Annotated in this window: 45 protein-coding genes (1 of these 45 running past the window's edge); 17 read left to right on the top strand and 28 right to left on the bottom strand. The window is 42.0% G+C overall.

The genetic code is table 11. The features are described from left to right. On the bottom strand, nucleotides 1-381 hold the 5' portion of the coding sequence (locus MTF68_RS07665; RefSeq protein WP_029771744.1) for a phosphatase PAP2 family protein. The gene continues 159 nt to the left of window position 1, outside the view; only the first 381 of its 540 coding nucleotides appear in the window; its start codon is at nucleotides 379-381; its stop codon lies beyond the left edge, outside the window. Nucleotides 382-583: 202 nt separating this feature from the next. On the opposite strand from MTF68_RS07665, the gene rraA reads away from it, so the two are divergent. Then, nucleotides 584-1,081: a ribonuclease E activity regulator RraA gene (rraA, locus tag MTF68_RS07660; RefSeq protein WP_248462152.1), complete on the top strand. Its 498-nt coding sequence runs from the start codon at nucleotides 584-586 to the stop codon at nucleotides 1,079-1,081. A gap of 76 nt (nucleotides 1,082-1,157) precedes the next feature. Next, nucleotides 1,158-2,204 (top strand): formimidoylglutamase, encoded by a 1,047-nt coding sequence (locus MTF68_RS07655; protein WP_248462151.1) that lies wholly within the window; start codon nucleotides 1,158-1,160, stop codon nucleotides 2,202-2,204. 202 nt (nucleotides 2,205-2,406) lie between these two features. Here MTF68_RS07655 and MTF68_RS07650 read toward each other — a convergent pair whose 3' ends face one another. Beyond that, entirely contained in the window at nucleotides 2,407-4,071 is a 1,665-nt protein-coding gene (locus MTF68_RS07650) for a GGDEF domain-containing phosphodiesterase (protein ID WP_248462376.1), read from the bottom strand. Between the two features lie 122 nt (nucleotides 4,072-4,193). Next, nucleotides 4,194-5,441: an imidazolonepropionase gene (hutI, locus tag MTF68_RS07645; protein ID WP_248462150.1), complete on the bottom strand. Its 1,248-nt coding sequence runs from the start codon at nucleotides 5,439-5,441 to the stop codon at nucleotides 4,194-4,196. 111 nt (nucleotides 5,442-5,552) lie between these two features. Between hutI and hutC the strand changes: the two genes are divergently transcribed. The 3 genes from hutC to hutH all read left to right on the top strand — a co-directional run bounded on the left by hutC (nucleotide 5,553) and on the right by hutH (nucleotide 9,557). After that, nucleotides 5,553-6,260: a histidine utilization repressor gene (hutC, locus tag MTF68_RS07640; protein ID WP_248462149.1), complete on the top strand. Its 708-nt coding sequence runs from the start codon at nucleotides 5,553-5,555 to the stop codon at nucleotides 6,258-6,260. Nucleotides 6,261-6,327: 67 nt separating this feature from the next. Continuing rightward, nucleotides 6,328-8,001, top strand: a complete 1,674-nt coding sequence (hutU, locus tag MTF68_RS07635) for a urocanate hydratase (RefSeq protein ID WP_024032171.1) — start codon at nucleotides 6,328-6,330, stop codon at nucleotides 7,999-8,001. Between the two features lie 2 nt (nucleotides 8,002-8,003). Then, the gene (gene hutH, locus MTF68_RS07630) at nucleotides 8,004-9,557 is read left to right on the top strand and encodes a histidine ammonia-lyase (protein WP_248462148.1); all 1,554 of its coding nucleotides are present in this window, start codon (nucleotides 8,004-8,006) and stop codon (nucleotides 9,555-9,557) included. On the opposite strand, the gene MTF68_RS07625 is transcribed toward hutH, so the two are convergent. Next, a complete protein-coding gene (locus MTF68_RS07625; protein ID WP_248462147.1) occupies nucleotides 9,535-10,305 on the bottom strand; it encodes an NADP-binding protein in 771 nt (256 codons plus the stop codon). The genes hutH and MTF68_RS07625 overlap by 23 nt on opposite strands. Nucleotides 10,306-10,421: 116 nt before the next feature. Here MTF68_RS07625 and MTF68_RS07620 point away from each other — a divergent pair, with 116 nt between their 5' ends. The 4 genes from MTF68_RS07620 to MTF68_RS07605 all read left to right on the top strand — a co-directional run bounded on the left by MTF68_RS07620 (nucleotide 10,422) and on the right by MTF68_RS07605 (nucleotide 17,121). After that, the gene (locus MTF68_RS07620; protein WP_248462146.1) at nucleotides 10,422-12,449 is read left to right on the top strand and encodes a methyl-accepting chemotaxis protein; all 2,028 of its coding nucleotides are present in this window, start codon (nucleotides 10,422-10,424) and stop codon (nucleotides 12,447-12,449) included. Nucleotides 12,450-12,880: 431 nt separating this feature from the next. Beyond that, complete coding sequence (gene secA, locus MTF68_RS07615; RefSeq protein ID WP_004589321.1) at nucleotides 12,881-15,589, top strand: preprotein translocase subunit SecA; 2,709 nt, start codon at nucleotides 12,881-12,883, stop codon at nucleotides 15,587-15,589. A 60-nt stretch (nucleotides 15,590-15,649) separates the two neighbouring features. Then, nucleotides 15,650-16,048 carry an 8-oxo-dGTP diphosphatase MutT gene (gene mutT / locus MTF68_RS07610; protein ID WP_248462145.1) on the top strand — a complete coding sequence of 133 codons (399 nt, stop codon included), beginning with the start codon at nucleotides 15,650-15,652 and terminating at the stop codon, nucleotides 16,046-16,048. A gap of 5 nt (nucleotides 16,049-16,053) precedes the next feature. Further along, the gene (locus tag MTF68_RS07605; RefSeq protein ID WP_248462144.1) at nucleotides 16,054-17,121 is read left to right on the top strand and encodes a phosphotransferase; all 1,068 of its coding nucleotides are present in this window, start codon (nucleotides 16,054-16,056) and stop codon (nucleotides 17,119-17,121) included. Nucleotides 17,122-17,275: 154 nt separating this feature from the next. Here the strand turns inward: MTF68_RS07605 and MTF68_RS07600 are convergent, their stop codons facing one another. The 3 genes from MTF68_RS07600 to pmbA all read right to left on the bottom strand — a co-directional run bounded on the left by MTF68_RS07600 (nucleotide 17,276) and on the right by pmbA (nucleotide 21,551). Next, the gene (locus MTF68_RS07600) at nucleotides 17,276-19,351 is read right to left on the bottom strand and encodes a M13-type metalloendopeptidase (RefSeq protein ID WP_248462143.1); all 2,076 of its coding nucleotides are present in this window, start codon (nucleotides 19,349-19,351) and stop codon (nucleotides 17,276-17,278) included. 250 nt (nucleotides 19,352-19,601) lie between these two features. Next, nucleotides 19,602-20,084, bottom strand: coding sequence for a DUF721 domain-containing protein (locus MTF68_RS07595; protein WP_248462142.1), 483 nt, complete (start codon nucleotides 20,082-20,084; stop codon nucleotides 19,602-19,604). A gap of 117 nt (nucleotides 20,085-20,201) precedes the next feature. After that, nucleotides 20,202-21,551, bottom strand: coding sequence for a metalloprotease PmbA (pmbA, locus tag MTF68_RS07590; RefSeq protein ID WP_004589316.1), 1,350 nt, complete (start codon nucleotides 21,549-21,551; stop codon nucleotides 20,202-20,204). 144 nt (nucleotides 21,552-21,695) lie between these two features. Here pmbA and yjgA point away from each other — a divergent pair, with 144 nt between their 5' ends. Both yjgA and hemN read left to right on the top strand, forming a co-directional pair. Further along, nucleotides 21,696-22,229, top strand: coding sequence for a ribosome biogenesis factor YjgA (yjgA, locus tag MTF68_RS07585; protein WP_248462141.1), 534 nt, complete (start codon nucleotides 21,696-21,698; stop codon nucleotides 22,227-22,229). Between the two features lie 112 nt (nucleotides 22,230-22,341). After that, nucleotides 22,342-23,715, top strand: a complete 1,374-nt coding sequence (gene hemN / locus MTF68_RS07580; protein ID WP_248462140.1) for an oxygen-independent coproporphyrinogen III oxidase — start codon at nucleotides 22,342-22,344, stop codon at nucleotides 23,713-23,715. Nucleotides 23,716-23,822: 107 nt separating this feature from the next. Here hemN and MTF68_RS07575 read toward each other — a convergent pair whose 3' ends face one another. The 3 genes from MTF68_RS07575 to MTF68_RS07565 form a co-directional block, all read right to left on the bottom strand. Next, on the bottom strand, nucleotides 23,823-24,338 hold the full coding sequence (locus MTF68_RS07575) for a DUF2489 domain-containing protein (RefSeq protein WP_004589313.1): 516 nt from the start codon (nucleotides 24,336-24,338) through the stop codon (nucleotides 23,823-23,825). 12 nt (nucleotides 24,339-24,350) lie between these two features. Then, entirely contained in the window at nucleotides 24,351-24,950 is a 600-nt protein-coding gene (gene yihI, locus MTF68_RS07570; RefSeq protein WP_004589312.1) for a Der GTPase-activating protein YihI, read from the bottom strand. Between the two features lie 743 nt (nucleotides 24,951-25,693). Then, on the bottom strand, nucleotides 25,694-26,326 hold the full coding sequence (locus tag MTF68_RS07565; RefSeq protein WP_004589311.1) for a c-type cytochrome: 633 nt from the start codon (nucleotides 26,324-26,326) through the stop codon (nucleotides 25,694-25,696). A 280-nt stretch (nucleotides 26,327-26,606) separates the two neighbouring features. Between MTF68_RS07565 and yihA the strand changes: the two genes are divergently transcribed. After that, nucleotides 26,607-27,266 (top strand): ribosome biogenesis GTP-binding protein YihA/YsxC, encoded by a 660-nt coding sequence (gene yihA, locus MTF68_RS07560; RefSeq protein ID WP_004589310.1) that lies wholly within the window; start codon nucleotides 26,607-26,609, stop codon nucleotides 27,264-27,266. 10 nt (nucleotides 27,267-27,276) lie between these two features. On the opposite strand, the gene MTF68_RS07555 is transcribed toward yihA, so the two are convergent. The 3 genes from MTF68_RS07555 to polA form a co-directional block, all read right to left on the bottom strand. Then, a complete protein-coding gene (locus MTF68_RS07555; RefSeq protein ID WP_248452221.1) occupies nucleotides 27,277-27,795 on the bottom strand; it encodes a DUF1285 domain-containing protein in 519 nt (172 codons plus the stop codon). Continuing rightward, on the bottom strand, nucleotides 27,792-28,379 hold the full coding sequence (locus MTF68_RS07550; protein WP_248452222.1) for a YceI family protein: 588 nt from the start codon (nucleotides 28,377-28,379) through the stop codon (nucleotides 27,792-27,794). The genes MTF68_RS07555 and MTF68_RS07550 overlap by 4 nt, the downstream gene beginning before the upstream one ends. A gap of 710 nt (nucleotides 28,380-29,089) precedes the next feature. Continuing rightward, complete coding sequence (gene polA / locus MTF68_RS07545) at nucleotides 29,090-31,819, bottom strand: DNA polymerase I (RefSeq protein ID WP_248462139.1); 2,730 nt, start codon at nucleotides 31,817-31,819, stop codon at nucleotides 29,090-29,092. A gap of 524 nt (nucleotides 31,820-32,343) precedes the next feature. Here polA and elbB point away from each other — a divergent pair. From elbB to MTF68_RS07530, 3 genes are all read left to right on the top strand, one after another. Next, nucleotides 32,344-32,991 carry an isoprenoid biosynthesis glyoxalase ElbB gene (gene elbB / locus MTF68_RS07540; protein WP_248452224.1) on the top strand — a complete coding sequence of 216 codons (648 nt, stop codon included), beginning with the start codon at nucleotides 32,344-32,346 and terminating at the stop codon, nucleotides 32,989-32,991. Between the two features lie 203 nt (nucleotides 32,992-33,194). Beyond that, entirely contained in the window at nucleotides 33,195-33,590 is a 396-nt protein-coding gene (locus MTF68_RS07535) for a cytochrome c5 family protein (RefSeq protein WP_004589305.1), read from the top strand. Nucleotides 33,591-33,772: 182 nt separating this feature from the next. Beyond that, on the top strand, nucleotides 33,773-36,346 hold the full coding sequence (locus tag MTF68_RS07530) for a diguanylate cyclase (protein ID WP_248452226.1): 2,574 nt from the start codon (nucleotides 33,773-33,775) through the stop codon (nucleotides 36,344-36,346). Here the strand turns inward: MTF68_RS07530 and rep are convergent. Next, nucleotides 36,339-38,357: a DNA helicase Rep gene (gene rep, locus MTF68_RS07525; protein ID WP_248462138.1), complete on the bottom strand. Its 2,019-nt coding sequence runs from the start codon at nucleotides 38,355-38,357 to the stop codon at nucleotides 36,339-36,341. The two genes, MTF68_RS07530 and rep, sit on opposite strands and share 8 nt — an antisense overlap. Nucleotides 38,358-38,518: 161 nt before the next feature. Between rep and MTF68_RS07520 the strand changes: the two genes are divergently transcribed. Then, a complete protein-coding gene (locus tag MTF68_RS07520; RefSeq protein WP_004589302.1) occupies nucleotides 38,519-38,782 on the top strand; it encodes an accessory factor UbiK family protein in 264 nt (87 codons plus the stop codon). Between the two features lie 80 nt (nucleotides 38,783-38,862). Here MTF68_RS07520 and MTF68_RS07515 read toward each other — a convergent pair whose 3' ends face one another. The 8 genes from MTF68_RS07515 to ilvG form a co-directional block, all read right to left on the bottom strand. Continuing rightward, the gene (locus tag MTF68_RS07515) at nucleotides 38,863-39,510 is read right to left on the bottom strand and encodes an NAD(P)H-binding protein (RefSeq protein WP_248452227.1); all 648 of its coding nucleotides are present in this window, start codon (nucleotides 39,508-39,510) and stop codon (nucleotides 38,863-38,865) included. Between the two features lie 8 nt (nucleotides 39,511-39,518). Beyond that, nucleotides 39,519-40,178 (bottom strand): carbonate dehydratase, encoded by a 660-nt coding sequence (can, locus tag MTF68_RS07510; protein ID WP_248452228.1) that lies wholly within the window; start codon nucleotides 40,176-40,178, stop codon nucleotides 39,519-39,521. Between the two features lie 64 nt (nucleotides 40,179-40,242). Further along, complete coding sequence (locus MTF68_RS07505) at nucleotides 40,243-41,418, bottom strand: methyltransferase (RefSeq protein ID WP_248462137.1); 1,176 nt, start codon at nucleotides 41,416-41,418, stop codon at nucleotides 40,243-40,245. Nucleotides 41,419-41,480: 62 nt separating this feature from the next. After that, on the bottom strand, nucleotides 41,481-42,467 hold the full coding sequence (locus MTF68_RS07500; RefSeq protein WP_248462136.1) for an ABC transporter substrate-binding protein: 987 nt from the start codon (nucleotides 42,465-42,467) through the stop codon (nucleotides 41,481-41,483). Between the two features lie 144 nt (nucleotides 42,468-42,611). Beyond that, nucleotides 42,612-44,165, bottom strand: coding sequence for a threonine ammonia-lyase, biosynthetic (gene ilvA / locus MTF68_RS07495; protein ID WP_248462135.1), 1,554 nt, complete (start codon nucleotides 44,163-44,165; stop codon nucleotides 42,612-42,614). A gap of 2 nt (nucleotides 44,166-44,167) precedes the next feature. Continuing rightward, nucleotides 44,168-46,024: a dihydroxy-acid dehydratase gene (ilvD, locus tag MTF68_RS07490; RefSeq protein ID WP_024032149.1), complete on the bottom strand. Its 1,857-nt coding sequence runs from the start codon at nucleotides 46,022-46,024 to the stop codon at nucleotides 44,168-44,170. Between the two features lie 105 nt (nucleotides 46,025-46,129). Next, the gene (gene ilvM / locus MTF68_RS07485) at nucleotides 46,130-46,372 is read right to left on the bottom strand and encodes an acetolactate synthase 2 small subunit (protein ID WP_004589295.1); all 243 of its coding nucleotides are present in this window, start codon (nucleotides 46,370-46,372) and stop codon (nucleotides 46,130-46,132) included. Further along, nucleotides 46,369-48,018 (bottom strand): acetolactate synthase 2 catalytic subunit, encoded by a 1,650-nt coding sequence (gene ilvG / locus MTF68_RS07480; protein WP_004589294.1) that lies wholly within the window; start codon nucleotides 48,016-48,018, stop codon nucleotides 46,369-46,371. The genes ilvM and ilvG overlap by 4 nt, the downstream gene beginning before the upstream one ends. 866 nt (nucleotides 48,019-48,884) lie before the next feature. On the opposite strand from ilvG, the gene MTF68_RS07475 reads away from it, so the two are divergent. After that, nucleotides 48,885-49,763 carry a TraB/GumN family protein gene (locus tag MTF68_RS07475; RefSeq protein ID WP_004589293.1) on the top strand — a complete coding sequence of 293 codons (879 nt, stop codon included), beginning with the start codon at nucleotides 48,885-48,887 and terminating at the stop codon, nucleotides 49,761-49,763. A 36-nt stretch (nucleotides 49,764-49,799) separates the two neighbouring features. Here the strand turns inward: MTF68_RS07475 and MTF68_RS07470 are convergent, their stop codons facing one another. The 6 genes from MTF68_RS07470 to MTF68_RS07445 form a co-directional block, all read right to left on the bottom strand. Further along, on the bottom strand, nucleotides 49,800-51,212 hold the full coding sequence (locus MTF68_RS07470) for an ATP-binding cassette domain-containing protein (RefSeq protein WP_248462134.1): 1,413 nt from the start codon (nucleotides 51,210-51,212) through the stop codon (nucleotides 49,800-49,802). Nucleotides 51,213-51,289: 77 nt separating this feature from the next. Continuing rightward, nucleotides 51,290-53,014, bottom strand: a complete 1,725-nt coding sequence (locus MTF68_RS07465) for a response regulator (protein WP_096041038.1) — start codon at nucleotides 53,012-53,014, stop codon at nucleotides 51,290-51,292. A gap of 158 nt (nucleotides 53,015-53,172) precedes the next feature. Beyond that, nucleotides 53,173-55,506 carry a fatty acid cis/trans isomerase gene (locus tag MTF68_RS07460; RefSeq protein WP_029774303.1) on the bottom strand — a complete coding sequence of 778 codons (2,334 nt, stop codon included), beginning with the start codon at nucleotides 55,504-55,506 and terminating at the stop codon, nucleotides 53,173-53,175. Further along, on the bottom strand, nucleotides 55,503-55,868 hold the full coding sequence (locus tag MTF68_RS07455; RefSeq protein WP_248462133.1) for a hypothetical protein: 366 nt from the start codon (nucleotides 55,866-55,868) through the stop codon (nucleotides 55,503-55,505). The genes MTF68_RS07460 and MTF68_RS07455 overlap by 4 nt, the downstream gene beginning before the upstream one ends. 118 nt (nucleotides 55,869-55,986) lie before the next feature. Continuing rightward, complete coding sequence (locus tag MTF68_RS07450) at nucleotides 55,987-56,784, bottom strand: VOC family protein (RefSeq protein ID WP_064386307.1); 798 nt, start codon at nucleotides 56,782-56,784, stop codon at nucleotides 55,987-55,989. Between the two features lie 266 nt (nucleotides 56,785-57,050). Then, nucleotides 57,051-57,671 (bottom strand): EF-Tu/IF-2/RF-3 family GTPase (locus MTF68_RS07445; RefSeq protein WP_248462132.1); only part of this gene is annotated, 621 nt, incomplete at its 5' end.

The following is a 57,671-nucleotide window of genomic DNA, read 5'->3' as shown; positions in this document are numbered from 1 at the left end:
GTGACTCAATATTACCGCAACTAAAAATGCTGCTGCACTGTGTCCCGAAGGCAAACTAAATTTGTCACTAGGCACAATATACGCATTACTGACTAAGCAATCACAGGGGCGGATTCGGCCGAAGCTACGTTTTGCTAAAAAATAAATAGGCCTTTCAATTGCAAACCCCAGTAACACCGATATTGGCAATAACTGATGCTGCTCATTGGTACTTAGCCACCAAACAGCGCCACACATAAGTAAATATAAACCACCATTACCACTTTTAGATAAACCAAGTGCAGCCGTTTTCAGCCATTTGGGTGAATTATAATTAAACAGAGTTAAAAATAGTTGTTCATCCATTTGAGCCATTTTTTTAAGCACGTTATTGTCGTTCATTATTTACCCTTAGCTGCACAATATATAACCATAGTTAAAGCTTAGTGGCAGAAAATAACAATTGAGTGACGCTTTTAAGACACTATTGTTGCCATTTCTAATTTCGGCATTTTTTGAATAAATTTACTGCTATTAAGTCGTTGTTATTGCATATAAGGAGGGTATACTGAGGGTAACTTATGTACCCTTTGAGGATAAAATAATGGATTACAGCACTTCTGACTTATGTGACTTTTTTGCCGATGTGGTTGACGTGCTTGAACCGATGTTCATCAACTTTGGTGGTCGACACACGTTTGGCGGCCGAATTAAAACGGTTAAATGTTTTGAAAATAATGAACTGATCCGTGAAATACTCTCACAAGACGGTACTGATCAAGTACTACTTATCGATGGTGGTGGCTCAACACGACGCGCCCTTATCGACATTGAACTTGCAGAGCTTGCGCTTGATAACAACTGGAACGGCATTATTGTATTTGGTGCTGTGCGTCATGTAGATGAGTTAGAAGAAATTGATTTAGGTATCCAAGCGATTGCATCAATTCCTGTGTCCGCCGACAGCGAAGGCGCTGGTGAAGATGGCATTGGTGTTAACTTTGCCGGTGTGTCGTTTTTTGATGACGATTTTATCTATGCAGATAGTACTGGCATTGTATTATCAGCAGAAGAACTTGAACTAGAAGTTATCGAAGAATAAAGTAACAGGCAGTGCTCAACAGAGCACTGCTTACGCCATCAGAATAATTTTTGCTGCTCAACACGGATTCAACACAGTGCACCCTACCTTAAAAGTGTATGATGAAAACGCCGTTAAACCCTACTGCTCCACACGCGTTAACGAAACAAAAACCTGGCAGTCTGTTGCCCTATTAGACACCCATGTAAATGTACAACAAGCCCTTAATGATGCAGCGCAATTTGGTATTCGCTACGTATTACTTGGTATATGTGAAGATATAGGCCCTCGCGCTAACTTAGGCAATGGCGGCTCACACCACGCTTGGCCCGCTTTTTTACAATACTTTTTGAACCAACCAGTTAACCAGTTTAACGCGACCCAGCAGGTATTGCTGTTAGGCGAAATTGACGTTGATGATGTAATGGTGCAAGCACAAGGCTTAAATAACCAGCATGCTGAAGAGCTGGCTCAATTACGCAAACTATGCGCAACAATAGATGAGCGAGTAGAGGCGGTATTAACGCTTATATTTAATGCGGGCCTTGAGCCTATTATTATTGGCGGTGGGCACAATAATAGCTTTGGCATACTCAGTGCTTTAAGCAAACATATTGGGGCCTCAGTTAACGCTATTAATTTTGATCCCCATGCAGATTTAAGGCCTTGCGAAGGTCGCCACAGCGGCAATGGTTTTAGCTATGCTTTGAGGAACAATGCATTGCAGCAATATCATATTATTGGCCTGCATGAGCAAAAAAATAACCAAGCCATTTTTGACTTAATCGCGCAAAATCAATGTAGTTATCACAGCTATCAAGCTATTAATGTACGCCGAGAAATATCACTAACCGATGCCGTACAGCACGCCTTAGCAGCGTTTAATAATGCGCCACTTGGTATTGAACTCGACTTAGACAGTATTTCATTTTTACCGGCCAGCGCGTATACATGCTGCGGCTTTAGCGTTAGTGATGCTGAGCATTATGTGTATTTAACAGCAAAACACAGCACTGCCCGCTACCTACATTTGTGTGAAGCTGCACCGCTAAATCACCCAGCTGGGTTAACAGCAGGTATGCAAAGCTGTGGGCAAATTATTAGTGCATTAGTTAATGCCTACTTACATGCAAAAACGCGTTAATTTTAATTAGCTTAATTAACCGCTGCATATTTAAGGCCACCAAATTGCCTTACTAGCTTAGCTAAAAATGGTGAGTTAATTGAGCTTACTATTGGCAGGTGTATAACTCACTTTTGCACGCTATATGCTCATAAGTGAGTAATTCTATCGCAGCGAATTGCTGAGTTCCCCTTGCAAAATAATTATTGCAGCTGGGCATAACTTATTGTGTTTGGTGGGCCTGCCACTGCTTTAGCCAACTCATTAAGCCAATGCTGCTTAACGGGTGGCCAAAATAATAACCTTGTGCTGCGTGCGCTTTTAAACTTTTTACAAACTTTAATTGGTCTAAGGTTTCAACGCCCTCAAAAATAACCTTGGTATTTTGTTGGTTATGCATTTCAACCATACCGCCTACTAGGCTGCGTATATTATTTTGATTGCTAAAATCTGCAGTAAGCGATGGCGCCACCTTAATGTATTCAACAGCTAGATTTGGCAGCTTAGAAAGAACAATAGGGTTATCGCCTAGCCCATCAACGCATATCTTTAAACCTATATTATTTAATCGGGCAATCATCGCACGGCCCTTATTATCTAAATCTGTGAATATATGCAGCGGGCATTCAACAATTAAATCTCCGTGCTGTAAGTTGTGCTCACTCACCACACTATCTACAAACTCAACAAACTCTTCGTTAAGCATTTCGGGGCCAAATAAGTTAATGCTCAGCGGTATAGCAATCCCCTCTATGCGAAGTGCCATGGCAAGCTCTGCGGCCCGCTCTATAACAAATTTAGCCAGTGGGTAAGCTAAACCCGCAATATGAATATCATCAATAAATCGGTGGGCAGATAAAATACCTTGTTGAGGGTGCTGCCAACGCAACAGAAGCTCTAAAAACTCAATTTGGCCGTCGTTATTGCGGATAATAGGCTGAAAATAAAGTTCAAGCTCGCTTACAAAATCAATATTAGCCAGCTCTTTTAAACGGGCTTGCTGCTCAAGTTGCTCAACCATCATTTGTTGGTGGTACACAACCACTGCTTTTTTAGGCTGACTATCAAGGGCTAAGTATGCACACGATACTAAGTTATCAAAGTTAGCGTCTTGCTCATCGCAATTAACGTAACTCGCCCTTGCTTTTACCTCTACGGTACAATTAGCAACGTTAAACGGTTTAAGTGTTGCGCCAATAATTTGCTCAATGATGTGTTCATGGCTATGTTTGTGCACAGCTAAGCTGCAAATAAAGGCAAAGTTAAGACCGCCTAAATGCGCCAATTTTTCTTGGCCACCTAAATCAATCACATTATCGTTATTTAGTAAGTCTTTTATTCTGTTGGCCGATTGAGCCAAAAGCAAATCACCAAAATCTCTGCCTATGTGCTGATTAACTTGCTCAAACCCTTCTAGACGAACAATCACCAGTGCTGCTTCTAGCTGTTTTTCTTTACACCAGCTGTAATAGCCTTGGCGTAACTGCTGTTTATCTGCAAATGCAGCAAGAGGAGAGTCATCTTGATACGGCTCAGGCTCATTAATGTTAAGCGAATCTTCAACTTTGGGCTCTTCTTCCTCGGTCATTAGCCCTACAACCGCTAGCAGAATAATAGCCACCACCACCCAAAATAGGGGCACGTCCATAAGTAAATGCGCTGAAAATAACACCACAAATAGCAACCCTGAAACGGCGCTTGTGATAATCATACTCCAACTATTACGCTCAAACGCTTGCCATAAATGAAAGCAAAAACCAAAAGCGAGCAAGATTGCTAACCAAGCAGCACCGCTGCTTAAAATGGCTAAACCGACAGCGCCTGTACATAAGTAACTAAATTTAATACTGGTATTTTTAACCGCAAATAATGTAGCGACCATCGCCATTAACAGCGCGCCGCTAAAAAATATTGGAAAGTTACTGTCAGTCAAAATACTCAAGCTTACGCCACTCCATTAGCTATAAAATTTAATAAAAGCATGTTAAATATGGACAAAAATAATACAAACTAATTAATTCTACCCAAAATCCATAGATTTAACAGTTTATTTACGCCAAATTGGTAACTTAATTGTGCAGGGTGACTTATTTGCCAATGCGCAATATCAGCCCTTGCCCCAACCTTTAGCACGCCTCTGTCTCTTAAACCTAGTGCCTGCGCTGCATTGCGGGTTACTCCCGCAAGGGCCTGCTCAGGGGTGAGCCTAAATAAAGTACATGCCATGTTCATCATTAATTGCACAGAACATAAAGGCGAGGTGCCTGGGTTAAAGTCACTGGCAATAGCAATAGGCACATTGTATTTTTGCAGCAAATCGATGGGAGGAAGCTGTGTTTCTCGTAAAAAATAAAAAGCCCCAGGTAATAAAACAGCCACAGTGCCAACCTCTGCCATGGCTTTTACGCCATTTTCATCAAGGTACTCAATATGATCAGCTGAAAGGCCTTTATACTCAGCCACCAGCTGTGCGCCCTGCTGATTAGAAAGCTGCTCAGCATGGCACTTTACCGGCAAGTTATGTTTTGTAGCTGCATCAAACACTTGTTTTGTTTGTACAAGACTAAAGCCTACATTTTCACAAAATACATCCACAGCATCGGCAAGGTTATTAGCCACTACCTGCTCAAGCATCTGCGTACATACTAAATCTATGTATTCATCTGCACGGCCTTTGTATTCAGGGGGTAGCGCATGAGCACCTAAAAACGTGGTTTTAATATCAATAGGATGATGCTCATTAAGCAAACGCGCCACTTCTAAAATTTTTATTTCGTTTTCAACATCAAGCCCGTATCCCGACTTTATCTCAGCAGTCGTTACGCCCTCGGCAAGTAAAGTGTTTAAGCGATCTTTTGCATCAACAAATAACTGCTCATGATCTGCCGCGCGAGTGGCCTTAACGGTACTGGCTATACCGCCACCTTGTGCAGCTATTTGTTCATAGCTTACACCTTGTAAGCGCTGCTCAAATTCCTCAGCTCGGGAGCCTGCAAATATTAAATGTGTATGGCAATCAATAAGCCCAGGCGTTAACCATTGCCCTTTAATACTTAATGTAGGGGTAGCAAAGGCATCAAAACTGGGTAAGTTTGATTGCTCACCTAACCATACAATTTCGCCGTTTTTAATCGCCAGTGCCGCATTTTCTATAGCCCCATAAGGTGCATCAATTGTGCAATCCATGGTTGCTATGTTGGCATCAGTTAATAATAAGTCGAGATCTTCTAAGGTGTAACCCGTTGTTTTATTTTGCATACTTAGCTCCCTAACGTGCTTAAAATACAGTCTAACAATACACCTTGTATATACAAGATAATTATGCCATCTTTATTAAATAGTTTATTTTAAGTACAGCTAATAATAGTAATGACCACACCTAAATTTGCACAAATTAAACAATTTATTGTCGATAAAATAAAAAATGGCGCATGGCAAGAAAACCAACGTGTCCCCTCAGAAAACGAGCTTAGCAGCCAATTTTCTGTAAGCCGTATGACCGCACGACGTGCACTGAGCGAATTAACAGATGCCGGCATTTTAACGCGCAGCCAAGGGTTAGGTACGTTTGTAGCCAGTTTTAAATCGCAGTCGTCACTACTTGAAATTAAAAACATAGCCGATGAAGTAAAAGAACGTAACGGGCAATACAGCTGTAGTGTGCAGGTGCTTGAATCAATCAATGCGGTAGCCCCCATAGCTATTGCGCTTGGCGTTGAAGTAGATAGCGTGGTGTATCGCAGTGTGCTTGTACACAATGAGAACGACAAACCACTGCAAGTAGAAGAGCGATTTGTAAACCCAGCTTTAGCCGCGGGTTATTTACAACTAGACTTTAGCGCCCTCACCCCGCATGAATACTTATCGAGCGTAGCGCCGCTCACACAAGCGCGCCACACAGTGGAAGCGGTTATGCCTAACTCGCAAATGTGCCAATGGCTTAACCTGTATAACGAAGAGCCCTGCTTGCAGGTTATTCGTCGTACTTGGTCTACAAAAGGCATAGTAAGCTTTGCTCGCTTAGTATCACCGGGCAGTAAATACCGTTTGGGCGGGCACTTAACATTTAAAAAATAATAACAACGTAACGCTCAAGGGCGTTTTTTTGTAGCTGACCATCTTGTATATACAACAGGAGAAATTCATGAACAACCGGCTCGACACACACCGAGAAATCCGCGCGCCTCATGGCGATAAAATTAGCGCTAAAAGTTGGCAAACAGAAGCCGCTAAACGCATGTTAATGAACAATTTAGACCCTGATGTGGCAGAGCACCCTCACGCGTTAGTGGTATATGGCGGTATTGGCCGTGCGGCAAGAGACTGGCCAAGCTTTGATAAAATAATTGAAACCCTTGATAGGCTCGAAAACGACGAAACCCTGCTTGTGCAATCGGGTAAGCCCGTGGGCGTATTTAAAACCCACGAAAACGCGCCGCGCGTTCTCATTGCTAATTCTAACCTGGTGCCACATTGGGCAAATTGGGAGCACTTCAATGAGCTCGATAAAAAAGGCTTAATGATGTATGGGCAAATGACCGCGGGCTCTTGGATTTATATTGGCTCACAAGGCATAGTGCAAGGCACTTACGAAACCTTTGTAGCAATGGCAAAGCAACACTTTGGCGGTAATGCAAAAGGTAAATGGGTTTTAACAGCAGGCCTTGGCGGTATGGGAGGCGCACAACCACTCGCCGCGACGATGGCAGGTTTTAGCGCATTAGTTGTGGAATGCGACGAAACCCGTATCGATTTTCGAATTAAAACCGGCTACGTTGATGTAAAAGCCACGACACTTGAGCACGCGCTTGAGCTAGTTACCGATGCTTGCATTAAAGGCAAGGCATTATCGGTAGGCTTATTAGGTAATGCTGCCGATATTTTTACTGCACTGGCAAACAGTAATATTACCCCTGATATAGTGACCGACCAAACCTCAGCGCACGACCCACTCAACGGCTACCTACCGCAAGGTTGGAGCATGCAACACGCAGCAAAAATGCGTGAACAAAACCCACAGGCAGTGGTTAAAGCCGCTAAACAATCTATGGCGGTGCAAGTAAACGCCATGCTAGCACTTCAAAAAGCCGGTGCTGCCACTACCGACTATGGCAATAACATTCGCCAAATGGCATTTGAAGAAGGCGTTACCAACGCATTTGATTTTCCGGGCTTTGTGCCTGCTTATATCCGTCCGTTATTTTGTGAAGGAATTGGCCCATTTAGATGGGTTGCGCTTTCGGGCGACCCCGAAGACATTTATAAAACCGATGCAAAAGTGAAAGAGCTTATCGCAGAAGATACTCACTTACATAACTGGCTTGATATGGCGCGTGAGCGCATTCAATTTCAGGGTTTGCCAGCGCGTATATGCTGGGTTGGTTTAAAAAACCGAGCCCGCCTTGCACTGGCCTTTAACGACATGGTTAAAAATGGCGAGCTTAAAGCGCCGGTTGTAATTGGTCGCGATCATCTCGACTCTGGCTCTGTAGCAAGCCCCAACCGTGAAACCGAAAGTATGCAAGATGGTTCAGACGCCGTTTCTGATTGGCCGTTACTTAATGCTTTGCTTAATACTGCGGGTGGCGCAACATGGGTGTCGCTGCACCATGGCGGCGGAGTGGGCATGGGCTTTAGCCAGCACGCAGGCGTGGTTATTGTTGCAGATGGTAGTGAACAAGCTGCGCAACGCATAGCTCGTGTGCTTTGGAACGACCCTGCTACCGGCGTTATGCGCCATGCTGATGCAGGCTACGATATTGCAAAAAATTGCGCGCAAGAGCACCACCTAGATCTCCCTATGCTAAACAAGGAATAGTCATGATTTCACACACTCTCACACCAGGGCAGTTAGACTTAAGCACCCTAAGAAAAATTAATGACTCAGCTGTCACACTTAACTTAGTCGATGGCGCCAGTACACAAATAGCGGCCAGTGCACAAACTGTTCAAAACGTAATAAACAAACGCCAAACGGTGTACGGTATTAACACCGGCTTTGGCTTATTAGCCAATACAAAAATAGCAGATGACGAGCTTGAGCTACTGCAGCGCAGTATTGTGCTTTCGCATGCTGCCGGTATTGGGGAGTTCATGGACGACAGCACTGTAAGACTAATGATGACCTTAAAAGTAAACTCTTTGTCTCGGGGCTACTCAGGGATACGCCTAGAGGTGATCGCATTTTTTATGCAGCTACTGTGCAGTGAAGTGTACCCGTGCGTACCACAAAAAGGGTCTGTGGGTGCTTCGGGCGATTTAGCGCCTCTTGCTCATATGTGCCTTCCACTATTAGGTGAAGGCAACATGCGCCACAAAGGTGAAATTATAAGTGCTGCTCAAGGGTTAAAAATTGCCAATCTTTCACCTCTTACATTAGGCGCAAAAGAAGGACTGGCACTGTTAAATGGTACACAAGCCTCTACCGCGTTTGCGTTACAAGGGCTTTTCAAAGCAGAAGATTTATATGCACAAAGCTGTGTTATAGGCTCTATTAGCATAGAAGCCGCAATGGGTAGCCGTGCGCCCTTTGATGCACGCATTCATGAAATACGGGGGCAACGTGGGCAAATTGATACGGCCAGTGTATTTAGAGAGCTACTTAGTACTGAATCACAAATTAGCCAATCTCACGTAAACTGCGAAAAAGTGCAAGACCCTTACTGCCTTCGCTGCCAACCTCAGGTACTCGGCGCGTGTTTAACACAAATACGCCACGCCGCAGAAGTGTTGTTATGTGAATCAAACGGCGTTACCGACAACCCGCTGGTATTTGCCGATGTGGGCGATATTATATCCGGTGGTAACTTTCATGCAGAGCCTGTTGCCATGGCCGCCGATAACTTAGCCATTGCGATTGCCGAAATAGGCGCGCTGGCAGAGCGAAGAATCGCGCTACTTATTGATTCAAACCTCTCTACACTGCCACCTTTTTTAGTTGAAAACGGCGGAGTTAACTCAGGTTTTATGATTGCCCAAGTAACCGCGGCTGCGCTTGCCTCCGAGAACAAATCGCTTGCGCACCCCGCCTCGGTAGACAGCCTGCCAACATCAGCAAATCAAGAAGATCATGTCTCTATGGCAACCTTTGCAGCAAGGCGCTTAAAGGAAATGGCCAATAACACCCGCGGGGTATTAGCAATTGAATGGCTTGGAGCTGCTCAAGGGCTTGAGTTTAGAGCCCCACTTAAACCTTCACCGCAAGTAGAAAAAGCAAAAGCTCTGCTGCGCGAGCATGTAAGTTACTACGATAAAGACCGCTACTTTGCCCCCGATATAGACGCAACCAATACGCTTTTAGCACAAGGGGCATTGTGCGACTTTATTCACCACAACCCACTACCATCGCATTTTAAATTCCATGCTGATAGCTAAAACCTAACGCTTCAATTGCTGAGCCAAGTACTTTGCGCTCAGCACTTTCATTACTGGTAAAGGTTGGCATTTCGCCGCCATGCTCTGCACACTTTTGTGCATAATAATTCGCTTTAGTTGGGTGCGATGGATTTACCACGTTATAAATATTTTGCCCCGAATTATAGTTTTCTATTACCGCAAAAATGGCGTTTATCACATCTTGTTGATGCACCATATTAACCACCTGCTGGCTCGATGTATTTAATTTTTTCCCAGCAACAAAGCGCCCCGGCTCGCGGTTAGGTCCTAATAACCCTGCTAAACGCAGTACTTTACCATCTTGCTCAAGCACCTTTTCTTCGCCATCGTATAGTTTTATTTGTCGCTCATTGGTACAACTTATTTCACTGCTTTCAGTGTAAACACCTGGCTCTTGGTCGTACACACCGGTAGATGAGCACAAAATAAAGCCCTTTGCATTTAATTGTTTAGAAAGTGAAAGTGCAGCGCTTAGTGTTTCTGGGTAGTTACTTTCGCTGTGTCTGCTTCGTGGCGGGATTGCACACACCCAGTAAGCATCGTGTAAATCTATTTGGTGTATTAGTTGCCCATCAATCAGTACAAATTGACGCTGAAAATCGTCTGTGTGCTCATCACTTCTATGCGTACCTTGTACCTGCCAACCCGCCTGTTTAGCTTGTAGGCACAAAGTATGACCCAACCAGCCTGCGCCTAATACTACTAATTTATTAGCTTTTGTTTCCATTTTTGCATAACCCTTCATTTTAAACGCATAATTAGTGCTTTTTATCTAACTTCATAGAGATTTAAAGTAAGATATGATTAGATATAACCTACTAAAAAACAATAATACGTGCACTTATGCTAAATAATTTATCATTACGGAAGAAAATATTATTATTGATTGGTGGCACCATCACCATTTTGCTAATTATTGCTTCAACATTTTTTGTAAATCACATCGCTAACCTTTCCAGAGTAAACATTGAGCGCGAAGCTCAAAGCTACCTACAAAGCGAACAACTTTCAATGCAAAGCTACTTTGCAAAGTATGGCAAGCTGGTTTCTACGTTTGTTAATAACCCGCATTTAGTTAATTTTTTTGAAAATTGGGATACTCGCGACCAGCCGATTAAAAGTGCCCCCGGCTACAACGAAGTTAATCAAGACTTTGTACGCATTAGCTCAAATGACGAAAATGTACTGTCGGCGTTTTTCGCATCAGCAACCACCGGTGAATACTTTAAAGAAAACGAGCGTACCAGCCATTACAATGGCCAACCTTACTACGCCTATAAACGTGGTTGGTGGCAAGAAGCTCTGCAAATTAATAAACTTTACGTAGGCCCTATATCGGTCGATTTAACCACTGGGGTTGCCTCAGCAGTTGTACAACAGCCGGTATACAACGCACAGCGTAAACTTATTGGTATGGGCGGCGTTGATTTACAGCTTAATAAAATCAACGATATGGTTGAAGGTATTCGCTTTAACGGCCAAGGCTATGGCTTTTTACTCGATGGCAATCAAAAGGTTGTACACTTTTCAAATGCTACCGGCCATAAGCTGTCTAACACCGACGAAGGCCCTAAAGGTAAAGAAGGGCTAGATGGCCTTGAAAGCCAGTTTAATAATACTTCAGGCTTTACAGAGCTTAACGCACAAATGCGTAATAACCTCGAAGGCAGCCAATTGGTGACCTTAAAAGGAGAAGAGTATTATGTGGTGTACCATCGCTTACAACTAGAGCAACCTTATCTAGATTGGTATGTAGGTATACTGATCCCAACCAGCATGATTGAAGCCCCCGTTAATGAGGCGGTTACCACCACAACCACCGCAGTGGTGATTATTTTAGTGATCATTCTAGCGATGATATTATGGGCAACCCACATGATCTCGCAGCCTATTACCACCTTAACTAATATAATGCGTGATATTGCATCGGGCGAAGGCGATTTAACCCAAAAGATTAATATTACCAGCCAGGATGAGGTCGGCCAGCTTGCCAATCACATGAATACATTCATTGATAAGCTGCGCGCCATGATGTTAGAAACAGCCGCACAAGCTGAGCAGTTGACCAATGCCGCAGCGCAACTTAAAAACGTGTCTGCTCAAACCAACACCGAAATACAGCAAGAAAAACAACAAGTAGACAGCGTAAGTGCCGCCGTGACCGAAATGGCCAGCACTGTACTTGAAATATCGCGTAACGCACAGCATACCAACAGCGCCGCCGAAGAAGTACAAGCCATTACTGCCGAAGGGGCTGACCGCTCAACTCAAGCACAACGTGTGATGACCGAACTTGCGCTACACATAGGTGAAGCGTCTAAAGTGGTAGCAGGGCTTGAGCAAGAAAGTAATAACATTGGTGCATTGGTGGATGTAATTAACTCCATTGCCGATCAAACCAACTTACTTGCTCTAAATGCCGCCATTGAAGCTGCGCGTGCAGGTGAGCATGGCCGTGGTTTTGCGGTAGTTGCTGATGAAGTACGTTCACTGGCAAGCCGTACGCAAGAATCAACAGACGATATTCGTAATATGATTTCTCGCTTACAGCAAATTGCCCAACAAGCGTCGGTAATGATGCTACAAGGGCAAGAGCAAACTGAAGGCTCAGTATCGCAAACAAAAGAAGTGCTAAGTTCATTACAAAACATTGCTCAGTCGGTAACTAAAGTGCAAGACCAAAGCCACCAAATTGCCACTTCAACCGAGCAACAAACCGTTGTCGCAGAGGACATTAATACCAGCCTTGCAGCAATTAATGGCTTAGTAAACAGCACAGCTGATCACGCACACATTTTAGCAGATGAAGCGCGCGATTTAAGCGACCTTGCTGTTGCCTTAAACAAAACGGTTAATCAGTTTAAACTTTAAAAAGCACAGCGTAATAAGGTGGGTAACTAAGTATAAATTAACCCACCTAGGGTGTGTTGAGCTTTGTGAATTGAATGAATTTCAATCACCCAAGGCCCGCATGCCCTAGCACTCTTGTTTTTAAATTTTTTAACACCATATCTTCACAACTTGCTGCTATTTTTTAGCGTAATTAAATCAGTTAAAGTGGTTTTTACGCATCAGATCAAATTTTTCTGTTTTTAATACACATCTTTTAGTTGAGATAGTTTGTTGTTTGGCAGAGTCTGGTATAGTAGCACACGTATTAAACAGTGCTTTGAGGCTCTTTAATACAAAATTGCTAATTAATATGTTCTGCAGGTTATGTAAAAGTACATATTAATTACCAATTGTAAAAAATGGGTTAGCCGACACTCGGTTAACAAAGAATACATTGTAACGGTTTTATCATGATATCTAATTTATTTACCAAGATTTTTGGTAGTCGCAATGACCGCACTATTAAAAACCTAAGAAAGACGGTCGCGCTAATTAATGCGCTAGAAACGCAATTAGAAGCGCTTTCTGATGAAGATTTAAGAGCTAAGACAGCTGAGTTTAGAGAACGTTACGATAACGGACAAAGCCTTGACGACATTCTACCAGAAGCATTTGCTGTGGTACGCGAAGCGTCAAAGCGTGTAAATGGCATGCGTCACTTTGACGTACAGCTATTAGGCGGCATGGTTTTACATCAAGGTCGTATTGCAGAAATGCGTACCGGTGAAGGTAAAACCCTAACAGCCACACTTCCAGCCTACTTAAATGGCTTAACAGGCAAAGGCGTGCACGTAATTACCGTGAACGACTACCTTGCTAAACGTGATGCTGAAACAAACCGCGAGTTATTTGAGTTCTTAGGCCTAACTGTGGGCTGTAACGTACCAGGCATGATGCCACAACAGAAAAAGCAAGCTTATACTGCTGACATTACCTACGGTACAAATAACGAATTTGGTTTTGACTACCTTCGTGACAACATGGCATTTAGCATTGATGAGCGCGTACAGCGTCCATTGTTTTATGCAGTAGTGGATGAAGTGGATTCAATCTTAATTGATGAAGCGCGTACACCACTTATTATCTCAGGCCCAGCTGAAGATAGCTCTGAGCTATACATCGAAATCAATAAAATTGTGCCGCTTTTAGAGCTTCAAGAAAAAGAAGACGAAGAAGGCATTGAAGGCGATGGCGATTACACAATTGACGAAAAGTCTAAGCAAGTTCATTTAACTGAGCGCGGTCAAATTAAAGTAGAAGACCTACTTACTGAGCGAGGCTTAATTGAAGAAGGCGACTCGCTTTACTCTGCCGGAAGCATTACCTTACTGAGCCACGTGTATGCCGCACTTCGTGCCCATAAGCTTTATCAAAAAGATGTTGATTACGTTGTTAAAGAAAACGAAGTCATTATTATCGATGAGCACACAGGGCGCTCAATGGAAGGTCGTCGTTGGTCTGAAGGTTTACACCAAGCTGTTGAAGCTAAAGAAGGTGTAAAAATTCAAAACGAAAACCAAACACTGGCTTCAATCACGTTCCAAAACTACTTCCGTTTATACGAAACTTTAGCCGGTATGACAGGTACAGCCGATACTGAGGCATTTGAGTTTCAATCTATTTACGGCCTAGACACGGTTGTTATGCCAACTAATAAGCCGATGATCCGTGATGATCGCGCCGATTTAGTTTACCTAACACAAGAAGAAAAATACGAAGCTATTTTAGCCGATATTAAAGATTGCCAAGAGCGCGGACAGCCTGTGCTTGTAGGTACTATTTCGATTGAAAGCTCTGAGTATTTATCGCAGTTTTTACGCAAAGAAAAAATTAAGCATAACGTACTTAATGCTAAATTCCACGCGCAAGAAGCTGACATCGTATCGGATGCTGGTTTACCAGGTACTGTAACAATTGCAACCAACATGGCCGGTCGTGGTACCGATATTGTGCTTGGTGGTAACTGGAACAGCGAAGTTGAAAAACTAGAAAACCCAACAGATGAGCAAATTGCTGAAATTAAAGCGGCGTGGAAAATTCGCCACGATGCAGTAATTGAAGCTGGCGGTTTACACATTATTGGTACTGAGCGTCATGAATCGCGCCGTATAGATAACCAATTACGTGGCCGTGCAGGTCGTCAGGGTGATGCCGGCTCTAGCCGTTTTTACCTATCGATGGATGATGCGCTAATGCGTATATTTGCCGGCGAGCGCATGACTAACATGATGCGTAAACTAGGCATGCAACGCGGCGAAGCCATTGAGCACCCTTGGGTTAACCGTGCAATTGAAAACGCTCAGCGTAAAGTAGAAGCACGTAACTTTGATGTACGTAAACAATTGCTTGAGTACGATGATGTAGCAAACGATCAACGTCGTGTTGTTTACTCTCAACGTAACGAGCTGCTTGAAGAAGGCGATATTTCAGAAACCATTACAGCAATCCGTGGTGATGTACTTGCAGGTGTTATTGATCAATACATTGCACCACAAAGCCTTGCTGAAATGTGGGATATCCCAGGCCTTGAAGAGCGCTTAAAACAAGACTTCCTGATTGAGCTGCCTATCACGCAGTGGTTAGCTGATGACAATAAACTATACGAAGAAAAACTTCGTGAGCGTATTGAGCAAGCGGTTGAGCAAGCTTACAAGCAAAAAGAAGAGCAAGTTGGCGACTCTGTACTACGTCAGTTTGAAAAAGCGATTATGCTTCAAAGTCTTGATCAGCACTGGAAAGATCACCTTGCTGCAATGGATCATTTACGCCAAGGTATTCACTTACGTGGCTATGCACAAAAGAATCCTAAGCAAGAATACAAGCGCGAGTCGTTTGAGCTATTCACCGAAATGCTTGAAAACTTAAAAGTTGATGTAGTGGGCATTTTAAGTAAAGTACAAGTTCGTGCCGAAGAAGATGTTGAAAAAGTAGAAGAGCAACACCGTAAAAGTGAAAATGCCCCTCGCGAGTACCAACACGAAGAAGCTGAACATGTAGGCGGTGAAGCACCTCAAAGCGCAACTGTAATGGCAAGAACAGCGCCTAAAGTTGGCCGTAACGATCCGTGTCCGTGTGGCTCAGGACAAAAGTTTAAGCAATGTTGTGGTAAATTAAAGTAACGACGCATTGTATGTAATTAAAAAGCGACGCTAGCGTCGCTTTTTTTATGGAGAAAAAACATGACAACAAAAATTGTAAATGTAGCGGTAGGCGTAATAAAAAAAAATAACGCCATCTTTATCTGCAAGCGCGCCGATGAGCAACATCAAGGTGGCTTATGGGAATTTCCAGGCGGGAAAGTAGAAGCTGGCGAGAGCGTATTTGCTGCACTTAAGCGTGAGCTAAGTGAAGAAGTTGGCATTACCATTCATAGCTCTAGCCAACTTATGGTGATTGAACATGACTATGGCGATAAATGTGTAAAACTTGATATTCACGTTGTGAGTAACTTTAGCGGTGAAGCACATGGCGCCGAAGGGCAACCAAGTGAATGGGTCGCTATTAATCAGCTTAGTCACTATGAGTTCCCTGCTGCTAACGCTGAGATTATCGAAAAAATACAAGCGCGATACGCCTAAAGCACATGAATACAGCAATACAAAATAAATTAAGTGAGCTATTAGCGCTAAACCCTGAGCTTACTCAGGTGAGCTCTTTAGGCAGCGGACATATAAACACCACGTGGCTGTTAACTAATGCTGCGCAGCAATTTGTTGTTCAAAAGCTCAATACTCATGTATTTAAAAACCCAGCACAACTGGTCAATAACGCCCAGTTAATTGAGCAGCACCTAAGCGCTAAACAACAAGCAAATACTTACCCGCTCGACATTGTTAAGCATATAAGTACTTGCCAAGGTGAATACCTTATTACAATTAACAACGCGTACTATCGCGTGCTTAATTTTATTAGCCAAAGTATTAGCGAAGATGTGGTTACAGAGCCCCATCACGCACAGCAAGCCGCATTTGCATTTGGCACCTTTACACGTGCCTTGCTCGATTTTGACGCATCAAGTCTCTACCCTGTTATTACTGACTTTCATAACTTAGCTATGCGCTTTGAGCAGCTTAATACAGCTATTAGCACCGCCACTAAAGAGCGGCTCCAGCAGTGTAAAAACGACATTGACTACTGCATTGCACAACTGCATTTAGTAAAAGAACTCGCTGACGTAACAGCCGATTTGCCCACCCGAGTGTGCCACAACGACACTAAAATAAATAATATGCTGTATTGCAGCAATACATATAAAGCTAAAGCAGTTATCGATTTAGATACTTGTATGGCAGGCTTTTTATTATATGACTTTGGAGACATGGTGCGCACATTTTGCTGCGCTGAGGCAGAGGATTCAATTAATCTGGATAAAGTGGTTATTCGCAAAGAGGTATTTACTGCGCTTGTTAAAGGCTACCTTGCCCCCCTTAAATCGGCTATTAGCAACAAAGAGCAAGCAAGTTTGCTACTTGGCGCTAAAGTTATGCCGCTAATGCTCAGTGTGCGGTTTTTAACTGATTACTTAAATAACGACGTGTACTTTAAAACCACCCATGCAGAACATAATTTAGAACGTGCGCAAAACCAGCTGGCTTTGTATAAAAATATTTTAAGCAATCAAAGCTGGATGCATAAAACACTCATGCAGTAGCCCTAAATTAAGTATTATTGCACATTGGTATTAGTACTCAGTATTTAAATATAAAAAAGCCAGCAAGCTAAACACTTACTGGCTTTTATTTATCAACCTAAATGCTGGCTAATTTATCTCTTAACCAGATTCAAGTTAACTAACAGGCTATCAATTACCAAATTTTTACGCGGTCTTCTGGTTTGATATACATTTTGTCGCCTTCTTTTACGTCAAACGCTTGGTAAAACTCAGGCATGTTCGACAAGATACCGATAACACGGTAGTGACTTGGTGAATGCGGGTCTGTCATTAAGCGGTTACGTAGCTCTTCATCGCGGTACTTACGACGCCAAATTTGTGACCAACCCATAAAGAAACGCTGATCGCCGGTGTAGCCATCAATAACAGGCGCTTTGTTCTCACCTAACGATAATTGATACGCCTTATAAGCCACCGTTAAACCACCTAGGTCGCCAATGTTTTCGCCAAGGGTAAGCTCGCCGTTAACACCCGCATCTTCAAACGGTTTATATTCGTTGTATTGCGCTACTAACGCACCGGTACGCTCTTCAAACTGTTTAAGATCAGACTCACTCCACCAGTTACGTAAGTTACCGTCACCATCGTATTTAGCTCCTTGGTCGTCAAAACCGTGGCCTAGCTCATGGCCAATTACTGCGCCAATTGCACCGTAGTTTACAGCGTCATCGGCTTCTAAATTAAAGAACGGTGGCTGTAAAATAGCAGCTGGGAATACAATTTCGTTATTTACTGGATTGTAGTAAGCATTCACTGTTTGTGGCGTCATGTGCCACTCAGAGCGGTCCACTGGCTTGCCTAATTTAGCAATCATGTCGCTATAAGCCCACTGACTGTAACGTATGTAGTTACCCACTAATTCATCAGGGTTAATGCTCAGCTGTGAGTAGTCTTTCCACTTATCTGGGTAGCCAATTTTTGGGGTAAATTTGTTTAGCTTTTCTTGGGCTGCAAGCTTGGTTTCAGGGCTCATCCACTCAAGGTTTTCAATAGCAACGCCGTAACCTTTAATAACGTTATCTACCAGCTCTTCCATGCGTGCTTTTGCTTCAGGCGGGAAGTTATCTTTTACGTATACTTTTCCTAAAATTTCGCCAAGTACGCTGTTAGATGCATCAACCGCTTTTTTCCAAAGTGGCGCTTGCTCTTTTACGCCGCGTAATGTGGTGCTGTAAAAATCAAATTTAAGATCAACCAAGTCAGTGCTCAGTAACTGCGCGTAACCACTTACAAAATGAAACTTTAAGTAGTTTTTCCACGTTGCTAAATCTGTTTCTTTGTACACATCAGCAAACCCTTCTAAGTAGCTTGGCTGACGTACAATAATGTCTGAGGTATCTACCCCAGCACTTTTGAAAAACGCAGCTAAATCAAAGTCGCCTGTTAGCTTGTTTGCCTCAGCTACGGTCATTTTATTGTATGACTTAGTTGCATCACGGCTTTGTACTCTACTCCATTGCGCCTCAGCTAAAGCGCTTTCAAATGCGATAACGCTTTTCGCGGCATCAGCGGCATTTTCAACGCCTGATTTAGCTAAAATATCGGTTATGTATTGCTCGTAAGATGCGCGAATTTTAGTAAATTTTTCATCATCTTTTAAGTAATAGTCACGATCAGGTAAGCCAAGTCCAGATTGCGATAAGTACAACGCGTATTCACTTGAATTTTTAGCGTCGTTATTTACAAACCAGCCAAATGGTAAGCTCGCACCTTGCTGCTGAATTTTAGCCATTAAAGGAGCAAGGTCAGCTTTTGAATCTAGGCTATCAATGGTATTAAGTGAAGGTTGTAAAGGTGTAATACCTAACTCATCACGTGTGTCTTTATCCATGTAGCTTTTGTAAAAAGCACCAATTTTGTACTCATCGCTGCCTTTTTTAGCACTGCTATTATTAGCGGCACTTTCAAGCGCTGTTTTCATCGCTTTTTGCGACTCGTCGTATAATTGTGTGAACGAGCCGTAGTTCGACTTATCGCCAGGGATCTCTGTTTTAGCAAGCCACTGTCCATTCACATGGTAATAAAAGTCATCTTGTGCACGAACCGACTCATCCATATTGGCAAGGTTTACACCTAGCTCAAGCGTTTTTTCTGGCGGTGCTGTAACGGCAGCGGTGTCGGCCACTTGCGTTTCTTGTTGTTTTTCACCGCAACCTACTAGGCCCAGTGCAAGTGCGATACTTGCAGCGGTAATAGTTACTTTTTTCATAATTATTCCGTTTGTTAATAAAGAATAAAATATCTATTTCATTAAACTATTGCATGCCAGAGAAAAAATAAAAGCGCCCTGCGATGCTTTCACTTAATGAAATTAATATTTAGGCGGTTAAAACAACACGCCGAATTTGTATGATAAACCCCATTAAAGAAACAATAAAATAGAATATGTAACAAAGTATTTTCTATGAGACGAGGTAACAAAATAGCCCTACCAACAACCATAATCGCGCTTTAGGGAGTTATTTTTTACCATGGCGAGCAAGGCGCTCTAGCTTTTCTTTCAGCGAAGGGGGCGCTGATGCGGCAATGGCATTAAGGTAATCTGAAGTTTGCTGGCTCATTTTTCTTGAATTGCCAGGTGCTTTACCTGCGGGGCCGGGTTTATCTGCAGTTGGGCTTAAGCGCGCTGTTGCTTGAGGGTTTGCAACAATTTTAATTTGTCCGAGCTCTGCCATGCCTGCCGCTCTAAAATGCGACTGCATATCCATTTTTAAATAATTAAGTTTAAGGGCAATTGCCGCCGATACAGCTTCAATCATCAACGTGCCATCGCGGTAATTACTCACACGGCATTTTTCAGCAAGCTTTGGGCCTAAAAACTCTTTAAGCAACACCTGTTGCTTATCAAGCGCTTGTCTTTTACCTGCATAGGCCGATAAGCGATTATTAAGGCCTGCCATAATGTCAGTCAGGGGTTTTGGTGCGTACCTATCTTTAGCCATTCAACACCTCAAAAATTTAAATAAAGCACGTTTAAGCCAAGCGTTTAAATGCTCGGCTTTAATATGTGCTTTTATATTATACCAATTCGCTTAATTAAGTATTATTGCTAATTGCTATTAAGCGCCTGCTATTTGCATTTGCTCTATAAGTACTGAGCCGGTTTGAATGCCGCCTCTGCGCTCAATATCGCCCCCTATGGCCGAAATACCTTTAAACATGTCTTTTAAATTTCCGGCAATGGTAATTTCACTAACAGGGTACTGAATTTCACCGTTTTCTACCCAAAAACCAGCAGCTCCACGCGAGTAGTCACCCGTCACGGTGTTTACGCCTTGCCCCATCAGCTCGGTAACTAATAAGCCTGTTCCCATGGTTTTTAATAAAGCCGATAAATCGTTGTGCGTTTGCTCAACTAACCAGTTATGAATACCGCCTGCATGGCCTGTTGGAGCCATATTTAGTTTACGCGCTGCATAACTTGCTAATAAGTAGGTTTGCAGCTCACCGCCTTGAATAATTTCACGGTCAATCGTTTTTACCCCTTCGCTATCAAAAGGCGACGACGCTAATCCTTTTAATATATGAGGACGCTCAGCAATATTAACGTTCTTACTAAATACCTGGGTGCCTAGGCTGTCGAGTAAAAAGCTCGATTTACGATAAAGCGCCCCGCCGCCAATTGCCGACACTAAATGGCCAAACAATGAATTGGCAATATCGGCTCTAAAAATAACAGGGACTTTCATAGTACCCAGCTTTTGGCTATTTAGTTTAGCCAGAGTTTCGGTGGCGGCTTCTAGGCCTACCGCAGCAGCGTCGTTAAGTCCGCCCTGATCGCGAGCAACAGTATAAGCAGAGTCGCGCTGCATGTGCTCGCCTTCTTTGCCTATTACCATAGTGCTAATGCTGTGGCGCGTACGTGGAAAACCAGCAATTAAACCATGGCTATTACCATACACACGTAAGCCTTGGTGCGATGAAAAACTTGCACCATCTGAATTAACAATACGCTCATCAGCATTTAAAGCGGCTTGCTCTGCAGCGTGACATAGCTCAATACCTTGCTCAGGGCTTACATCCCACGGGTGATATAAATCAAGGTCCTTAGGGGCAAACTCGAGTAATTCTTTATCGGCAATACCATTAAAAGGGTCGTCTGAGGTAAATTTGGCAATATCAATGGCTTTTTCTACTACCGTGCGCAGTGTTTTTGGGTTTAGATCAGCAGTAGACGCCGAGCCTTTATTATTCCCTACATAAACACTGATACCTAAACCACCATCTTGGTTAAACTCTATGGTTTCTACTTCACCCATGCGTGTGCTTACCGATAAACCCGATGTACTAGACATAGCAGCTTCTGCGGCAGTGGCACCCAATTTTTTAGCATGCTCGAGCACTTCAGCTACGGCATCTTTTACTTGAGAGATTTGAGAATAAATTGGATCGTGTTGTTGGCTTTTCATAAATTAAGTCCTGAGCCTTAAGGCAATATTGCACGCATTTCTTATCTTTAAATGCTAACACACTCACTGCACCACATCAGCTAATATTAATCACTAAAAGAATCGCGTATAATGGCAAAAGTTATTTTTACTTAAGAGCACCCCATGGCGAAGAAAAAAGGCAAGCCTGCTGAAATTGAAGAAGAAATTATTTACGTATCAAAAAGTGAACTAAAGCGCGACGCGCAAGAGTTTCATCAGTTAGGTTCTGAAATTGCTAAAATGGGGAAAAAGCAACGCGAACGCTTACCACTCAATGACGATTTGAAAGCAGCCATGGTAGTTGCTGATAAAATCAGTAATAAAAGCGATGCGTACCGCCGCCACTTAAATTACATTGCTAAAACGCTACGCACAGTAGAAAACGTTGAAGAAATTAAAGCCATTATTGACGTAATGCTTAATAAAAATAACCAAGCTGAGGTTTTAATTAAAAAAATTGAGCAATTACGTACCGACTTAATTGAGCAAGGCGATGATTTAATTAACGAAACTATTGAGCAATACCCAACCCTTGAGCGCCAAAAAATGCGCCAATTGGTACGCAACGCCGCTAAAGAAGTTAAAGCTGAAAAGCTAGGCAAGGGTTATAAAGAATTGTTTCAATACTTAAAAGATGCCCACAACATAACGTATTAACAAAAAATACTATTTTAAAAAGGTGCTTAGGCACCTTTTTTGTTGTAGATCAAAACCCCTCCCTTAAAAGCTTTTTATACTCAACACCTCATTAATATATAAGGTGCGCGTGATGATAAAGCTTCCAAAATGGGATCAAACTCTTATAAATAAGTATAACGTGTCAGGGCCACGCTATACCTCCTACCCTACCGCTTTATCTTTGATCGAGGGGTATCAGCAACAAGACCTTGTTAGCGCTATAAAATCATCCTCTAGTCGCTCACTTTCTTTGTATATTCATATCCCATTTTGCAGTGAGCTTTGCTATTACTGCGGATGTAACAAGGTGATCACACGCCATCAGTCTAAAGCCGATGTATATTTAGATTACTTAACAAAAGAAATAGCAGCGCATGCCCCTTTATTTAAACACTACACAGTGGAGCAATTACATTTAGGGGGTGGTACGCCAACCTTTTTAACTGTAAAGCAAATGACGCGCTTAATTAACTTATTAGAGCAGCACTTTCACTTTACCCGCAACACTGAGCGAGGCATTGAAATAGACCCACGATCCCTTGCTAAAGATATGCTTATACACTTACGGGTTTTAGGCTTTAACCGCGTATCCTTTGGTATTCAAGATTTTAACGATGAAGTACAACAAGCAGTTAACCGCACACAGCAAGTAGATACCGTTAAAGCACTGATAACCCAAGCCCGCGAGCTTGGCTTTAAGTCAATAAATGCAGATATGATTTATGGCCTACCTAAACAAACACCCCAAAGCTTTGAAAAAACAATAGCGCAATTAATTGCCTTAAGCCCAGATAGAGTCTCTGTATTTAATTACGCGCATTTACCAGAGCGCTTTGCAGCGCAACGTAAAATAAAAGAGGCTGACTTACCCAGTGCCCACGACAAGCTAACCATGTTTAAAAACACCTTGGCGCAAATGACCTTTGCAGGCTATCAGTTTATTGGTATGGATCATTTTGCAAAAGCCGACAACGAACTTGCAGTCGCGCAAAATAAAGGGCAGCTACATCGCAACTTTCAGGGCTATACCACCCACGGTAATTGCGACTTATTAGGTTTAGGGGTCTCGTCTATTTCGCAAATTGGCACTGCCATTTTACAAAACCAAAAAGTGCTTAAGCATTATTATCACGCAATTGAAACGCAAGCCGGCAGTGCTATACATAAAGGAATGCATTTAACGCACGATGATGTAATACGCGCGGAGGCTATTAAATCACTTATTTGCCAGTTTGAATTAGACACGCACGCATTTGCGAAAAAGCATTCTATACATTTTAATGAGTATTTTGCGGATGCGCTGTTAGCGCTAAAGCCTTTAATAGACGATGACATGGTGCATATAAACGATAAGGTAATACGCGTCACGCCTCGCGGAAATCTATTTATTCGTATTATATGTATGTGCTTTGATGCTCACTTACAAAAGCAAATAAGTAAAACCCGTTTCTCACGTGTGATTTAATTAGTGCTATACCAATTCGCTTATCACGTTTGAGGTGGTAAAAACGTGTCGATAAGCAGGCATAAAAAAAGCAGACCTGAGTCTGCTTTTTGTATTTTCTAGAGGGTTTAATTAAACACGATGTTTTCGCTGCCCGGCGCAGCTTTAAACTCAACAATGATTTTGTCGCAATCGGCTTTAATCTCATCACTAAAGTTTTCTTCAGCTCGCCAACGTGCTGTATCTTGCTTAAAAATCTCTTTTTTAGAGTATTTTTTGCGTGCATCGTGGGTCGGCATTTCTTTCACAACGTTATACATTTTATAAATGCCTGGGTACGCTAGCGTTAAATCTCGCTCATCTTCAAAAGCGTACTGAGACATTAAAACCCAAATTCGTAAACAGCCTTCAGAGTACTCACATTGCTCTTCAGCCATTGCACGAGCAATTAGATGAATGCTATCTGCAAGTTTAGCGTTACGCTTTAAGCGCGACTGCTTAAGCTTTTGCTGTTGCTCAGCTTGCTTTTGCGCAATTAACTTTTTTTGCGCGTTAAGCTTATAGAGCAACTGACCTGCATAAAATGCTAAGCCAGCAATAATAACAGCACCTACAAACAAGGCTACAATCACTGCGGTACTCATTAAGCGCCCTTACTATTTGTCGTCATCATCATCTAGCCACTCATTGGCTAAATCATCTGAAAGGTACTTATCGAAATCTGAGTTACCGTCGCTTTCGAAGTTATCTTCAAAATCATCTTCAAACTCGTCTTCGTCTTCATCTTCGATACCTAGTAACTTACAAAGTACTTGGTGGCGAGCAATACGGCTATTAAAGTACTTCGCATCTTTACCCGTCAGCATTTCACCTTGCTCATGACGCTCAACGAGCTTAAGTAAACGCTCATCGTTTTCAAGCGCTTCTAGCTCTTGCTCAGGCGTAAGCTCTGGCTCTGTAACCTTTTTAAGCTCAACTGTTGGCTTTAAGTTACGCTTCATTTCTACTTGCGGCTGTGGTGCACTAGCCACTAAAGGCACGGCTTTTTTACTGCCGACGCGCTTATCTTTTGGCGCTGAGTTTGCTTTTTTAGTATCGCTATCTAATAGCTCAGGCGCATTACGAGAACCAGGCTTAGCGCCCTTTGGCTTTTTAACTCGTTGCTCTTTTAACGCACGCATTTCTTTAAGCTTATCTTGGCTTAAACGAACAGGGCCGTTTGAAGGAATTTTGCGTGATTTTTTCTTTCTACTCATATCTTGATCATCTCACTTAAGAGGTTTTGAGCGAGGCACATAACATGAGCATCGCAGTGCTGGCCTAGCCAGAAGAATTCGATTTGCGCATTATAAAGCTTGGGTTGCTCGTTGAATTAGCGCATTAGCTTATTGCTAAACGGTGGGTATTGTAACAGGACAAATAAAAAGGCGGTAGAGAAAACATCTCTACCGCCTACTAATCTGAGCGCCATTATCTGGACACTTCTCCCTTCGACTTTTTTTAGTCTTTATTATTTTTATTATTATCAGTCCGTATTGTTATTATTTTAACCTTCCTTGTTACATTCCATTTTGTTTTTATTATTAAACTTCCTTGAGATTTTATTATTTACGGTCATCCTGACGCTTTCTTGTTATTTCCTTTTGTAGCACCTTCAATGTGCTATTCAGTCGTGTCGCGCCATTTTCCTTTAGCATAATCCATGTTGTTATTGTTGTTTTGCGACAGTGGTTAATTTACCCGTTAATATTTTTGTTACAACTGGTTTATATAATTTTTCTTACATAGAGCACATATAAAAAACAAAAAACTTATAATAAACATAAATTTAACTGTAAAATTATTTTTAAAATAAGCTATTTCTTACAAAACAGCATAGCAAATGTCTCACAAACTAAAGGGTGATATCGTTAAAATGTGGACACAAAAAAAGCAGCGCAAGCTGCTTTTTAATCATATTACATAGTATTACACTAGCTAATACTAAATAAATACGACTTTAGTGTAAGCCACCTAAGTATTGAGATAGTACTTCAATATCTTTATCAGTTAGCTTTTTCGCTATATCTTGCATCATACCGTTATGGTCGTTTTTACGGGTTCCATCACGAAACTTCTCTAGCTGAGCTTTAATGTACTCTGGGTGCTGAAAAGAAATTTTAGGAAACTTAGCAAGAGACGAACCGTTGCCTCGCGGACCATGACACGCCGCACAAGCCGGAATACCACGTTCAGCATCGCCTGCTTTGTAAAGCATCTGACCAACTTCAACCACGTCTTTAGGGGTGGCGCCTTCAGTCATGTTCAATGAAGAAAAATAAGCAGATAGGTCTTTCATGTCTTGTTCGCTAAGTGGCATAGCCATCGCGCTCATTACAGGATCCATACGGCCTTCTTTACCGCCTGAAGTCATACCTAATTTTAAATCCTTAAGTTGTTTAAGGATGTAATCTGGGTGCTGGCCTGCAAGTTTAGGGTAAATATTAACCGGTGCATTACCGTCTGGGCCGTGACAAGCCGCACACGTTGCTGATTTTTCTTTACCTGCGTTTACATCGCCATCAAATGCTGTTGCGTTGCTTGCTGACAACGCACCAAGCAATATTGTTAAAGATAGTGCTATTTTTTTCATGGTGAATTCTCTGTTTCCGACCCTGTATCATCTACAATATGGATGTTGTAATTCATGTATTCTACACGATAAAAAATTCTCTGGCACGTTTTCTACTCATATTAAGCTTATAATTTATAGGGTTTTGACCTAGATTAACCTTTAAGCAGCTTTAATAGTGCCATTTATCGAGTTTTTAGGTGTTTAAATACGCTTTTTAATACATCCTTTATAGTATAAAATACGCGCCCTGAGTGAATTTAGCTCAATAAGATTAACTTTTACGTTTTTAGGAGAGCCTGTGCTCAAATCTCGTATCAAATATAATACTGCGTCTTTTGTTACAAGCGCGCCAGACATCACTAAATTACCTGCTGATACGGGAATTGAAGTCGCGTTTGCAGGTCGCTCTAATGCAGGTAAGTCAAGTGCTCTTAATGCACTTACAGATCAAAAACTTGCACGTACCAGTAAAACGCCAGGTCGTACGCAGTTAATCAACACCTTTGAATTAGGTGAAGTAGATGATATGCGCTTAATCGACTTACCCGGTTATGGTTTTGCTAAAGTACCTATTGAAATGAAAAAGAAGTGGCAAAAGTCACTGGGTGAGTACCTACAAAAACGTCAAAGTTTAAAAGGTATTGTTATATTAATGGATATTCGCCACCCATTAAAAGATTTAGACAAAGATCTAATTAACTGGGCTATTGGCAGCGAAATCCCAGTACTGGCGCTTTTAACTAAAGCCGATAAGCTCAAGCAAGGTGCGCGTAAAGCACAAGTACTGCAAGTACGCCGTGAATTAAGTGAACTAGACGGTGATATTACTGTACACGCTTTTTCATCACTTAAGGGAACAGGTTTACCGGAAGTCGCTAAAAAGCTAGATGAGTGGTATTTAGGGCCAATTGTGGCTGTTGCACCACCGCAAAGTGATGAAGACAGCTCAGACGCTTAAAAATAAGCACCTACGAAAGATAAAACTTTCCCCCTGCTGATTTTATAAAATAGCCGCGCTCATCAGCGTCGGCTATTTCAGCCCACTGATAAAACACACTCCGTGATACCCGCGCGCTACACCCATAAGGTAATTGCAAATAAGGCACCGCTGCATTTTTATAGTTTTTTATATAAAGAGGCTGCTCAGCACTGATTAACCATTGCCGTGCTAAATTATCTATACAACACATAACCTGCCCTTGCGCTGTGCTTTCAATATGCCAGCTTACGATAACGAAAGGCGCATCTTGCACCTCTATCGCTATTTTTTCGATGGGTGTTTTTAAATAAAACTGCTCACCTTCTTTGCATAAAACACTGGCAAACAGTTTTACCATCGCAGGACGAGTAATTTCGCTGCCATCGTAAAACCACTGCCCATGCTCGTTAATCATAATCGGCAGCTCACCACACTCGGTAGGCCGCCAACTATCAAACGGTTTGCTAGGCTCGCTTAATTGCTTACTAAGCGCCGTTAACGAGATCACTGTTTTTTAAGTGTTAGCGCAAAAGTAACTGGTACGGCTGTAGCAACTCCAGGTAAACCAGCTAATTGCTGTAGCTTTTTAACGCCTTCGGTCACACCAAAGTCTTGGCTATTTACAATCACAGGCGTAAACGACGACACGCTTAAATCGCCATTTTCGGCACTGCTAACAAGTACATTTATTTTTAATGGCTTTTTATTACCATGAAAATCAAGCTGCGCATCAACCTCTTTTAATACATGCTGGCCCGGTTTTTTAATATTACTTAATTGCTTTTTTAAATCCGCGGTTAAAACTGCTTGAGGAAATTTAGCCGCTTCAAATACAAATTGAGTTAAACGTTCATTGCGAATAGGGATCAGTGTTTCTGCAGAGGTTAAGTCTATATTTACACTAAAAGCACCACTGTCTGAAAGTGTTCCTTCTAGGTTAGTAAAATGATGTGCCTCAGCAATCGAGTCTTTTTTGATAGAAACAAAACTTAATTGGCTCTTGTCATTGACTAGCTGCCAATCTGCATGAGCGGCATTAGACAAAGCAACACTTGATAACGATAAACCGATAATGGCTAACGTTTTAAACATAACGCACTCCTAAAATAAAATGAGAATAATAGCGCTTTCGATACTATCACCTGAAATAGGGGCAAACCACCTCAAATTAAAGACGGCGCTAAATTACTTAGCCCGTACTGTTATTAAAAAATTAATAATGATATAGCAGCCTATAACTGATGCTTTTTAGGGGCGTAGCGCAACATCCACGCTAATCATTGCGTGAGATAGCTTTACTTGCCTACGTTTGCTTTATAACTGCTTTATACATATACCCGTTTGAGGGCGCGCAAGGTATGGCACAAAAAATAATAAACATAAATGAGCATAAAGTGTGAATAGTAAAAAAGCGCTTTGAGGTGCTATTTAGCTTTAAAGGGCAATCTAATGAGGAAGAAAAAGCAGCCTGCTTAAAACAAGCAGGCCGATATAGCAAACTGGGGAGAAGCTATCAATTTGTTGCACCTTTTCAGATGCATCATCAACAGGATGTCCTACAGGATGAGGACGCGCGCACTTTAGCAAAAGAGCGCATAAAAATACAATGATATTCCGCCAAAATAGTTCGAATTGACGAACATATAACTATTTAATACAAATAGTTGCTTAAATTAACCTACTTTTAACTAAACTTTGTTTACGCGTAGAAATACTTATATCGATTCGCTTAATTGAGTGAGTTATTTAGAGGCAATAAAAAAGCGCCTTGCGGCGCTTTTAAAATGTAAGCATGTTTTAGGTTAGTGGGCTTGTTCCCAGTTTTCACCTTCGTCAGCTTCTACAATTAAAGGGACATCTAAGCTAACCGCTTGCGACATTAGCTCACAAATCTGCTTTGTGTATGCTTGCGCACAATCGGTTTTAATCTCAAACACCAATTCATCGTGTACTTGCATTAGTAACTTAATGGTATTGGGAGCTTGTTGATTAACCCAGCTATGCACGCTCAGCATTGCTTTTTTAATAATATCAGCGGCTGTGCCTTGCATTGGTGCATTGATTGCTGCACGTTCGGCGCCTTTACGGCGAGCTCCATTACGTGCATTAATTTCGGGTAAGTGTAAACGACGCCCAAAAATAGTTTCTACGTACCCGTTCTCGGCCGCTTTTTCGCGGGTTGTTTCCATGTACTCAAGTACCCCAGGGAAGCGCTCAAAGTATTTATCTATGTAGTGCTGCGCTTCGTGGCGTGGTACATCAAGCTGACGCGCTAAACCAAAGGCTGACATGCCGTAAATTAACCCAAAGTTTACTGCTTTAGCTTTACGGCGCATATCTGTGGTTACATCCTCTAGCTCAACCCCAAATACCTCAGCAGCGGTTGCACTGTGCACATCTAACCCATTAGCAAAGGCATTTAGTAGCCCTTTGTCTTGCGATAAATGCGCCATAATACGCAGCTCAATTTGACTGTAATCGGCAGCCACAATTTTATAGCCTTGTGCCGCTACAAATGCCTCACGTATACGACGTCCTTCTTCAGAACGAATAGGGATATTTTGTAAGTTAGGATCGGTAGAACTCAAACGCCCTGTGGCCGTAACAGCTTGATGATAAGAAGTATGCACGCGCTGTGTTTTCTCATTAACCATCAATGGTAATTTATCAGTGTAGGTTGATTTAAGCTTAGATAAACCACGGTGCTCAATAATCACCTTAGGTAATGGGTAGTCATGGGCAAGTTCTTGTAGCACTTCTTCAGCCGTTGAAGGTGCACCTTTAGGTGTTTTTTTAATGACTGGCAGCTCAAGTTTTTCAAATAAAAGTACTTGCAGCTGCTTTGGCGAGCTTAGGTTAAATGGTTCGCCAGCTATCTCAAACGCTTCTTTTTCAAGTTCAAGTAAACGCTCGCCTAAACGCTGGCTGTGCGCCGCCAGCATGTTGCTATCAATTGCTACGCCGGTGCGTTCAATATCAGAAATAACATTCACTAGTGGCATTTCTATTGTTTCAAATACTGACTTTAACTTCTCATCAGCTTCTAATTTTGGCCAAAGTACTTGGTGTAAACGCAGTGTAATATCGGCATCTTCTGCTGCGTAAGGCGCAGCTTGCTCAAGCTCAATTTGATTAAAGGTAAGCTGCTTTTTCCCTTTGCCGGCTATATCTTCAAAGCTAATGTTTTTATGGCCTAAGTATTTAAGCGCTAATGAATCCATGTCATGGCGAGTGCCCACGCTATTAAATACGTACGACTCAAGCATAGTATCAAACTTAATGCCATTGAGCTCATAGCCTGCATTAGCCAGTACGCTCTTGTCGTATTTTAGGTTTTGCCCTACTTTAGCTTTGTTAGCATCGGCGAGGATTGGCCCAAGCTTTTGCATTACATATTCAAGGCTTAATTGATCTGGTGCACCCGGGTAGTCGTGTGCAATTGGTAAGTAAGCAGCTTCGCCTGCTTTTACAGCAAAGCTCATACCTACTAACTGCGCTTGCATGTAATCAAGGCTGGTTGTTTCGGTATCAAAGGCAAATAACTCAGCGCTATTTAGCTGCTCAATAAGCGTATCAAATTGTGATTCGGTTAAGATAGTTTCGTAATGTGCATCTTCTACTTTTGGCAGTTCATTTGCCTCAGTAGGGAGCGCTTTTTCTGCATCTTTTGGATTATCAAGCAGCTCAGCTAACCAGCGGCGGAACTCACACTCACCATACAGTGCAATAAGCTCATCTTTATTTGGCTCTTGTACTTTAAAGGTATCTAGGTCTGACTCTACCTCAACATCACATTTAATGGTGGCAAGCTCATAACTAAGTGGTAAATGATCAAGAGCATTTGCAAGCTTCTCACCAATCTTGCCTTTAATGTCGCCGGCATTATCAATTACACCTTGAAGCGATCCATATTTTTGTAACCATTTAACAGCTGTTTTAGGTCCACAGCCTTCAACACCTGGGATGTTGTCAACCTTATCACCCATTAGCGCTAAATAGTCGATGATTAGCTCAGGACCCACACCAAATTTTTCAACAACGGTTTGAGGATCTGAAATGCTGTCGGTCATGGTATTGATTAGCGTAACATGCTCGTTAACTAGCTGAGCCATGTCTTTATCGCCGGTAGAAACCAATACATGGCGCTTTTGCTCAGTCGCTATTCGCGAAAACGTACCAATAACATCATCTGCTTCAACCCCTTCAATACTAATTAGCGGAAAGCCCATCGCTTTAATAATACTGTGCAGTGGCGCTATTTGCGTTCGTAAATCGTCAGGCATAGGCGGACGGTTAGCTTTATACTCGCTATACATATCGTTTCTGAACGTTTTGCCTTTGGCATCAAACACCACCACCATGTGGCTCGGATCATATTGTTTGATCAAACTTTTAAGCATGTTTACCACGCCATAAATAGCGCCAGTTGCTTCACCTTTAGAGTTGGTTAAATGCGGTGGAGAATGATAAGCACGAAATAAATATGAAGAGCCATCAACTAAAATTAGCGGGTTTTCGGGGATCTGAGCCATGGTGAATTTGGATCCTAAATACAAAAAAGTAATATTATTACAAGCATGCCATAAGGTTGTGAATAAAACGACAGTGAATTACGCTTAGTAGCCATAATTATTGCGGAGCAACCTGTGGATAACTTTGTAGATAACAGCCACGAGCTATTCCTCCAATGCATAATAAAATGCTTAGAAAAATAAATAACTGCTTGTTTTGTTTAAAAAAGATAATACGAGGTTCTTTTTTTATTATTTTAAAACCAATGTGGAAAAAGGTTTTCTAACTGATACATCCGCTGTTAGTCACTTTAGTTATTTGTATCCATTTAAATAACCGGAGGAGTATTCTAGCATAATGGATCAAAGATCATAGCGATCCTTTATAATTTTTTTTACGAGCGCACTGGCAAAAATGGCATAAACCGCAATACAACTTGCACTGCGAATACTTTTTAAACTAAAAAATTATTTTAGTGTGTGTTTTGGCCCGTGTTAAACTTCACCCAAACGACTTATTTAAAATACTTAAGGAGCACAAAAGCATGAAAAAGATAGCTGTAATATTAGCCGGCTGTGGTGTGTACGATGGCAGTGAAATAAACGAAGCGGTATTAACACTGCTGCACATAGCTAAAAACGGTGCTGCATATCAATGTTTTGCTCCTGATATAGAACAACTTCACACTATTAATCACCTTACCGGTGAAGAAATGCCAAGCAACCGTAATGTACTCACTGAGGCAGCACGCATTGCCCGTGGTGATATAAAATCTTTAAGCGAATTAAAGGCATCTGAATTTGATGCGTTAATAGTACCAGGGGGATTTGGTGCCGCTAAAAACTTATGTGATTTTGCCGTTAAAGGCGCTGATGCGCAGATAAACGACCTAGTATTAGAGGCCTGTAAACAGTTTGCTAATGCACAAAAAGCCGCTGGATACATGTGCATTGCGCCGGCTTTAATTCCGTTTATATATCCCAATGCTACTTTAACCATAGGTAATGATGAACAGACCGCTAGCGCTTTAACCCAGCTAGGCTCTACTCACACAGCCTGTGCGGTTGATGATATTGTGATTGATGAGGACAATAAACTCGTTACCACCCCTGCTTATATGCTGGCGCAGTCTATTTTAGATGCCGATGCGGGGATCGAAAAACTGGTTAAAAACGTACTAGCATTAGCTTAAATAGTGATTTACTAAGCCACCGATTATAAATGTTTGTTAACTGAAACATGCAATTTTATTGCGTTAACGCAAAAATTAGTCAGTTTTATCGATAAAAACACCAGTGGGCGTTTTATAAATTGTTACACAAAGGTATAATCGGTTTAATTTCCGTCATCTATAATCGTGATTGATCACGTTCAAATCGAAGTGAGCAAGGCAAAATGAAAAAACTATCAGCTGCAGCATTATTAGTGCTAGCAACCACCGCATACGCACAGCCATATGATAACTCTATGACTGAAGATGCGATTAAAAAACGTTTAGCACCAGTTGGCGCTGTTTATCTTGAAGGCGAGAAAGCTGCTGCAGCCGCAGCTCCTACTGGCCCTCGCTCTGGTGAGCAAGTGTACCAAGGCGCATGTTTTGCCTGTCACGGTACTGGCGCACTAGGTGCACCTAAATCAGCTGATGACTGGGCACCGCGTATCGCTAAAGGTAAAGATGTACTGCTTGATCACGCTATCAACGGTTTTAATGCGATGCCGCCAAAAGGAACATGTATGGATTGTTCTGATGATGAGATTAGCGCAGCTATTGATTTCATGACATCTAAATAATTTAATTAAGCCCCTGATAACTAGGGTGATTAATTTAAAAAGGCCTATTTTTATAATAGGCCTTTTTTTATTCCTAAAATAATCTTTTTAGTTGCTGTTTTAGGGCATTAGTTACTTGACGATCGCAACTAAAAGTGAAATTATACGTTTAATAAACATACAATAATAAAATAATATGATTCATGTCATCGGAAGATAAACCCGCGGCACCGAGTAAACTAGCGCACCAAAATAAACGTCTTAAAGCGCTATTAGAAAAGTATAAGCAATCTCACCACTTACAAAATGCCCTGATCCAGCTATCAGAGCAAGCAAGCTCTGTTGCCGAATTAACCTTACTTTACCCCGCTATCCATGACATTTTACAAGCATACCTACCTAGTAAAAGCTTTTACGTGGTGCTTGCTAATCAATATACTCATGCCTTGGAACTTTCTTATTTTTGCGATGAAAAAGATGGTATATCAGTCGCCCTCAATCAAGATAATAGTTTTGAAGAAGGCGCTACAGGCTACGTTTATAAGCTTGGCAAAACCACCTGCTTTACCAAACAAGAGATGCAAAGCGCTGCACAAAACGGCTTGTTTAAAGCACTAGGCTCACCTGCTGAGTACTGGGTTGGTGTTCCTATTTATCAAGAGCAAAACATTATTGGCGTACTTGCTGCGCAAAGTTACGATAAACACCAAGATTACAGCAGCCAGCAAGTGCATTTACTCGAAGTAATGTCTTTATACTTAGCCACAGCCATAGAGCGAGTTAAAAAAAGAGAGCTGCTCGAATCTGAAGTAAAAATTCGCACCCGCGCGCTCACGCAAAGTAATGATGCGCTAAACCTAGAAATTGAACAACGAAAACGCGCACTGCAACGGCAACAAATTTTGTTTAAAATATCGGAGTTGGCAACACAAGCGCAAAACTTAGATGATGCCTATGTAAAAATTCATCAAATAATAAAAACCATTACATACGCAGAAAACTTATACATTGCACTTTATAACAAAGATACTGGTTGGATTAGCTTCCCGTACTGTGTGGATGAATTTAAAGACAACACCGAGCCAAGGCCGTTTGCAAAAGGTTATAGCGAACTGGTTATTAGCAGCGAGCAGACCCAACTTATACACCCTAGTAGAGCCAAAGAGCTATTAGAAAGTGGTGATGTACAACGAAATAAGCCAGTACCAGAGGAGCAAATGGCCACCAGCTGGCTAGGTGCACCGCTTAAAACATCGCAAGGGGTTATCGGCTTAATTGCATGCCAAGCGTATAATAATAATCATATTTTTAGCAAAGACGACTGCGAGCTTATTACTTTTGTATCACACCAAATTGCCACGGTTTTACAAACAAAGTTAGCCACTCAAGCACTTAAATCTAGCCACCAAGAGTTAGAGTATCGAGTTAACGAAAAAACAAAAGCGCTGCAGCAAGCTAACCTACATTTACAAATGCAAATTGATGAGCGCAAAAAAGTAGAGCAACAGCTTTATCATGATGCGCATCACGACTCATTAACAGGCCTCCCTAATCGTAGCTTGTTTTTAACCCAGCTAGAAAAAACACTGCAGCATTACCATCGTTTTCCTGATCATCACTTTGCTGTGTTATTTATTGATTTAGATAAGTTTAAAGATATAAACGATCAACTAGGTCACCATGCCGGCGATCAATTTTTAATAAGTGTGGCTGATTTATTTTCGCATTGTATTCGCGAACACGATTTACTCGCTCGCCTTGGTGGTGATGAGTTTGTAATTTTGCTTACCCACTTAACAGAGCTACAACAAGCAGAAGATGTAGCTGATCGCATTATTAATATAATGAAAAAGCCATTTTGCAGTAAAGGTACCTGCATTCAAAGTGGTGCAAGTATTGGTATAACGTACTCAAATTCAAGTTATCAGCATACCGATGAAATTATTCGCGATGCCGATGCTGCTATGTATTATGCTAAAAATGCGGGGCGCGACCGCTATGAGCTGTTCCACCCGTTATTAACGCAAACACTAACAAGTGCAGAATCTCCAGCACAGCACCATCTTGATTCACTCCCGATGAGTTTTAGAAGTGCAGATATTATAAACCTTGATGAACAACAGCAATCAGAGTCACTGTTTGAAGCCTTTGGTGAACACCCTGTATTAGGCTATACCAGTTTTGAAGTGCTGAAAAAGTTTGCAACCGATAAAGAGCAGCACCTCCAAGTTGAATTAGAACTATTACAACACGCCTATGCCCATGCCTTAGCGGCAAATGTAGCCATGGTATTATTGCCATGCTCAGGGCTACTTTTAGAAGCGCTTGAATTCAATTTATTTACTGAGGTATTAAGTAAGCTGCAAGGGCAAAGTCAACTGTGTTTATTGTTTGACGACCAAGAAATACGTTACGCCTGTGCAACTCAGCTAGAAAACCTTAAAAAGCTCTCGCAGCTTGGCTACAGCATTGGCTTAAATAACTTTGCAAAAGACCGCTGTGAGCTAAATGCACTGACCGACATTACCTTCGATTATGTACTACTTAGCTCAACCTTAAGTAAACGCGTACTGCAACAAGAAAGCTTTAACTTGCAATTACAAGGTGTACTGGCAATCACTCAGCTAAAAGGCATAAAAGTTATTGCCAAAGGCCCTTCTATACTCAACTTTAGAGCCTTGCTAGATAAATACGGACTAAACTTATTTGTTGCTAAGCAGCAAGGCTTATCGGAGCCAGTAGCGGCTAATAACAACGCCGCGCAGTCTATTAACTAGGTTTTTTCAGCATCGCCCTTAAGTTAGCGACCCGTGCTTGGCCTTTTTCCATGCGCTCAGCTTGCGAGCTTGGGGCTTTTTTGTTTTCAAACGCTAGGTCATCTTGCGGTAACTCTTGCACAAAGCGGCTTAGCTCTGTTTGTGAGGTTTCGCCAAACTGACGACGTATTTTTGCATATGTTAGTGTCAGCTCTTGCTGGGCCCGTGTGATCCCTACGTATGCTAAACGGCGCTCTTCATCTACGTTTTCTTCGTCAATACTTACTTGGTGTGGCAATAACCCCTCTTCCATACCAACCATAAATACGTACGGGTATTCTAAGCCTTTAGATGCATGCAAAGTAAGTAACTGTACCGCATCAGACTCATCTTCTTCCTCGTTACGCTCTAGCATATCGCGAAGCGTTAATTTGCTGACCACTTCAGGTAAGGTCATCGGTTCGTTATCGGCATCTCCGGTGAGCATATCGGTGATCCAACGATACAGCTCTGAGACGTTTTTCATGCGCATTTCTGCCGCTTTGGCACTTGGCGATGACTCATATAAATACGCTTCGTAGTTAATATTACGTACCAAGTCTTTTACCGCTTCGAGTGTATCGCTACGCACTGCATTATCTGAAAGCTCAACAACCCAACGTGCAAACCCCGAAAGCGCATTTAAGCCACGCCCTTTAAGGCGGTAGCCTAGGTCGTTATCAAAACAGGTGGCAAATAAGCTTTGGTGTTTTTCGTTTGCAAGTGTGCCTAGCTTTTCAAGTGTAACGGTGCCTATTTCACGGCGCGGCGTATTAACAATGCGTAAAAAAGCGTTATCGTCGTCTTGGTTAACCAACAAGCGTAAATACGCCATAATATCTTTAATTTCTGAGCGCGAGAAAAACGACATTCCGCCACTAATTTTATAGGGAATGCGGTTACTCATTAATGATTTTTCAAAACCGCGTGCCTGGTGGTTACCGCGATACAAAATAGCGTAATCTTTATAGCTGGTGCGCTTCATAAATTTATGAGAAATTATTTCAGCAACAACTCGCTCGCACTCATGCTCTTCATCCCTACAGCCAATCACTTTAATCGGCTCACCGTAACCAAGCTCACTAAATAGCTTTTTTTCGATATCGTGCGGGTTATTGGCAATTAAAATATTTGCTGCTTTTAGAATGCGCTGGGCGCTGCGGTAGTTTTGCTCAAGCTTTATAAGCCTAAGGCCGGGATAATCTTTACTTAACAGTACCAAGTTTTGGGGGCGGGCTCCGCGCCATGAATAAATAGATTGGTCATCATCCCCTACCACAGTAAAACGCGCTCGCTCGCCTACTAATAACTTAACAAGCTGGTACTGGCTGGTATTGGTATCTTGATATTCATCCACCAGCAAATACCTAAATCGTTGCTGCCAACGCTCTCGTGAGGTGGCATTACTACTCAGTAATAAGGTGGGGACCATTATTAAATCGTCAAAATCCAGTGCGTTATATGCTCGCAGCTGATTTTGATAACGCGCGTAAAGCTGCGCAAATAACGCCTTTTGCGCATCACGTGCTTCGCGTATGGCTTGCTCTGGTAAAATTAATTCGTTTTTCCAGCTGCCTATTTGCATTTTTAATAGATTAAGTAGGTCTTTGTCTTTTTTAAGTTCGTCTTCGGTTAAATCACCTAACAGCTGGTTAGTATCTTGGTCATCAAACAGTGAAAAACCTTCTTTAAAGCCAAGCGTTTTGAGCTCTTTTTTAATTATTTCAAGCCCTAGGGTATGAAAAGTTGATACCCACAGCCCTTTCGCCTCTTGCTTATTAAGCGTTTGTAATACACGCTCGCGCATCTCTTTGGCCGCTTTATTCGTAAACGTTACCGCAGCAATATTACGTGCTTTGTACTCGCACTTTTGCACCAAATAAGCAATTTTGTTAGTGATTACGCGGGTTTTACCTGAGCCTGCACCCGCGAGTACTAAACACGGACCACTAATATATTTTACTGCTTCATCTTGTTTTGGATTGAGTTTCATAACGACCATGGAGTTTTAAAAGGCAGCTAATTTTACCGTAACCACAGATACAGGCATAGCCATTAGATTAATTAATTCCATTGTGGTGATCATGTATTAAATACCTTAGGTATAAGGTAATATTAGTCATTATCATTTTAGGGCAACAGCAAGGGACGATTATGATCAATCCAGCAAAACTTGAAGAAATTGCTAAGCAAATCACCAACAACATGCCGCAAGGTGTAAAAAACCTAGCAGATACACTGGAAGGTAAAACCAAACAAGTTTTACAAAATAAGCTGGCTGAAATGGACTTTGTTAGCCGCGAAGAATTTGATGTGCAAAGCCAAGTACTTATTCGTACTCGTGAAAAACTCACTGAGCTTGAAGCAAAAGTTGTGTTACTAGAGCAACAACTAAATGCTAAAAATAACGCCGAGTAGCACGTATTTACGTATGTATACTCAGCCACAAAAAAAGCAGCTAAGGCTGCTTTTTTGCTTTTAGTTTTAACATTTACCCACTATGTATTAAAAAGTGCTTCTAATACATAGTATTGCAGTGGTTGTTGCTGCGCCAAACTTACAGCGCACATTTTTAGCGCCACTTGCTTACCCGTAATGGGTTTATAACGTTTTAAAAAAGGAAGTTGAGTAATAACAGGTAACACAAATGCGCCTATTTGCTCAGCTATTCGTGTATCGTTTCGCTCACCCATTAATAAAGACGGCTGGAATATACTTACTTTTGCAAAGCCCAGCGTTTTTATGTGCTGCTCAAGCTCGCCTTTCATTTTTAAGTAAGGGCTGATGCTGTGCGCATTAGCGCCGCTTGATGACACCAAGCAATAATGGCTCACTGCATTGTTTGCCGCCATTTGCGCCGCAATAAACTGATAATCAAAATCAACTTTACGCTGCGCCGCGGTTGAGCCAGCCTGCTTTTTAGTAGTGCCCAAACACGAAAAAAACACATCCCCTTTAAATAACGCGCAGTAGTTGGTTAAACAATCAAACTCAATAACCTGATTAGTGAGCTTAGTATGTTCAACGTCCAGCTTACGGCGAGTTATAGCAATCACATGGCCAAACGCAGGGTTTTGCAGTAAAAGCGTTAATAGCTCACTCCCCACAACCCCTGTTGCCCCTATGATTATTGCCGTTTTAGTCATTGTTTAAATTACTCGCAACTGGCTTTAGCGAGTACATGTGCAACGGCTTTTTTATACACATCGCCTTCTTCATCGGCGCAGGTTACAACCGATGATAAGTCGTGCAAGTGGCCGTTCTCTAATCCATATACCCAACCATGAATCGTGAGCTCTTGGCCTTTATCCCATGCATCTTGAACTATGTTTGTTCTACACACGTTGCGTACTTGCTCAATAACATTTAGCTCAATTAAGCGACTTAAACGCTGTTGCTCATCCATTGCATTAAGCTGCTCTAAGTGTTTTTCTTTTACATCGCCAACATGGCGTAACCAATTATCAATAAAACCAAATTTGGCGTTATTTAATACCGCTTGTACACCGCCACAGCCGTAGTGGCCAACCACCATAATATGTTTTACTTTAAGCACCTCTACCGCGTATTGCATTACCGATAAACAGTTATGGTCAGTATGTACCACCACATTAGCTACATTACGGTGTACAAATAATTCACCCGGCAGTAAATCAACAATTTGGTTGGCAGGAACACGCGAGTCTGAACAGCCAATCCACAAGTACTCTGGGTTTTGTTGCATTGATAATATTTTAAAAAACTCAGGGTTGGCTTCGGTTGTACGTGCAGCCCAACGTTTGTTGTTTTCGAATAAATTTTTTAGCTTTCTCATTGCATCTCTTATTTAGGACGGGATAGAAATTACACCCCAGAAAAGACAAATAATGAGCGCCTTTTTAGTTGGTGTTTGCAAGAATTAAAATATTGCGAGGAGTTAATTGTTTCTCACAAAAGGTGGTAACTGAAACGTGATAACCTTGCTGTTGCAAATATAAAGCACGATCGAGCACAAGCCAAACTTCTATTGCTCTTCTAAACACATGTCGAACCAGTTCGATTCGCTCTGTTACTTTTTTACGCGCCTTACCAATTAATAAAAACTTATCGTAATCAGTGTCTTGAGGGATAATTATAGACTTTTTATCCCCCGCCCAAGCGCAAAACTGTGCAAACGTATCAGAAAACACGGCTTTGTTAACTGAAGGCACACTCACGTAATATTGTTCATGAGTGAGTGACTTTCGAAGTGCGTCAAACCCTAAGCGCCATTCCACCTCAGTTTTTCGTATTTTAGCTACACGTGAAGGGGCTGTAACTGTTTCTTGCAGCGCCAATTTTAAATCGCGGTGCGTTAAATTAAGCTTACTAGCAAGGGCAAGCTCACTCATTGCCTGATAACGACTATCGGTAAATAAGTGATAACAGCACGGCGAAAAACTAATACGTTTTACCCTAGCGGCGCTGGCCTGTTGCATAAATGTTTGGTGCAGTGCGCCACATGCATGCAGTGCAACCGCATGTGTGTCGGTATTAAAAAAATGGCGTGTTTCATCTTCAAGCACATTAGCTTGGCTAAATTTCATCGCTAAACCTTGCTTGCGTGCACTGTGCTCTCCTTGCTCGCAAAGATGCCCTTGTAGCTCAACACTGTGTACGCTTTGCGCGCCGTTATAAGCAAGCATTCGGCCTAAATGCCCTTTACCTGCGCACCATTCAAGTACAGGCTGTGTATTACTCGTTAATGCTGAAACAAAGTCTTGCAGTTGCTCAAACTTACGCCCTTTAATACCGTTACTTATCCAAAACGGGTATTCACCGCGTTGCTGCTGGCTTTTTGGTAAATTGCACAGCTCAGGTAGCTGCTCTACCCCAGCAATAAACGGGCTAAAAAATTGATAAAGCTGTTGCTGATCGTTATCAAGCCTTGCGACATCTTCATCTGATAAGTTATTTAACGCCGCTTGTAGCTCAGGCCACGGTAACTCATCAAAATCAAATGCTGTACATTGCCAATATTCGCGGGTATTCATTAGCACTGCATCGAGTGCTGCAAACTGCTCAGCTAGGTTCATAACAACTTAAAATAGTAAAAAGACGTTTAATTATACCAGTTGCGCAGAGCAGCATTAAGCGGTTATTTTTTTCCAAGTATTAAACGCAAATAAAGAGGGATCGAAATAATACTCACAATAAAGGCGGCTATTAGCATCCACGACAGTTGTAATCGCTCTGGCTCTTGGTATTTATAAACAAACCCAGCTTTGTGCTCGTCAAATTGCGTTTGCTTAATGCCATAATAATCTGCAATTAAGCGCCACTTGGCCATCGACATATTCCCTAAAAGGGTCGTAGGCGGCATTATGTAGTCTTTCAATACTTCGGCTTCATAAGCTAGCTGATGAAAACTTTTGTTTGGCGCATACACTTGCTGAGTAATTGCAATGGCTTCATCCATATTCATCATCGCATAGCGCCAACCTTTTAAGCTCGCTTGGTAAAACTTTTCGACCGTTTGCGGGTGCTTTTTAAGCATTGATTCGCTGGTAAATAACACATCACCATACACATCCATGCCATAGCGCTGTGGGCATATAAGGCGGTGCGATACCCCTTGCTGAGTCATAAAGTAAGGCTGAGTGGTGACATACACTTGCATTGCATCAAGTTTGTTTTCTTGCCACGCTTGTAGCGCGGGCTCATCGCCTTCGTATACCTCTAAAGTAGCAATATCAATACCGCTGCGTTTAAGCATAACCAGCAGCTCGGTACTGTCTTTTTTACTCACTTCGGTAATACGTTTAGCGGTAAAATCGCGAGGGTGAAAAATATCAGAGCTGTCTTTTACCATCCAACAGTATGGGGAAAACTGCAAAATAGCCGCCATTGCTACAAGCGGTTGGCCGTTTACTCTTTGTTGTAAAATACCCGAATGCGCTACGCCAAATTGGGCTTCTCCACTTGCTACAGGCGTGAAAGTGTCAGGCATTTTAGGATTGGCTTCGCGTATGGTTACATCAAGTCCGGCGTCTTTGTAGTAGCCTTTTTGCTGAGCCATATAATAGCCGGCGAACTGAAACTGGTGGGTCCATTTTAGTTGTAAGGTGACTGATTCTTGAGCCATTAGTTGGCTGCAAAAAAGCAAAATTACAAATATTAATCCTTTAATAAGCAACTGGGTGTTCCAAATAGTAGTCATTAGCTGTAACTATATTTAAAACACACGATAAAGCAAGCATGCAAACGTGCATACTTGCTTATAAAAACCCTAAGCTGAGGCTAAATTGTCAACGTTTGGGTTTTGTGGCTGAGAGGTTAAAAACTGCGTAAAACACGGGTTATGTGTTTCATCTTGTACACTGTAACCTAAGCGGTTTAAGTGCTCGTTAAACATATCAAATTGGCTTGGCTCAATAGCAAAGCCCGCAAGTACATTTCCGATAGAGCCCCCATGATTGCGATAATGAAATAAAGTAATATTCCAATTGCTACCTAAGGTATCTAAAAAGCGCGCAAGGGCTCCTGGGTATTCCGGAAATTCAAACCGTAATAACCTTTCATGTAACTGCTCCGGTGCTTTACCCCCTACCATATAACGTACGTGTAATTTAGCGAGTTCGTTATCTGATAAATCGCAAAATTGGTAGTCGTTGTTAGTTAGGTCTTGTTTTAGTTCGTTGAGTTCTTGCTCACCCTGGCGCAGGGCAATACCTACAAATATTTGCGCTTCACCTGGGCCTGCATAACGGTAGTTAAACTCAGTAATAGCCCGACCACCTAAAGAGGTGCAAAACTGCTTAAAGCTACCTTTTTCTTCTTTAATGGTCACCGCAAGTAGCGCTTCGTTTTTTTCACCTAGCGCAGTACGCTCAGCCACATAACGTAAGCGATCAAAGTTTAAGTTAGCACCCGAAAGCACCGCTGCTAAATGCAGCCCTTTTAAGCCCGATTGCTGGCTCCACTTTTTAAGCCCAGCGGTTGCAAGTGCCCCTGAGGGCTCTGAAATTGCGCGAGTAGAGACAAAAATATCTTGCATAGCGGCACAAATTTCATCGCCACTGACAGTTACAACTTCATCGCAAAATTTTTGCGCTAAGCGAAATGTTTCACTGCCAATAATTTTAACCGCTACGCCATCGGCAAAACTGCCAACACGGTCAAGCTCAACAGGCTCGCCCGCTTTAAGCGCGGCTTGTAAGCATGCACTTTCGTCAGCTTCTACGCCAATGACTTTTATATCGGGGCGTAATGATTTGATATAAACCGCCATACCAGCAAGTAAACCACCACCGCCAACGGGGATAAATACCGCATCAAGCTCGTTGAGTTGCTGCATAAGCTCGCGAGCCACTGTGCCTTGCCCCACAATTACGTCAGGGTCATCAAAAGGCGGTACAAATACGCCATTGCGTTGCTCTGTTAGTTCAAGTGCATGTGCTTTTGCAGCATCAAAATGATGGCCATGTAAAACCACTTCACCGCCCAGCGCACGTACCGCACTTACTTTTATTTCAGGCGTGGTAACTGGCATAACGATAGTGGCTTTATGGCCAAGGTGTGAAGCACTAAGCGCCACACCTTGTGCATGGTTACCCGCAGATGCCGTAATAACAACAGACCCTTTTGGTAACTTGTTTAATTTATTATAAGCACCGCGTAACTTAAACGAATACACGGGCTGTTGATCTTCACGCTTTAACCAAACATGGTTGCCTAATTTATCACTGAGGTCGCGCATTTCGCTGACCTCAGTTACTTTAGCTAGCGGTTCCATATTGGCCTGAATAATAGCGCGAAAATAATCGAGCTCTTGAGAAACCATAATTAGCTAAGCTCCTCCAGTTTGGCTAAATCACGTACTGCGCCTTTATCGGCACTGGTTGCAAGTAATGCATACGCTTTTAATGCCGACGATACATAGCGGTCACGATCAAGCGGCTTATACGCTTGCTTACCACGCGCTAATTGCTTTTGTTTACGTGCTTCTAGCTCTTCATCACTTAATGCAAGGGTGATTTCACGTGTTGCAATATCAATGATAATTTTGTCACCATTTTCAACATACGCAATAGCACCGCCACTTGCCGCCTCTGGCGATACGTGGCCAATTGATAAACCAGAAGTGCCGCCCGAGAAACGACCATCGGTGATCAAGGCACATTTTTCAGCAAGGCCTTTTGATTTTAAGTAGCTCGTTGGGTAAAGCATTTCTTGCATACCTGGGCCGCCTTTAGGGCCTTCGTAGCGAATAACCACAACATCACCGGCTTTTACTTCGTCGTTTAAAATGCCTTCTACTGAATCATCTTGTGATTCGTACACCACTGCGGTGCCTTCAAAATGCAGCATTTCGTCAACTACACCTGCGCTTTTAACAATACAGCCATCAACCGCTAAGTTACCTGAAAGCACAGCTAAGCCACCATCTTGTCTAAAGGCATGCTCAACACTACGGATACAACCATGCTCTCGGTCGTTATCGCCTTCATCCCAACGGCACTCTTGGCTCATTGCTTTTGTAGTACGAATACCGGCAGGGCCCGCACGGTAAAACTTTTGTGCTGCTTCGTTTGTAGGATCAGTCGCATCCCACTTTTTAACAAGCTCACCCATCGTCATACCCGCTACGTGGTTTACCGATAAATCAACTAAACCCGCTTTACCTAGCTCACGTACAATTGCCATCATGCCACCAGCGCGATGCACATCTTCTATGTGGTACTCAGGTGTAGCTGGGGCTACTTTACATAAAAATGGGGTTTTACGAGAAAGCTCGTCAATGTGCGACATATCAAAATCTACACCGGCTTCTTGTGCTGCTGCTAATAAATGCAATACGGTATTAGATGAACCACCCATGGCAATATCAACCACCATAGAGTTCATAAAGGCTGTTTTATTTGCAATTGCACGCGGTAACACGTCGTGGTTGTCTTTTTGGTAGTACTCGCGGCACAAGTCAACAATGCGAGCGCCGGCTTCTACATACAGTTGCTTACGATCTTTATGCGTTGCAAGTGTTGTTCCGTTACCCGGTAGTGCAAGGCCAATAGCCTCTAATAAACAGTTCATTGAGTTGGCAGTAAACATACCCGAACACGAGCCACAGGTAGGACACGCAGAGCGCTCTACTTGCTCTGAATCAGCATCACTTACTGTTTCATCAGCGCCTTTTACCATGGCATCAACTAAATCTAGTTTAATATCGATGTTAGCAAGTTTGGTTTTACCCGCTTCCATTGGCCCGCCCGATACAAAAATAACCGGTATATTTAAACGTAGCGCTGCAAGCATCATCCCTGGGGTGATTTTGTCACAGTTAGAAATACAGATCATCGCATCGGCGCAGTGGCCGTTAACCATATACTCAACAGAGTCTGCAATTAAGTCGCGAGAAGGCAGTGAGTAAAGCATACCACCGTGGCCCATTGCGATGCCGTCATCAATTGCGATGGTATTAAATTCTTTTGGAACGCCGCCTGCTTGCGTGATTGTTTCAGCCATTAGCTCACTAAGCTGATTAAGGTGTACATGCCCTGGTACAAATTGCGTAAACGAGTTAACTACAGCAATAATAGGTTTACCAAAGTCGGTGTCGGTCATGCCTGTTGCGCGCCATAATGCACGTGCGCCTGCGCGTTTACGTCCTTCAGTTGTTGTTGCACTTCTTAATTTAGCCATAGTTACCTCTGTTTTGCCGCTGTGTAAGCGGGCATTCCTCATTCTAAAAATTGTTGAGTTACTGATGGTTATATTCAGTAACGCGTAAATGTGTTTCGTTAGCAGTTACACTGCTTGTTGCTGTAAATTTTCTAAGCTAATTTCTTTCACGTCTACCAACTTATTTAGCTGGCTGGTTAATAGATGAATAGGCTTATCGCTATCGACCGTCATTGCTATCGTATATTGAGCTTCATCGGTATTAAGCTGAAAATGCGTAAGGTCAAAACCACGGTGACGCACAACACGTAAAAAGCGCTCCACCGCAATACTTTGGTTTTTCAATGCAATAGTTAAGCTGTGTTTCATTGTGCTTTCTCCGTAATCATTTCGTCATTTGCAGCCCCTGGTGGTACAAGCGGCCATACGTTTTCTTTATCATCTATACAGGCATGTAAAATATACGGCCCTTCGCTGTTTACCAGTGCAGTGATTGCATCGTCTACTTCGTTGGCTTTAGTAATAGTTTGCCCAGGAATACCAAATACCGCCGCTAACTGAACAAAATCAGGGTTATCTGAAAGATTGGTTTCAGAGTAACGCCCTTCAAAAAACAGTTCCTGCCATTGACGAACCATACCTAAGCGTTGGTTATCTAATATTAGTATTTTTACTGGTAAATTGTTACGACGTATAGTGGCAAGCTCTTGAATGTTCATCATGATTGAGCCATCACCCGACACCGTTATTACAAAATCGTCTGGGCGTGCTACTTGCGCGCCAATAGCCGCTGGTAAACCAAAGCCCATAGTGCCTGCGCCACCACTACTTAAGTGATTACTTGGGTGGTTAAATTTCATATGTTGCGCCACCCACATTTGGTGCTGGCCTACATCGCAGCACACCACGCCTGTTTTTGGCATACGCTGGCTTAACTGGTTCAATAAATACGGGGCAAATACTTTTTCGCCTGGGTAGTCGTAACGCCATGCGTGTTTTTCGCTCATGAGCTTATTTGTATCGCACCATGCTTTAGGTGTTACAACACACTCAAGTGCGGGTAATGAGGTTTTTAGATCAGCAATTAAGGACGCTTTAGCAGGTTTGCGTTTACCTACTTCGGCCGCGTCAATGTCTAAGTGAATGACTTTTGCTTTGGCTGCAAATTTGGCTAAGTTGCCCGTTACGCGGTCATCAAAGCGCGCGCCTATACATACAAGTACATCACACTCTTGTACTGCTATGTTAGCCGCTTGTGTGCCGTGCATGCCTAGCATTCCTAAGTAGTGCTCGTAATCTGGTAACACACTGCCTAGCGCTTTTAATGTTGATACCGCTGGCATTTGTGTTTTGTTTAAAAACTGCATTAACTCATTTTGCGCATCGGCGGCTTGTACGCCACCACCTACATACGCTACTGGCTGCTTTGCTTCAGTTAATAACTGGTTTGCAATGGCTACTTGGTTTAAATCAAGTTGTGGTAAATATTCATCAGCAGCTAACCAAGGTTTAAAAGGCACTTGCGCCATTTGAATATCTTTTGGAATATCTACAAGCACTGGGCCTGGGCGACCACTTTGAGCTAAGTGCATGGCTTCTTGTAATATTTCAGCTAAGTCTTCTGGGCGCTCTACCATGTAGCTATGTTTAGTACACGACAGTGACATCCCTAGTACATCGACTTCTTGAAATGCATCTGAGCCAATAGCGGCAGTCGGTACTTGGCCTGTAATTGCTAATAATGGCACTGAGTCCATCATTGCATCGGCAAGAGCTGTTATTAAGTTAGTAGCGCCAGGGCCTGAGGTAGCAAAACAAACGCCTAATTTGCCTGTGCTGCGAGCATAACCCACTGCGGCAAAGCCAGCACCTTGCTCGTGGCGAGTAAGGTAATGCTTTACAGGCGCACCATACAGCGCATCGTAAATGGGCATAATAGCTCCGCCAGGGTAGCCAAATACTTCATTTACGCCGTGCTTGGCTAATAAATCGATTGTTAGTTCTGCGCCTGTCATTAATTAATCCTCATTCCTCAGTGACAACCCAATTACATACTTACTTAAAAAACTTATAGCTAATACCAATCCGCAATAATACTTAATTATTTTTAGGGGGCTAAAAGTGTCGCTATCTGCGTTAAAAAATTCTCATTTAGAACAACTAAATAGCGAATTTTTTGCCTAGCTATCAACACGTTTATCTATCCTCAAAATAGATCACTTAATTAAGCGAATTGGTATAAAATCTTTAAAACTTTGTGCTTAAAACTAAAAAGCCCTCCGAACGGTTAGGTGCGGAGGGCTTTTTAATGCTTAAGTTTATAGCACTACGAAGCCCTCGCGGGAATAATCACCACGATAATAATCAGGACTAGGTTAAGTGCATTTGTAAGCATGTAATTAATACCAAAATGTGTTCATTTGTTACGAAGTAATACTCTTCGCTCTGTATATGTATTTGTACCGCGCTAAGGCGAGTAAGTCAACACCAAACTTAATTCAACAAAAGAGCAAAAAGCGACTTTAAACGGATTTTAAATTCACAAAAAAAGGCTTAAATGAAAAATCTATACCTTAATTTGCATCAAGTAAATTCACTAGCCCCATAATAGCCATATAGGGCTTGATTAATTTTTGATACATTGTAGTACAAATAACAGCGCAGCACGGTAAATAACTTAAAACTTTGCTAATTAGGCAGGTTTACTCCGCAAGCCCTATTACGCACCACTCAATTACATTCACCCTATTTAAATAAGGTGCCCTAGTGCAACTAAATTCATAAGCGCATTTAAAAGTGTTTAATATAACCAAATAGGTTTATTAAAGCGCTTTAATTTAAGCTAGTATTTAGGCAACTCAATTAGATTTAAGGACAAACCATGCAAGCCCTCTCTCGAATTAGTCAGTTCTTTATACTGGCACTTTTTATAGCAACTAGTTTTAATAGTGTCGCAGCGCCGGCATTATTTAAAGTAGAAAAAAACGGTACTAGCTCTTACTTGTTTGGCACAGTTCACGTAGGCGATGCCAGCATGAAAGGCTTACCAGAAAAAGTAACTAAGGCTATAGATCAAAGCGAGCAAGTTGTTGTTGAAGTAGATATAAGTAAACTCACGCCTTTGCAAATGCAGCAGCGTTCAATGCCCTTTATGATGCTTAAAGATGGCAAAACATTACAAACAGAACTCTCAAAACAAAACTACAATAAGCTTAAAGACTACTTTGCTAAAAAATCGATTGATATAGCTATGTTTAATGGCCTCAAACCTTGGGCTGTAATGGTAACCATGATGCAGATTGAATTTCAAAATGCAGGGTTTTCTGACCAAACAGGCATAGACAAGCAAGTACTTGCTTACGCTAAAAAGCAAAACATCACGATTGGAGAGTTAGAAACACTAGAGCAGCAACTGCAAATGTTTGATGGCATGGCTTTGCTCAGTAATGAAATGATTGAAGAAACGTTTGAACAGCTTGCCGATATTAATACTTATTTTATTAAGTTAGTAAACGCCTGGAAAAATGGTGATATGGATACGCTGACTGAATACTACAACATGAGTTTTGACGAGAGTAACTACGGTGAAATAAGCGAGCAAGTTATGCTAGTTAATCGTAATAATAAATGGGTGGAGCAATTAGTGCCTCGCTTAACTAACGAAAAGCTATTTATTGCTGTAGGCGCGCTGCACTTACCGGAGCAGCATGGTTTAATTAAACAGTTAACTGATGCAGGCTTTACCATTACTCGCCTATAACGTGGCGTTAAAGGTTGGGCATATTCAGCCCAGCCTTTAATTAAAATCTTCCATTTTTAAGTAATGCTCAATCCCTTTAATTTTGTCTGCCGCATGGTGATTTACATAAATTACAGTGCTGGTATTTGCGGCACAAATTTTCTCTATTAATATTAGTACTCGCTGTCTATTTGCTTCATCAAGCCCCAAACAAGGTTCATCTAAAATAAGTAACGTGGGGTGTTTTACCATAGCACGCACTATTAACAGCATGCGCTGATCGCCGTATGAAAGTTGCGTAAATGAGCTATTTTGTTTATCGCCTAACCCAATCAGCGCTAACCATTGCTTAGCTGTATTTACCTGTGACTCTGTTGGCTTTTGATATAAGCCAATGCTGTCGTAAAACCCAGAAATAACCGTATTCAATGCCGATATACTTACTCGATAATCCATATGCAGTGCATTTGATATATAGCCAATATGCTGTTTTATATCCCAAATACTTTCACCGCTTCCGCGTTTAAAACCAAATACCTGAATATCATTGCTGTAGCATTGAGGGTTATCGCCAGTTATTAAATTTAATAAGCAGGTTTTACCTGAGCCATTTTTACCACTAAGTTGCCAGTGTTGATGTTTATTAATTTGCCAATTGAGATTTTTAAATACATCAACCCCAGCGTAGCTCACCTTTGCATTACTAAGCTTAATCAATGTATCGGCGGTATACTCTGCACGGCCTTGGGAGTCATCCGGTTGAGGTATTTCTAAAGCGGTATGGGTTAAATGCAGTAGTTTAAGCAAGTCAGCACGCTGCTCTGCGTTTGGATTATTAAGTACATGCTGCAACTGCCCCTGATTTACATAAGCGTAATGAGTAATAAACGGCGGGATTTCATCAAGCCTATTTAACACAAACACAAAGTTAATTGTTGAGCTAAGTGTTTCTAATAAAGTGTTTAGCACCTCACACGAATGTTTATCTAAGCCATCATATGGCTCATCTAGTACCACTAAATCAGCATGACTACTTAGCGCATTTATAAGTAGGAGTTTACGGGTTTCGCCGGTAGAGAGATCTCTAAAATGCCTGTCTAAAAGGGCGCTGTAATTAAAGGCATCTATTAGTTTTGTACGTAACTCATGGTTGTAGCTACTATTTTGAGGGAAGATAAAATCTTTTACTAAGCTGTGATGTTCATGCTCAATTTCGTTTTTGATTAACTGCTTTTGCACATCAGATGACACAAGCTGCGTGCTATTAAAGGTACTTTTAAAAGTACCACTTTGCTGCTTAGCTTCACCCGTTAATGCGGCGCTCAATGCCGATTTACCTGCGCCATTAGCGCCTAGTAATAGCCAGTGCTCACCAGCACTCACTTGCCAACTTAAGTCATTAATTGTGAAACGGCTTTTACCTTGCCCTTTTAAATAACCACTAAATTGTTCAAATACAATACTTTGCACAATACTGCCTTCACCATAAGCTAAATAAACAACTTAACGTATAGTAAATTGCTTTAGCAAGCGTATTTAATTGCGTATTAATTTATTTCATTAGCTATGCACACATTTACTAATGCATCAGCCACTGCCTGCTTACTTATGGGTTTATGAATATGCTCACTCGCGCCATATTCATAAATCAAGTCCATGTCTTCGGCTGAGGTATTTGCTGTAACAACGATTATGGGCATGGTTTTATTTAGCTCTTTGCGTATTTTTTTAGTCGCTTCAAAGCCATCCATGACCGGCATGTTTAAATCCATAAACACCACGTCATAGTCAGCCTTACCTACCTTTTCGCAGGCTTCTAGGCCATTTACAACGCATTCATAGTCCACACCTAACGTTGCCAAAATACGTGTGAGTAACAAGGTGTTTAATTCGTTGTCTTCAACCACAAGGCAAAAAAGCTTTTTTTCGACTTCTCTTTCTGTTTGCTGGTTAGTAATTTCAATCGGCAAGTTAAGCGTAACATGAGCGCCACTCGCTGCGTTGTTTTTAAATGAAAGCGAACCATGCAGCGCTTTAACAACATACTGCGCCCGTGTTAATCCCGTTCTTAGGCCTTGAAAGTGGTTAGTTTGTTTAAATGAGTCAAACTCTAGTTCTGTTATTTCGCTAGAAAAACCACACCCACTATCATTAACGGTTAATTGTAATTGCGAGTTTTGCATGTTTGCAGCAACTTCAACCTCGCCCTTGTCGGTAAACTTTATTGCATTGCTAATTAGCTCGGTTAATACATGCTGTAAGCGCTGATGATCTAATTTACAAAAACAATTAAGAGACTCATCAAAATGAGTGATTAATGTTAGCCCTTTTTGCTGCGCTGCATACTCATACGCCAACACCACTTTGTTTATGGATTCTAAAAGGTTTTCGTTTTTAAGAATTGGCGCCCACTTTCCTGTGCTTAGTGCTTGTAGGTCTTGTAGCTCATCAAGCATAGATAGAAGTCTAAGGGCGCAGTAGCTTGCTTGCGTTTTAATATTTTGCTGCTCGGCATTGATGGATAGCTCATCAATCGACGTAATTAATCCCTGTAACGGTGTTCTAAATTCGTGGCTTGCTCTGGCAATAAAGTGCTCTTTGTTTTGGCTCATTTGCGCTACAAAGTCCTTTTGTTTTTGAAGTGCTGTTAAGGTGCGTTCCACCTCTTTTTCCATCGGCATAAACACAAATCTTAGCTCAACGAGCAATAACACCATGGCGACTAACCAGCACAGCAATTCTAAATTAGACACGCGGTTAACTTTTTTCACTGCATGTTGCTCAAATAAAGTAACCGCGCGGTCAAGCTTAGCTAGCAGGTTTTCTACATGTGCTACGTTGAGCACCTGTGTGTCTACCTCGCCTTTTTGATACAGCAGCCAGCTAGCTTGGGCAATAAATTCATTCACTTCGCTATCTAGATTAGCTGGCTCAGCAAAGTATAACTTTACTAATTCTGGCGTTAAATAACGGTAACTACTACCTTGCTTAGTAAGTAATACCTCATGAGCTGTTTTAAATTGTGCGAGAGAGTGTTCGAGGGAATTGGTATGGGTAGCAACATCGATTCGTGATGAAAGAAGTGCATTGCTATGCCAAGCAATTTTTTGCGAGAGCATGCGCTGCTTACCTGCCATATTAATAATTTTAGCATCGTACTTTTGTACAGAAAAGCCATACTGCAGCAATAATGCTGAGCCACTTATTAACAGAGCAATAGCAATAAGCGCCCATCGGTAACGCTGTCTTACATTGGCAATAATTTTAAACATACAAGGCCGCTTTTTTATTTTAAGTGTAGCCTATATATAGAAAACTCAACATCAGCTTTAGTAATTATATAAATAAAAAGCCCAGTAACATGACTGGGCTAAATGTATTAAGTGTGAGGCAAAAAGGGCAATACTTGCGACACTTTTGTAATTACCAGTTAGCGATTTTCTAATCGGTTGTAGTCAAACATACCAAATTCAACGCCGCGATACTCTTTAGCTACTTGGTGCATTATGTCGCTGTATTTCCAAAACTCTGGATGTGAGCGACGAATACCAAATTTTACTTTTATTGCAGCATAATCTGCTTCAATTTGCATCATAGGTAATAGCTGTGCAAACTCACCCACTTCATTTTGATCATTTAAATACCAAATAGCCGCAGGGTAATCACCAATAAAGCCAGGCACTAGGGTGGCGGTATCTTCATCATAAGCGCGCTGCCCATCTTCATTTAATAAGCTGGAAATATTGTAATGCGCGTTGTGATGAATAAGCGTATAAGCTTTATGTGAAGCATCGTCTTGCTTAACCAAAATATACGATAACTGCGGTAATAAATTTATAGCTTTAGCCGGCATATTGTTTAGTGCATTTAATGGCGTGGGTACTTTTGTGTAGTCGTAGTGCTCACTCAGTACTGGCGCTAAAGTTTGCTTAACTAACCCATACAGCTCGTGTTGTGGATCATCCGTTTTATATTCAATACCGCTAGGTTGGCTAAACTCTCGGTTGTTTTTAAAAAACTTAGATAAGCTTGGCGGAGACTTTCTATACCAGCTTTTTTTAATTTGATGGCGCTTCGCTTCAGGTAATAACGCCAAAAAGTTTTGCTCACCCTCTAAACGTAAAAAGTCCATGTATAGGCGGGTCACTAATTGGTGGCCGATATTTCCGTATACATCAAAGCCTGCAACAAGTAAGTAATGAATACGCTCAAATAGCGCATAATCTAATACCCACATAGTTTTAGGCTCTTGACCAATAAAGCCTTTCACTACCGTGGCACTATCAAAATGGCGAAATATTGTAAGCGCGGCATTTTTGTTATGCCCTTCACCTTTCCACAATAGGTCGGTGGTTAAATGCTCTCCGTTTTTAAACATCTCGTTAGCCAGTTCAACTTTGGCTTGTAAGTATTTTTTCTCACGCACTGAGTATTTAACCCAGCTAGAGATAGGCAATGCATTGCTTTCTTCTGCTGCAGGTAATTCAAGGGCTTCTTCGTGCTGAAGCAACATATCTTCCACTGCTGGAGTCGCGACTTTTTCAGGGTCTGCAAAGGCAACCCAAAAATGGTCGTTTATCACATTAAGTGCAATTTGGCCGCGGCATACAGGGCCCTTAATAAAGCCCATAATAATTAGCTCAGCCTCATCGAGCATAAATTGATACTTAGAATTAATAGGAATTACTTCAAACGTTTTAAAAGGATTAGATGCCGCCTCGCTCTTATAACTTGGCATTTTAGTAACCGTATAATCGGGAGCTATAAATTGCTCATAAATACGTGCAAGCTTTGCATCATCAAGCTTTAGCGGTAAATGTGTTTTTGATAAAACAGTTGAGCGGTCCTGTAGTAAACGGTAATACACACGGCTTACTTTAGGGTCATCGTATGGTCGGCGCGTATTAATTAGCTTAATTTCTTCGCCTGGCGGCGTACTTGAACGAACCAGTTTAAAAAAGCTCTGTGGTTTATCAGAACCAAAATAAATATGGGCTAAAAACCAATGCTCGTAAATATAACGTGCGGCTAATTGGTATTTTAAGCTGTCTTGATTTAAAAACGCTTCCCAGTTTTTAACGTTTGTTAGCTCGGCTTTGGTGGGCGGTTTAATATGCGCCATTTTTCCACCGTCTTTAAGCCACTTTTGTAAATGATAAAATTCCTGGCTAGACACGCCCGGTAAACCGTAAGGCATACCGCCATGAGGCTGCTCTGCAGCTAAACGATCGAATTCTCCCATAGTGGCGCACGTTTGAGAGCGGCTAAGTGAAAAATCAAATTCGTCATCAAGAATTTCATTCTCTGGTAAGGGTGCACTTTGCTTAAGCACTAATGAATTAAATAACACCCCACCGGCAAGGTTTGCTTCTGGGTTTTGGTCACGTTCGTTAAGTACCGGAGTAAAGCCCTTTTTACGCCATTGCTCAGTGCTCGTTGCATCAAATAACAGCCTGCTTGGTGTAGTGGCTAATAGCCGTGTACCATCATAAACAAGCTCTTTGCTTAGCCCTCTATCTATCCCTTCAGGGGACGAAAGCTTTAGCTGACAAGGCGCATCATAACAGCCATGGCATACTACACAGCGTGTATCTAGCACAGGTTTTACTTCTTGCAAAAACTCGGCACCAGCACCTGTATCATGCGGCACTATACGCTGCTGCGTTTGTTCATCACCAAATAAGTCGTTGTAGTGAGCATTGCCTAAATACGCACACCCGCTGAGGATAATAAGGACGAATGTGCTGATCAGAATTTTTTTCATTCTTCGTCCTCATCACCTAGGTCGAAGGTTGGCATCATATCCATTTGTGGAGAGACAAAAGTCTGGTTGTCGTGGGTATTTAACACCACACTTAACAGTGGGCCGTGGGTCAGCGTTATTTGTGCATCGTGCTCTTGGTTTAACAACGCATTAAATTCGCTGTTATGCGGCGCAAGCTCATACTCTTTTAAACTAATAGCGATACTGCTATCAGGTGCTGGGTTTTGGCATATCTGCGTCAGTAGCTCATCATCAAGAGCAAATGAAATGTCTAAATCGGGCTTTTCTACATCTCGCTCACTAAGCGATTCATTTAAAATAAATAACGGTAAGGTTAATTTACTATCTTGTTCAAATTCCATTGTGCTCTCTTGCTGACTGACGGTGTAATTACCCGCCATTATAGCAAAAAAGCACAGAATTACTGCGCCTAAATAACCACACTAAAGTCTAAAATTTAGCCCTAAGCTCTGTTAATGACTAAGCTTTAATATCATCCATTGCCGATTCAATAATAGAAAATACAGCCCCTTGAGGGTCGCAAATAACACTAAAACGCCCTACATCAGGGATATCTGTGGCAGGTACACATACTTGCCCTCCAAGAGTCGCCGCTTTTTTTACATAGCTATCGCAGTTATCCACGGCGAAGTAGATCATCCAATGGGGAGGTACGTCTTGTGGCCATTCATCAGTCATTTGTAGCATGCCTGCTACGGGCTTACCTGCAACTAAAAACAAGGTGTAATCCATACCTTCCATAGGCTTTGTTTCACTTTTCCATCCCAGTAGTTCACAGTAAAAATCACGGCTTGTTTCACTATCGCGCGTTGCCATTTCATGCCAATAAGGCGTGTTGAGCTCACAAGGACGCTTACATCCTATATGCTCTTTACCTTGCCACAATGCCACCGTGGCACCCGCGGGATCTTTAAGCATTAACATACGCCCTGCATCCATCACATTATGAGGGCCTGCTATAATTTGCGCACCGAGCTCTTGCGCCTTAATTGCACATGCATCAACATCATCTACGGCAATATAGGTAAGCCAGTAGCTAGGCGTAGAGCCCACTTGCTCTTTAGGCATTTGATACATAGCAGCAATATCGTCACCTTGCTTTTGTAGCATAGTGTAATACTCATCATCGCCAATGGGCTGATCATCATTTCCCCACTCAAACAACGAGGTATAAAAAGCTTTCCCGTCTTGCCAATTATGAGTACACAGTTCAGCCCAGCAAAATATACCTTGCGGATAATTATTTTTATTATTCATCGCCCATTTCCTGTTGTAAATTTAAGCCATTTTTAGCTTAGGCTAATACCCTGTAAGTGTCGATAGTTATTCACTCAATAAACCTCCTTATACATCAGTGACCACTTCTACTCGGGCTTTGTAAAGCCAACCCAAACAACATTATTTACATTAACGCCAAGCAGCTAAAAGCTGATAGCTAAAAACTAATGGCTTTTATTCAGGCATTAAAAAACCCGAGGCTAAGCTCGGGTTTTTATAGTATTAATTAACTTAAACGTTAACTATTACTCTACGATAGTTGCTACAACACCAGCACCTACAGTACGGCCACCTTCACGGATAGCGAAACGAAGACCTTCGTCCATCGCGATTGGCGCGATTAGAGTTACTGTCATCTTAACGTTATCACCAGGCATTACCATTTCTACGCCTTCTGGTAACTGTACGTCACCTGTTACGTCAGTTGTACGGAAGTAGAACTGTGGACGGTAACCTTTGAAGAAAGGAGTATGACGACCACCTTCATCTTTAGAAAGTACGTATACTTCTGAAGTGAATGTAGTGTGTGGGTTGATTGAACCAGGCTTAGCTAGTACTTGACCACGTTCAACGTCTTCACGCTTAGTACCACGTAGAAGTGCACCAATGTTCTCACCAGCACGACCTTCGTCAAGAAGCTTACGGAACATTTCAACACCAGTACAAGTAGACTTAGTAGTCTCTTTGATACCAACGATTTCAACTTCGTCGTTCACGTTGATGATACCAGCTTCAACACGACCAGTTACTACTGTACCACGGCCTTGGATTGAGAAAACGTCTTCGATAGGCATGATGAATGGCTTATCGATGTCACGCTCTGGCTCTGGGATGTAAGAATCTAGTGCTTCTGCAAGCTCAACGAT

The organism is Pseudoalteromonas sp. 2CM37A, assembly GCF_023161885.1.
Classification (GTDB): Bacteria; Pseudomonadota; Gammaproteobacteria; order Enterobacterales; family Alteromonadaceae; genus Pseudoalteromonas; species Pseudoalteromonas atlantica.
The sequence above is the reverse complement of the archived record's forward strand: the minus strand, read 5'-3'. Positions and strand labels throughout refer to the sequence as shown.

What these genes read in the sequence shown, in the direction of transcription:
- rraA (WP_248462152.1), top strand. Translation starts at nt 584, where the DNA reads ATGGATTACAGCACTTCTGACTTATGTGACTTTTTTGCCGATGTGGTT.
- MTF68_RS07650 (WP_248462376.1), bottom strand. Translation starts at nt 4,071, where the DNA reads ATGGCGATGGTCGCTACATTATTTGCGGTTAAAAATACCAGTATTAAA.
- hutI (WP_248462150.1), bottom strand. Translation starts at nt 5,441, where the DNA reads ATGCAAAATAAAACAACGGGTTACACCTTAGAAGATCTCGACTTATTA.
- hutC (WP_248462149.1), top strand. Translation starts at nt 5,553, where the DNA reads ATGACCACACCTAAATTTGCACAAATTAAACAATTTATTGTCGATAAA.
- hutU (WP_024032171.1), top strand. Translation starts at nt 6,328, where the DNA reads ATGAACAACCGGCTCGACACACACCGAGAAATCCGCGCGCCTCATGGC.
- hutH (WP_248462148.1), top strand. Translation starts at nt 8,004, where the DNA reads ATGATTTCACACACTCTCACACCAGGGCAGTTAGACTTAAGCACCCTA.
- MTF68_RS07625 (WP_248462147.1), bottom strand. Translation starts at nt 10,305, where the DNA reads ATGGAAACAAAAGCTAATAAATTAGTAGTATTAGGCGCAGGCTGGTTG.
- MTF68_RS07620 (WP_248462146.1), top strand. Translation starts at nt 10,422, where the DNA reads ATGCTAAATAATTTATCATTACGGAAGAAAATATTATTATTGATTGGT.
- secA (WP_004589321.1), top strand. Translation starts at nt 12,881, where the DNA reads ATGATATCTAATTTATTTACCAAGATTTTTGGTAGTCGCAATGACCGC.
- mutT (WP_248462145.1), top strand. Translation starts at nt 15,650, where the DNA reads ATGACAACAAAAATTGTAAATGTAGCGGTAGGCGTAATAAAAAAAAAT.
- MTF68_RS07605 (WP_248462144.1), top strand. Translation starts at nt 16,054, where the DNA reads ATGAATACAGCAATACAAAATAAATTAAGTGAGCTATTAGCGCTAAAC.
- MTF68_RS07600 (WP_248462143.1), bottom strand. Translation starts at nt 19,351, where the DNA reads ATGAAAAAAGTAACTATTACCGCTGCAAGTATCGCACTTGCACTGGGC.
- MTF68_RS07595 (WP_248462142.1), bottom strand. Translation starts at nt 20,084, where the DNA reads ATGGCTAAAGATAGGTACGCACCAAAACCCCTGACTGACATTATGGCA.
- pmbA (WP_004589316.1), bottom strand. Translation starts at nt 21,551, where the DNA reads ATGAAAAGCCAACAACACGATCCAATTTATTCTCAAATCTCTCAAGTA.
- yjgA (WP_248462141.1), top strand. Translation starts at nt 21,696, where the DNA reads ATGGCGAAGAAAAAAGGCAAGCCTGCTGAAATTGAAGAAGAAATTATT.
- hemN (WP_248462140.1), top strand. Translation starts at nt 22,342, where the DNA reads ATGATAAAGCTTCCAAAATGGGATCAAACTCTTATAAATAAGTATAAC.
- MTF68_RS07575 (WP_004589313.1), bottom strand. Translation starts at nt 24,338, where the DNA reads ATGAGTACCGCAGTGATTGTAGCCTTGTTTGTAGGTGCTGTTATTATT.
- yihI (WP_004589312.1), bottom strand. Translation starts at nt 24,950, where the DNA reads ATGAGTAGAAAGAAAAAATCACGCAAAATTCCTTCAAACGGCCCTGTT.
- MTF68_RS07565 (WP_004589311.1), bottom strand. Translation starts at nt 26,326, where the DNA reads ATGAAAAAAATAGCACTATCTTTAACAATATTGCTTGGTGCGTTGTCA.
- MTF68_RS07550 (WP_248452222.1), bottom strand. Translation starts at nt 28,379, where the DNA reads ATGTTTAAAACGTTAGCCATTATCGGTTTATCGTTATCAAGTGTTGCT.
- polA (WP_248462139.1), bottom strand. Translation starts at nt 31,819, where the DNA reads ATGGCTCAGATCCCCGAAAACCCGCTAATTTTAGTTGATGGCTCTTCA.
- elbB (WP_248452224.1), top strand. Translation starts at nt 32,344, where the DNA reads ATGAAAAAGATAGCTGTAATATTAGCCGGCTGTGGTGTGTACGATGGC.
- MTF68_RS07535 (WP_004589305.1), top strand. Translation starts at nt 33,195, where the DNA reads ATGAAAAAACTATCAGCTGCAGCATTATTAGTGCTAGCAACCACCGCA.
- MTF68_RS07530 (WP_248452226.1), top strand. Translation starts at nt 33,773, where the DNA reads ATGTCATCGGAAGATAAACCCGCGGCACCGAGTAAACTAGCGCACCAA.
- rep (WP_248462138.1), bottom strand. Translation starts at nt 38,357, where the DNA reads ATGAAACTCAATCCAAAACAAGATGAAGCAGTAAAATATATTAGTGGT.
- MTF68_RS07520 (WP_004589302.1), top strand. Translation starts at nt 38,519, where the DNA reads ATGATCAATCCAGCAAAACTTGAAGAAATTGCTAAGCAAATCACCAAC.
- MTF68_RS07515 (WP_248452227.1), bottom strand. Translation starts at nt 39,510, where the DNA reads ATGACTAAAACGGCAATAATCATAGGGGCAACAGGGGTTGTGGGGAGT.
- can (WP_248452228.1), bottom strand. Translation starts at nt 40,178, where the DNA reads ATGAGAAAGCTAAAAAATTTATTCGAAAACAACAAACGTTGGGCTGCA.
- MTF68_RS07505 (WP_248462137.1), bottom strand. Translation starts at nt 41,418, where the DNA reads ATGAACCTAGCTGAGCAGTTTGCAGCACTCGATGCAGTGCTAATGAAT.
- MTF68_RS07500 (WP_248462136.1), bottom strand. Translation starts at nt 42,467, where the DNA reads ATGGCTCAAGAATCAGTCACCTTACAACTAAAATGGACCCACCAGTTT.
- ilvA (WP_248462135.1), bottom strand. Translation starts at nt 44,165, where the DNA reads ATGGTTTCTCAAGAGCTCGATTATTTTCGCGCTATTATTCAGGCCAAT.
- ilvD (WP_024032149.1), bottom strand. Translation starts at nt 46,024, where the DNA reads ATGGCTAAATTAAGAAGTGCAACAACAACTGAAGGACGTAAACGCGCA.
- ilvM (WP_004589295.1), bottom strand. Translation starts at nt 46,372, where the DNA reads ATGAAACACAGCTTAACTATTGCATTGAAAAACCAAAGTATTGCGGTG.
- ilvG (WP_004589294.1), bottom strand. Translation starts at nt 48,018, where the DNA reads ATGACAGGCGCAGAACTAACAATCGATTTATTAGCCAAGCACGGCGTA.
- MTF68_RS07475 (WP_004589293.1), top strand. Translation starts at nt 48,885, where the DNA reads ATGCAAGCCCTCTCTCGAATTAGTCAGTTCTTTATACTGGCACTTTTT.
- MTF68_RS07465 (WP_096041038.1), bottom strand. Translation starts at nt 53,014, where the DNA reads ATGTTTAAAATTATTGCCAATGTAAGACAGCGTTACCGATGGGCGCTT.
- MTF68_RS07460 (WP_029774303.1), bottom strand. Translation starts at nt 55,506, where the DNA reads ATGAAAAAAATTCTGATCAGCACATTCGTCCTTATTATCCTCAGCGGG.
- MTF68_RS07455 (WP_248462133.1), bottom strand. Translation starts at nt 55,868, where the DNA reads ATGGAATTTGAACAAGATAGTAAATTAACCTTACCGTTATTTATTTTA.
- MTF68_RS07450 (WP_064386307.1), bottom strand. Translation starts at nt 56,784, where the DNA reads ATGAATAATAAAAATAATTATCCGCAAGGTATATTTTGCTGGGCTGAA.